The sequence below is a fragment of the Chamaesiphon sp. genome (assembly GCF_041737865.1).
In the GTDB taxonomy this organism is placed as follows: domain Bacteria; phylum Cyanobacteriota; class Cyanobacteriia; order Cyanobacteriales; family Chamaesiphonaceae; genus Chamaesiphon.
In genome coordinates this window covers 1-40626 of record NZ_JBGSQZ010000284.1, presented here as the reverse complement: position 1 = coordinate 40626, position 40626 = coordinate 1, and the positions used below count along the sequence as shown (strand labels likewise).

General features: G+C 44.5%; 34 protein-coding genes. 20 read left to right on the top strand and 14 right to left on the bottom strand.

Translation table 11 applies throughout. The features are described 5' to 3' along the window. The first annotated feature begins 302 nt into the window (after positions 1-302). From ACEW9J_RS21835 to ACEW9J_RS21815, 5 genes are all read left to right on the top strand, one after another. Entirely contained in the window at positions 303-1436 is a 1134-nt protein-coding gene (locus tag ACEW9J_RS21835; protein WP_373547192.1) for an acyltransferase family protein, read from the top strand. Next, on the top strand, positions 1436-2209 hold the full coding sequence (locus tag ACEW9J_RS21830; protein ID WP_373547191.1) for a DUF2079 domain-containing protein: 774 nt from the start codon (positions 1436-1438) through the stop codon (positions 2207-2209). The genes ACEW9J_RS21835 and ACEW9J_RS21830 overlap by 1 nt, the downstream gene beginning before the upstream one ends. 29 nt (positions 2210-2238) lie before the next feature. Further along, the gene (locus tag ACEW9J_RS21825) at positions 2239-2595 is read left to right on the top strand and encodes a DUF2079 domain-containing protein (protein WP_373547190.1); all 357 of its coding nucleotides are present in this window, start codon (positions 2239-2241) and stop codon (positions 2593-2595) included. Positions 2596-2715: 120 nt separating this feature from the next. Continuing rightward, positions 2716-5142 (top strand): glycosyltransferase family 39 protein, encoded by a 2427-nt coding sequence (locus ACEW9J_RS21820; RefSeq protein WP_373547189.1) that lies wholly within the window; start codon positions 2716-2718, stop codon positions 5140-5142. 131 nt (positions 5143-5273) lie between these two features. Beyond that, positions 5274-6272 (top strand): pentapeptide repeat-containing protein, encoded by a 999-nt coding sequence (locus ACEW9J_RS21815; RefSeq protein ID WP_373547188.1) that lies wholly within the window; start codon positions 5274-5276, stop codon positions 6270-6272. 132 nt (positions 6273-6404) lie between these two features. Here the strand turns inward: ACEW9J_RS21815 and ilvD are convergent, their stop codons facing one another. Further along, a complete protein-coding gene (ilvD, locus tag ACEW9J_RS21810; protein WP_373547187.1) occupies positions 6405-8090 on the bottom strand; it encodes a dihydroxy-acid dehydratase in 1686 nt (561 codons plus the stop codon). A gap of 226 nt (positions 8091-8316) precedes the next feature. On the opposite strand from ilvD, the gene ACEW9J_RS21805 reads away from it, so the two are divergent. Together ACEW9J_RS21805 and ACEW9J_RS21800 are read left to right on the top strand one after the other, a co-directional pair. Next, on the top strand, positions 8317-9030 hold the full coding sequence (locus tag ACEW9J_RS21805) for a lysophospholipid acyltransferase family protein (protein ID WP_373547186.1): 714 nt from the start codon (positions 8317-8319) through the stop codon (positions 9028-9030). Positions 9031-9072: 42 nt separating this feature from the next. Continuing rightward, positions 9073-9639, top strand: a complete 567-nt coding sequence (locus tag ACEW9J_RS21800; RefSeq protein ID WP_373547185.1) for a Uma2 family endonuclease — start codon at positions 9073-9075, stop codon at positions 9637-9639. Positions 9640-9659: 20 nt separating this feature from the next. Here ACEW9J_RS21800 and ACEW9J_RS21795 read toward each other — a convergent pair whose 3' ends face one another. After that, entirely contained in the window at positions 9660-10100 is a 441-nt protein-coding gene (locus ACEW9J_RS21795) for an ATP-binding protein (protein ID WP_373547184.1), read from the bottom strand. A gap of 578 nt (positions 10101-10678) precedes the next feature. Between ACEW9J_RS21795 and ACEW9J_RS21790 the strand changes: the two genes are divergently transcribed. After that, the gene (locus tag ACEW9J_RS21790; RefSeq protein ID WP_373547183.1) at positions 10679-12076 is read left to right on the top strand and encodes an aldehyde dehydrogenase; all 1398 of its coding nucleotides are present in this window, start codon (positions 10679-10681) and stop codon (positions 12074-12076) included. A gap of 318 nt (positions 12077-12394) precedes the next feature. Continuing rightward, the gene (locus ACEW9J_RS21785) at positions 12395-12568 is read left to right on the top strand and encodes a hypothetical protein (protein WP_373547182.1); all 174 of its coding nucleotides are present in this window, start codon (positions 12395-12397) and stop codon (positions 12566-12568) included. 120 nt (positions 12569-12688) lie between these two features. Here ACEW9J_RS21785 and rlmD read toward each other — a convergent pair whose 3' ends face one another. Beyond that, entirely contained in the window at positions 12689-14281 is a 1593-nt protein-coding gene (rlmD, locus tag ACEW9J_RS21780) for a 23S rRNA (uracil(1939)-C(5))-methyltransferase RlmD (protein WP_373547181.1), read from the bottom strand. A 321-nt stretch (positions 14282-14602) separates the two neighbouring features. Between rlmD and ACEW9J_RS21775 the strand changes: the two genes are divergently transcribed. Further along, entirely contained in the window at positions 14603-15514 is a 912-nt protein-coding gene (locus ACEW9J_RS21775; protein WP_373547180.1) for a hypothetical protein, read from the top strand. A 29-nt stretch (positions 15515-15543) separates the two neighbouring features. Next, a complete protein-coding gene (locus tag ACEW9J_RS21770) occupies positions 15544-17505 on the top strand; it encodes an NACHT domain-containing NTPase (RefSeq protein ID WP_373547179.1) in 1962 nt (653 codons plus the stop codon). Positions 17506-17593: 88 nt separating this feature from the next. Here the strand turns inward: ACEW9J_RS21770 and ACEW9J_RS21765 are convergent, their stop codons facing one another. Both ACEW9J_RS21765 and ACEW9J_RS21760 read right to left on the bottom strand, forming a co-directional pair. Beyond that, complete coding sequence (locus tag ACEW9J_RS21765; protein ID WP_373547178.1) at positions 17594-17917, bottom strand: hypothetical protein; 324 nt, start codon at positions 17915-17917, stop codon at positions 17594-17596. Between the two features lie 130 nt (positions 17918-18047). Next, positions 18048-19640 carry a CHAT domain-containing protein gene (locus ACEW9J_RS21760; RefSeq protein ID WP_373547177.1) on the bottom strand — a complete coding sequence of 531 codons (1593 nt, stop codon included), beginning with the start codon at positions 19638-19640 and terminating at the stop codon, positions 18048-18050. A 190-nt stretch (positions 19641-19830) separates the two neighbouring features. On the opposite strand from ACEW9J_RS21760, the gene ACEW9J_RS21755 reads away from it, so the two are divergent. Both ACEW9J_RS21755 and ACEW9J_RS21750 read left to right on the top strand, forming a co-directional pair. Further along, a complete protein-coding gene (locus tag ACEW9J_RS21755; protein ID WP_373547176.1) occupies positions 19831-20136 on the top strand; it encodes a hypothetical protein in 306 nt (101 codons plus the stop codon). Positions 20137-20464: 328 nt separating this feature from the next. Further along, positions 20465-21589, top strand: a complete 1125-nt coding sequence (locus ACEW9J_RS21750) for an aldo/keto reductase (RefSeq protein WP_373547175.1) — start codon at positions 20465-20467, stop codon at positions 21587-21589. 423 nt (positions 21590-22012) lie between these two features. On the opposite strand, the gene ACEW9J_RS21745 is transcribed toward ACEW9J_RS21750, so the two are convergent. Continuing rightward, positions 22013-22510 carry a hypothetical protein gene (locus tag ACEW9J_RS21745; RefSeq protein ID WP_373547174.1) on the bottom strand — a complete coding sequence of 166 codons (498 nt, stop codon included), beginning with the start codon at positions 22508-22510 and terminating at the stop codon, positions 22013-22015. Positions 22511-22655: 145 nt separating this feature from the next. Here ACEW9J_RS21745 and ACEW9J_RS21740 point away from each other — a divergent pair, with 145 nt between their 5' ends. Further along, positions 22656-22955, top strand: coding sequence for a hypothetical protein (locus ACEW9J_RS21740; protein WP_373547173.1), 300 nt, complete (start codon positions 22656-22658; stop codon positions 22953-22955). A 126-nt stretch (positions 22956-23081) separates the two neighbouring features. Here the strand turns inward: ACEW9J_RS21740 and ACEW9J_RS21735 are convergent, their stop codons facing one another. Next, positions 23082-24026, bottom strand: a complete 945-nt coding sequence (locus tag ACEW9J_RS21735) for a diacylglycerol kinase family protein (protein ID WP_373547172.1) — start codon at positions 24024-24026, stop codon at positions 23082-23084. 125 nt (positions 24027-24151) lie between these two features. Here ACEW9J_RS21735 and glyS point away from each other — a divergent pair, with 125 nt between their 5' ends. After that, positions 24152-26299: a glycine--tRNA ligase subunit beta gene (gene glyS, locus ACEW9J_RS21730; RefSeq protein WP_373547171.1), complete on the top strand. Its 2148-nt coding sequence runs from the start codon at positions 24152-24154 to the stop codon at positions 26297-26299. Positions 26300-26383: 84 nt separating this feature from the next. Here glyS and ACEW9J_RS21725 read toward each other — a convergent pair whose 3' ends face one another. Beyond that, on the bottom strand, positions 26384-27016 hold the full coding sequence (locus ACEW9J_RS21725; RefSeq protein ID WP_373547170.1) for a hypothetical protein: 633 nt from the start codon (positions 27014-27016) through the stop codon (positions 26384-26386). Positions 27017-27109: 93 nt separating this feature from the next. Continuing rightward, positions 27110-27322, bottom strand: a complete 213-nt coding sequence (locus ACEW9J_RS21720; protein WP_373547169.1) for a hypothetical protein — start codon at positions 27320-27322, stop codon at positions 27110-27112. 96 nt (positions 27323-27418) lie between these two features. Here ACEW9J_RS21720 and ACEW9J_RS21715 point away from each other — a divergent pair, with 96 nt between their 5' ends. Together ACEW9J_RS21715 and murD are read left to right on the top strand one after the other, a co-directional pair. Then, complete coding sequence (locus ACEW9J_RS21715; protein WP_373547168.1) at positions 27419-27673, top strand: SemiSWEET transporter; 255 nt, start codon at positions 27419-27421, stop codon at positions 27671-27673. Positions 27674-27914: 241 nt separating this feature from the next. Next, positions 27915-29273: a UDP-N-acetylmuramoyl-L-alanine--D-glutamate ligase gene (murD, locus tag ACEW9J_RS21710; RefSeq protein WP_373547167.1), complete on the top strand. Its 1359-nt coding sequence runs from the start codon at positions 27915-27917 to the stop codon at positions 29271-29273. Positions 29274-29281: 8 nt separating this feature from the next. Here the strand turns inward: murD and ACEW9J_RS21705 are convergent, their stop codons facing one another. Next, on the bottom strand, positions 29282-31183 hold the full coding sequence (locus tag ACEW9J_RS21705) for a peptidoglycan D,D-transpeptidase FtsI family protein (protein ID WP_373547166.1): 1902 nt from the start codon (positions 31181-31183) through the stop codon (positions 29282-29284). Between the two features lie 361 nt (positions 31184-31544). Between ACEW9J_RS21705 and ACEW9J_RS21700 the strand changes: the two genes are divergently transcribed. Beyond that, complete coding sequence (locus tag ACEW9J_RS21700) at positions 31545-34526, top strand: substrate-binding domain-containing protein (RefSeq protein ID WP_373547165.1); 2982 nt, start codon at positions 31545-31547, stop codon at positions 34524-34526. A 161-nt stretch (positions 34527-34687) separates the two neighbouring features. On the opposite strand, the gene ACEW9J_RS21695 is transcribed toward ACEW9J_RS21700, so the two are convergent. Further along, on the bottom strand, positions 34688-35077 hold the full coding sequence (locus tag ACEW9J_RS21695; protein WP_373547164.1) for a hypothetical protein: 390 nt from the start codon (positions 35075-35077) through the stop codon (positions 34688-34690). Between the two features lie 437 nt (positions 35078-35514). Between ACEW9J_RS21695 and ACEW9J_RS21690 the strand changes: the two genes are divergently transcribed. Then, positions 35515-36000, top strand: coding sequence for a hypothetical protein (locus ACEW9J_RS21690; RefSeq protein ID WP_373547163.1), 486 nt, complete (start codon positions 35515-35517; stop codon positions 35998-36000). Between the two features lie 117 nt (positions 36001-36117). On the opposite strand, the gene ACEW9J_RS21685 is transcribed toward ACEW9J_RS21690, so the two are convergent. After that, on the bottom strand, positions 36118-37566 hold the full coding sequence (locus ACEW9J_RS21685; RefSeq protein WP_373547162.1) for a TldD/PmbA family protein: 1449 nt from the start codon (positions 37564-37566) through the stop codon (positions 36118-36120). Between the two features lie 147 nt (positions 37567-37713). After that, on the bottom strand, positions 37714-38148 hold the full coding sequence (locus ACEW9J_RS21680) for an NUDIX domain-containing protein (RefSeq protein ID WP_373547161.1): 435 nt from the start codon (positions 38146-38148) through the stop codon (positions 37714-37716). A gap of 259 nt (positions 38149-38407) precedes the next feature. Between ACEW9J_RS21680 and ACEW9J_RS21675 the strand changes: the two genes are divergently transcribed. After that, positions 38408-38935: a tetratricopeptide repeat protein gene (locus ACEW9J_RS21675; RefSeq protein ID WP_373547160.1), complete on the top strand. Its 528-nt coding sequence runs from the start codon at positions 38408-38410 to the stop codon at positions 38933-38935. 128 nt (positions 38936-39063) lie between these two features. Here ACEW9J_RS21675 and glgA read toward each other — a convergent pair whose 3' ends face one another. Beyond that, entirely contained in the window at positions 39064-40443 is a 1380-nt protein-coding gene (gene glgA / locus ACEW9J_RS21670; RefSeq protein ID WP_373547159.1) for a glycogen synthase GlgA, read from the bottom strand. Positions 40444-40626 lie beyond the last annotated feature (183 nt).

The following is a 40626-nucleotide window of genomic DNA, read 5'->3' as shown; positions in this document are numbered from 1 at the left end:
TAATGAATATTTCTTGCCTTTTGCTTTCCGATGGTCTGGTATTTGCTTTAATTGTTCTGTGAGGAGCATTTAGACTAATTTCCTTTGTGAGGTAACTTAGTCTATCCTCATTTTTCTTCCGGTGTATGAAACCACCCTGCCTTTTGTAAGGGGGTTGGGGATGCACCGCTCAGAACGAAGTCTAATAGACTTGTGTGTGCCCTCCACCCTCTACTCTCTACCCTTTACTCGATCGGTAGTGATTCAGTCGATTAATTTTTATTGAATTTATCCCTTTGCCGCTAATTATGAGCAAATCAACAATGCGTTTGACTTCATTGGATGTCTTTCGGGGAATAACAATGGCGACGATGATTTTGGTCAATATGGCTAGTCTTCCCGATCGAGGTAAAAAATACCTTTGGCTCGATCATGCTGATTGGCATAGTTACACGATCGCCGATCTAGTTTTTCCATTTTTTCTTTATATCATCGGCGGATCGATGGCTTTTTCGCTGGCTAAATATACGAGTGGATCTGCACCGATAACTAGAAATGTCTACTGGCAAATTATTCGACGTAGCCTGATCTTGTTTGGATTGGGTTTGATTTTAAATAATCTATTCTGGAATTATAATTTTACCGATCCCAAGTTATTTGCTAATCTCGAACACTTGCGAATTATGGGAGTATTGCAACGGATCGGGATCGCCTTTTTGTTAGCTTCGATCGCGATCTTAACCCTTTCCCACAGATGGCTCTGGATTTTAGCTGTCGGGATTTTAGTTGGATATTGGTTAATTCTAACTTTTATCCCGGCATTAGATAATGCTGATGGCGTATTCACAAAACTAGGCAACTTTGGAGCTTATATCGATCGACTAATTATTACTCCAGCACATTTGCACAAAGGTTCTGGTTCGATGAGCGATCCAGAGGGCTTATTTGGCACCTTGCCAGCAATAGTTAATATTTTGTTTGGTTACTTGACTGTTACGTGGTTGAAGCGTCAGCCTGTAACGTCTCGGACTAGTCTCGATCTGTTAATGTTTGGATTAGTAGCGATTGTGATTGGATTAGTTTGGAATAGCTTTTTCCCAATTAATAAGAAACTATGGACGAGTTCCTTTGTGCTATTTACAACTGGATGGGGTTTGATTTCCTTGGCTGCTTGTTATGAAATAGTAGACGTTCGCAAGTATCGCCAGTGGTTAAAACCATTTGAAATCATGGGATTGAATGCGATTTTTATCTATGTAGCTTCGATCGTCTTAATTAAGTTATTAATGGTGAATGAGGTTTCTAAAGATAAATCTATCTATGAGTGGTTAAATAACTTGTTATTTGGATGGGCAGGTACTCTCAATAGTGGTACGATCTTTGCGATCGCGACTGTCTTAGTCTGGATGAGTGTATCGTATTTGATGTATCGCCAACGTTGGTTTTTAAAAATTTAGTGAATAATTTAATTAGAGTACATCCCGTCACTACTAGTGTTAGTATTGCTACACTATTTTTGTTCTTTTGCAGTAGTTTACGTCACTGGCTATATCATTCACATGCTTTCGATTTAGGAATTTTTGACCAAGCAGTTTATTTAATTAGCACTAGCCAAAATCCAATTGTCTCTGTACTTGGATTTCATATCTTAGGCGACCATGCAGCAATAATTTTTTACCCATTATCATTACTTTATCGAATTTATCCTGATGTCCACTGGTTATTCGCGATCCAAGCAGTTGCTTTGACTAGCGGTGGTTTTCCGCTTTATCATCTCGCCTTACAATCGAGACTAAATCGCAGTCAAGCAACTACGATCGTATTTGCTTATTTACTTTATCCACTGATCTTAAACAAGAGTTTATATGATTTTCATCCAGAGGTTATAGCTGTACCAGGATTTTTTATTGCCGTTCTAGCAGCTAGAAATCATAAACTTATTTGGTTTTGTGTTGCAACTGCAATAATTTTAAGTTGTAAAGCAGTATTATCATTAACGGTGATGTCGATGGGATTGTGGTTGATTGGATCTGAGCCTAAAAAAATGTATGGCACGATCGCTTTAGCTGCTGGATTAGGATGGTTTATTATTTCTACCCAGTTTATTATTCCCACATTCAGTGGGTCTGAGGTAGCAGCAGTATCTAGATACAATTATCTAGGTAGTTCTGTACTCGAAATAGCTCAAAATCTCCTAACCAAGCCCAATCTAGCGATCGACATTGGTTAAAGACAAGAAAAAATATCCTAATTTGGTCGATGATTTCGTTTATTCTGCTTGGTAAGATTGGATATTTTTGGTCTACTTATCTATCATCTTTAGATACACACCAAGCTACTACAATCGCAATTAGTAAGATCCGTGACACTGGGGCACTCCTCACCGCGGGAGAAGTAGCTCCTCATTTGACTCATCGCCCGATCGTCAAGCTAGCTTTTAATAGTCCAGAAGTAATTAAGATCGAAGATTATAAGTACATCTTATTAGATCGCAGACATCCAGGTTGGAATAGTAATGTAGATTTGATAAATAAATTAAAAGTACAGGCTGAGAATTCAGGATTATTTAATCTTGAATATCAGCAAAATGAAGTTTATCTATTTACTAAAAAATAGTCTTCATAGCAAGCGATCGATCGCAACATACAAGTAGCTAGGTACAAATATTGATTAGATAGAGATTATCTAAACCCTAGCTAGTGGGCAGTGCCTACCATACATGATACAAGTTGATATATGAGCCACCAGATCCCAAGAATTAAGCCAATCTTACCGCAATTAATCCTAATAGTAATTATATCGATCGCGAGTAGCATCCAGATTATTTGGTTGATGCTCGATCGATCTGTCCCCACTTGGGATGATGCCTCTCACTTGAATAATGCGCTAAATTACCAAAGAGTCATCAGTCAGATTCAACTCTTTTCACCAGACTGGTGGCACGAACTTTGGGCACAATCACCATCTTATACAGCACCATTTATCTATATTCTAACAGTTCCATTTCTAAATGTTTTTGGTAAAGCTGTTAATTCAGGTATCTTAGTTAATATCCTGTTTATAATCACTCTTGTCTTTACAATTTACTACCTCAGCAAGAGTGCGTTTAGTACTCAAGTAAGCCTATGGGCATCGGGTGTATGTTTGATGTTTCCATCTTTACTAAATGTCCAAACTATGTATATGCTAGATTATGGTATTGTTACCATGTCTTGCCTGACATTTTTGACACTAACGCTGTGGAAAGATGCAAATACGCGCTCAAAGAGTTGGCAATGGAGCTTAATTTTTGGAGTTACTTTTGGTTGTCTAATGTTAAGCAAACCAACGGGATTTTTATTTTTACTCTTTCCCATTATTTTTTTGTTATGCTCTTTCCTAAAAAATCGTAACTGGCTGGGACTAATGCAGTTTGGAGTAGCAATAATTATTTCTTGGTCGATCTTTGGTAGTTGGTTTAGTCAGAATTGGGTGACAATTATTACTTCAGCACTTGGAGCCAATGCGATGGGTAAAGCTGAGGGCGATCCTGGTGGTGATACTTTAGCAGGTTGGCTTTATTATATCAAAATTTTAACGCAACTAATTTCTTTACCGATATTAGTTACTACAATTGGAATAATACTGCTGTGGATATTAAGAAAAAATCAGATCGGTAATCCACTTAAAGATAGATCGTCTTTATGGTTACTGATATATTGTCTCGGCGGCTACTTTTTGTGTAGCCTAGCTACTAATAAAGATTCTCGATTTATTTTACCAATCTTTCCAGTATTAGGAATATTTATATCAGTTAGTTTTAATTTATTTCAAACTACTTGGGCAAGCAGATTAAGATGGGCTACAGTGGGAATAACTGGCTCGATCGTCTTAATTAATCTATTTGGTATTCCTGGGGCGGATAATTTACTAAAAGTACCATATATTGGTTATGGACTGATTCATAGAGTGGATGTCAAGTCAACATTTCCACACCAGCAAATTATTCAAGAAATAATTAACGATCGGCCATATCTCAAATCGACGATTGGTATACTAGCGTCCAGTCACGATCTTAATGCCGAAAATCTAAATTTATATGGTGCTTTAGCAAACTTTCAGGTTTATGCTAGATATTTTGTCAATAGTGCCAAAACAGATCCTCAGTTAATTGAGAAAGATCTTAAAGCTGTAAACTGGTACATTACAAAAACGGGAGATATTGGCTATATCGATCGAAAGTTATTAGCTGTCATCGAACAGAATCCTCAATTAAATCTCGATCGAACATGGCAAATGCCCGATACTAGTATTGTCAAGTTGTATAAACGCAAAGAGCCACCGATTTTAGTCGAACCAATCCCCGAAGATCTTCAGATTCGACTAGAAAAAGTTATTATTTCCCCATCTTCAGATCTAGCAGTTAATACTACTTATCAACTCAGTGGCGATCGAGATTCACTCCAGAATGGGTTACTATTACTGACATGGAAAAGTAAAGATCGCACTTGGAATCACGATCGAGCGATCGGATTGGGAAATTTATATTTACAGCACACCAGCAAGCATAGTTTTCGGGTAACTGAAAATTCAGCCATGCTACCCCCAGAAAAGTCACCACTAGGCGACTATCAGCTTACAGCCACCTACCTCGATCGAAAAACTGGAGCAGCATTTCCGCTAATAGTACCTGAAATTGAGGTTCGATCGACAATAAAGGATATATTCGAGCCAGACGCAATTGCTAAACTGCAACAGTTAAGTAAGTTATTTGCTCAAGGTAAAATAGACGCAGTGTTTGGTGAGCTTAATACCTTAAACCAATACGATCCCACTCAAGACTATTTAAATCGAGCACAACAAGCCCTAAAATATCGAATTAAACGGGGTGAATCTCAGTTAGAGCTAAAATATACCCTCGCCCTCACGCAAGTATTACAGCGGCAAATTGAGCCATTACTAGCTAACTTAACCACGATCGTGCGACAAGATTCCCAAAATCCATATGCCTGGATGTACCTGGGGGTAGTGAGATTGTATCACTGGCAGCCCCAAGCAGCCGAAACAGCTTTTCAAATGGCAGATAAATTGCCATCACCACCCCAAGAATTAGCCACCCTCAAAATAGTCTCAGCTTTATTCCGCTTCGATTTATTCCAAGCTTGGCAAAGATGGCAGGTATAGCCGCGATCGCAGTTGACAGTAAATCTAGATTTCAATATTCCCAAAGCTCGATAATCTCCACAATCACAGTAACAGTCGTCACTATCTGGGGAACACTAGACAAGACATCAATCACAGATACTAGCCAACTTATGGATGCGGATGAACTATTGTGGCGATATCGTGGTGGCGAACGGGATTTTACCGCAGTCGATGTGAGTGGATTTAGTTTAGTCTCACAAGACTTAATCGATATTGTCCTCAACCAAGCCGATTTACGTAAGAGCAATCTCACTTTTGCCTACCTCAATCGCGCTCAGTTACTCAAAACTAACCTTTCTAGTTGCAAGCTCAGTGGGGCGACACTCATCAGAGCCGATCTTCAAGGTGCCAATCTTCGAGATGCAGATTTACATGGAGCTAATCTTCAATTTGCCGATTTTCGCGGTGCAGATATGACATGGGTAAATCTCATCGATGCCAATCTGATGGATGCTGACTTGCGAAATGTCAATCTCAGTGGGGCTAACCTCAGTGGTGCTTGTCTGCGGGCTGCCAATTTTCGCGAAGAAAAACGTAGCTATAATTCCAATCTCCGTAGTGCAAAGCTCTGCCGCGCCGATCTCCGCAATGCCAATATGGCGGGGGCAAATTTATCGAAAGTCGATCTCAGTTATGCCAACCTCACTGAAGCAAATCTCAAAGGTGTAAATCTCACTGGTGCAAATTTGACAGGGGCAAAATTGAATAATGCCATCCTGACTGAAGCCAATTTGCACGAAGCACATTTACCTCACGCAGATCTCTCGCTTGCCAAACTCGAACGCGCAATCCTGACAGCCTGCGAAATGACTGGAGCAAATCTCAGCCGTGCAATTATGTCAAAGATTAAGTTAGCAAATAGTAATTTGAGTTATGCAGATCTCACTGATGCTCGAATGCACTATGCAGATCTGACGCGGACGATTTTGTGTTATGCAACGATGGTAGGCGTAGAATTGATTGAGGCACATCTAGCCAAAACCGATCTAGAAGACGCTAATCTAACAAATGCCAATCTGATGCGTTCAGAAATGAGCAGTGCCAGTACCATCGGTACGATTCTAACTGGTGCCAAGATGCCAGATGGTAGAATGTACGCCAACGTGTAGTGTCGCCACATGAACAGATCCCCGACTTCTTCGAGAAGTCGGGGATCTCGCGTAAGTGAAACGATCCGAGACTATATCTAGGCTCGGATTATCCCGTTGGCGTATCCCTCTGGGAACAAAACATTAACATGATTAAAACAGATCTAGATCTGTTAATGCACCTAAACTACTCGAAGAAACCAACTTGGCGTATTTGCCCAGAATCCCTGTTTGATAACGTGGTGCGGGGGCTTGCCAGTTGGCGCGACGAGCGGCTAATTCTGCTTCAGAGACATTTAACTGTAATAACCGTTGAGGGGCATCGATCGTGATACTATCGCCTTCATGAACTAGCGCGATCGTGCCACAGACATAGGCTTCAGGAGCAACGTGTCCGACTACCATGCCGTAGGTACCACCAGAAAAGCGGCCATCGGTGATCAAGGCGACGCTATCGCCCAATCCAGCACCAATAATGGCTGATGTGGGTGCCAGCATCTCCCGCATCCCTGGGCCGCCTTTGGGGCCTTCATAGCGGATGACGATAACATCTCCAGCTTTGATTTTACCTGCGAGGATCGCATCTAGACAGTCTTCCTCGGATTCAAATACTCGCGCGGGGCCAGTAATTACGGGTGTTTTGACTCCAGTAATTTTCGCAACTGCACCTTCACTGGCGAGGTTGCCTTTGAGGATGGCTAGATGACCTTGAGCATACATGGGATTGTCCCACTGGCGGATGACATCCTGGTCAGTGCGAGGGGTGCTGGGGATATCTGCGAGGACTTCGGAGATCGTTTGTCCGCTGATGGTGAGCGCGTCGCCGTGGAGTAAACCATGCTCTAGGAGGATTTTCATCACTTGGGGAATGCCACCCGCTTGATGTAAGTCGGTAGCCACATATTTACCAGAGGGTTTGAGATCGCAAATTACGGGGACTTTGCCGCGAATCACTTCAAAATCATCGATCGATAAGGCAACACCGATCGTTCTGGAGATGGCTAGCAGATGCAGTACGGCATTAGTAGACCCACCGACTGCCATAATTACCGCGATCGCATTTTCAAAGGCTTTCCTGGTCAATATTTGTTTGGGTAGGATCTGCTTTCTCACGGCTTCGACTAGCACGTAGGCAGATTTTTCAGCACTGACGGCTTTTTCCTCGTCTTCAGCCGCCATCGTCGAGGAATAGGGGATGCTCATTCCCATTGCTTCGATCGCGGATGACATGGTGTTGGCGGTAAACATCCCACCGCAAGAACCAGCACCAGGGCAAGCTTTCTGCTCGATCGCCAACAATTCGGCGGCATCGATTTTGCCTGCACTAAATTGTCCGACGGCTTCAAAGGAGCTGACGATAGTTAAATCTTTACCATTGTGATGTCCAGGCTTGATCGTACCGCCATAGACAAAAACAGCCGGAATATTCAGCCGCGCGATCGCAATCATCGCCCCTGGCATATTTTTGTCACATCCACCGATCGCCAGTACCGCATCCATACTCTGTCCGTTACAGACAGTTTCGATCGAGTCAGCGATTACTTCCCGCGATACGAGGGAGTATTTCATCCCCTCAGTACCCATCGAAATCCCATCGCTGATCGTGATCGTCCCAAATATCTGTGGCATCGATCCCGCAGCTCTGAGCGCAGCCTCCGCCCGAACCGCGAGTTTATTCATTCCCATATTGCAGGGAGTGATCGTGCTGTAGCCATTCGCCAATCCGACGATCGGTTTGGTAAAATCATCATCCCCAAAGCCAACGGCGCGAAGCATCGCCCGATTGGGAGAGCGTTGCACGCCCTGAGTAATAGCTTGACTGCGTTTGTTATCTGACATAATTTTTTTTAAACTCGATTTTCCCAGAAACTGCTGCACTTGTTCGCGCTATTCTCTTTTGACGGCTTCTGTTAGTGTCTATCTATTCTACGGGGTATTTGAATCCACAAGGGCAAATTAAGTTGTTAATTTGTGGCACTTAAATAACTGTCATGTAGATTTTCTAGAAAGCTCTCCCATTTGGGTAGAGTAGGGATATCTGAATCGATCGCATCCTTTAACTGCTATGACTGGCTCCGAACTCACCAATCCTAAATCTGACAATTCTCCGCTCCACTCCAGTCAACTCGTTCAATCGCGAGTTTCGCAGTGGTTGACCAAAATTATTCATCCCCTCGGTCGATATATCGTTCTTCCTGGCTTCTTTCGCGAGATTGAAATCCGAGGCAAAGAATATACTCCCTATACAGGTGCTGTAATTCTCGCCCCCACTCATCGAACGAGATGGGATGCACTGCTGATTGCCTATGCCATTGGGCCGTATGTCACGGGTAGAAGTTCAAGAATTATGGTAAGTGTAGATGAAATGAAAGGAATTCAAGGCTGGTTCTTGCGAAGATTGGGGTGTTTTGAGATCGATACCACCAAGCCCAGTCTAGCCGTTATTCGTCATAGTATTGATTTGCTCCATCAAGGCGAAATGCTCACAATTTTCCCTGAAGGTAATCTCATGCGCGATCGTGTGTTGCATCCAGTCAAGGAAGGGTTGACTCGGATTGCAATGCAAGCGGTATCGTTAAAGCCAGATCTAGATCTCAAGATTCTGCCGATTAATCTCGACTATGAGCATCCCTATCCCAAATTTCGAGATCGCGTTACTGTCGAACTTGGCAAACCACTACAGGTAAATGACTATCAACAATTTTCTCGTAAAACTGGGGCGAAAAAACTCCATCAAGATCTGACTCACGCTCTTGAAGATTTGATGCAGCGATCCTGACAAGAATCAACTTAAAATAGCTAAATATATCTTTAGATCTCGATGATTGCATCACCACAGTTTAACTATCTGAGCCACTCTGAATACCTTCACCTCGAAGAACAAAGCGATCTCAAGCGTGAGTATATCGGTGGTGAAGTCTATGCAATGGCTGGGGCTAGCGATCGACACGTAACAATTTCTCTCAATCTAGCCAGCTGTTTGCGCGAACATTTGCGCGGCTCTGGCTGTCGAGTCTATATGTCCGATATGAAAGCTAAAATTGAAACTGCTAATCGCTTTTTTTACCCAGATGTGATGGTAACATACGACGATCGAGATAAATCTACCAGCAATTATAAGCAGTATCCCTGTTTAATTGTCGAAGTTTTATCTAATTCGACCGAAGCCTTTGACAGAGGTGATAAGTTTTCTGACTATCAGCAGTTTCATAGTTTGCAGGAATATATTTTAATTAGCACTAATCGCCAGAAGGTTGACTGTTTTAGACGAAATGATAATGGTTTATGGGTGCTACAACCCTACAGTATCCAAAATCCTCTTGTCCAGATTCAAAGTGTAAATCTGGAGGTCGATTTTGCGACTATCTATGAAGATGTAGAATTCTAAGTCTCAACCAAAATTCGTGACTAAAGTAATAGTGGTTCGCGATCGATCTGAGCAGACAATTGCTTGCAAAGGCTAATTTCAGTACCTTGACGATTCCAGACGACTCGATCGAATATTTGATTCAATAGAAACATCCCACGTCCTGACTCTGATTCTACATGGGGTAGTCCTGATAACTCTTGACGGTTGCGTTCTGGAGGCTGAAATCCACTCCCTTCGTCAGAGATGATCCACCAGCAGGAACCTTCTTCAAACCAAAACCGGACATTAACTTGCTTATGAGGATCGAGATTATTTCCGTGTTTGGCGGCGTTCACTAACGCTTCCTGGAGTCCTAGTCTAATTTCTGCGTGCCATTTGCCAGGAACGATCGACAAGAGGCGATCGACGATCGGACATAAAAACAGTGTTGAGGAAAAGCTAACTTTATCCCACTCAGACTTCACAGGACTTAATACCATAGCAACCTTTCAATCCCCTTGGGGCACTTTTGCTGGATTACAATCACAAACTGTTCGAGAACAGCTCGGCTCTGGATTCTCCGATGGAGAAGCTATGCCAAAGTGAGTCGGTAACTACCAATCAATCTGGAGTAAGTACTCCTTTTGATAGAGAGATAATAACGCTCACATGTACCATTGTAATTAGAAAACGGTTGTTAGTCTAGGCGATCGATGGTAGTGTTTATCCGTAAATCTACTACTATTGGCTGATGCGTAGGGAAATATAGATATTAATATTACTTGCTTACGGCTAAAAATGTGCCATCACATGGAGAGTGAAGACGCGGATGTTGTTTAATTTTGTGCCGAGCTTTGAATAGGTCAGTAACATTTAGTTACTACATCAGCAAGATACCCAAGGGTGGTCGAAACAGCGGAATGTGGGCTTCAACTAGCGGAATGCAGGTTATGTGTTTTACCCCGACTTGTGTTACGGTCGAAAGTATCTGTTGAGAGTAAAGCAAATACTCGACAGATTGCAGGCTAAGTATGATTCGCTAAAATCTAATTGTCTAGAAGATTCTAAATCGCTAATCATGACCCAGCAACTCACCGCCTTGTCCATTCCCAACCTCATCCGGCAACAACGAGCGTTTTTTCGGACAGAACAAACTCAATCGATCGCTTTTCGGCTAGAACAGCTTGCCAAGCTCAAACAAGCCATCATCGATCGCCAAGAGGCAATTATCCAGGCAGCCAAAGCCGATCTCGGTCGTCCAGCTTTTGAAGCCTACTTTGAGATTGCCACTCTGGGCGAAATTAATCTTGCCCTCAAGCAGCTCAAAAACTGGGTCAAGCCACAACGGGTCAAAAGTCCGATCGATCAGTTTCCAGCTTCGGCTTGGATTCAGCCCGATCCCCTCGGTGTGGTGCTGATTATTGGCCCGTGGAACTATCCCTTTCAGTTGATGATGTCACCCTTGGTAGGGGCGATGGCGGCGGGAAACTGTGCCATCCTCAAACCTTCCGAACATGCTCCCCAGACATCGCGGGTGGTGGCGGAACTAATTTCCGACACCTTCGCTCCTGACTATATTGCTGTTGCCGAAGGTGATGCCAATATCAGCCAACAACTCTTGGCTGAAAAATTCGACCATATTTTCTTTACGGGTGGGACGGAGATCGGGCGGATTGTAATGACGGCGGCGGCACAACATCTCACGCCTGTAACCTTAGAGTTGGGTGGCAAAAGTCCCTGTATCGTCGAGTGCGATATTCACCTCGATCGGGCTGCTAAACGCATTGCCTGGGGCAAGTTTATCAATACTGGACAAACCTGCATTGCACCGGATTACCTGCTGGTTCAGCGTCAAATCAAGCCCGATCTGGTCGATCGCATCAAATACTACATCAAAGAATTCTATGGTGAAAATCCAGCCGTAAGTCCCGACTATGGCCGGATTATCCATCGCCGCCATTTCGAGCGGCTGATTACCTTTTTGGATCGCGGGGAGATTGTCATCGGTGGTGACTATAATCCCACCGATCGCTATTTGGCTCCCACTCTGATCGATGGAGTCACTTGGGACGATCCAGTGATGCAGGAGGAGATATTTGGGCCAATTTTGCCAATTCTGACCTATGACGAGTTAGAAGATGCGATCGCTCAAGTCAATGCTCGCCCCAAACCACTAGCCCTGTACTTTTTTAGTCAAGATCGCCAAAAACAAGACCGGATCTTGCAGGCGACTTCATCCGGCGGTGTCTGTATCAACGATACAGTTATGCAGGTTGGTGTTAATACTTTACCCTTTGGCGGTGTAGGGGAAAGTGGCATTGGTTCTTATCACGGCAAAGCAAGTTTCGATACTTTTTCTCACGCTAAAAGTGTTCTCCGGCGTGAATTTTGGCTAGATTTGGGTTGGCGTTATGCTCCTTATACTGCTCAAAAGCTCAAACAAATTAAGGGACTTGTGACGGGTCAAAAGTCATAAGACTTGCTTTAGGCTTTAGGCTACCCCCTGCTAAGGTGACTATTTGTACTAAGCAGGGTGGTCAAAGATCGATACTTGTGGGTTGCGAGTTTTGCTGGTGAGGGCAGAACCCGGATCTGGGGGGTGCGACCCCCAGACCCCCCGTTGAGGAGCGGGACGCCGCTCCTCAAACTCCTCTGCGTAAGGTTCGACTGGTGAGGCGCGTAGCGCGCTTCGCATTAGTGCTTAGGCTTTGGATAGCTAGTTAGGGCTTGCTGAATTAGTCCCTGCTGAATTAGTCCCTGATGCTGTTCTAAAGCCTGAACTCCTTGCTAAAAAATGGTTTTGTTGCAAATATTCTCACTCGATCGCCAGATTCAAGCGATCGAGTGCAAGGGTTCTGAGCCTTTCAACGTCAAAACCTTGTACTTAATTTCTGAAAAAAGGCTCAAAACCCTTGCAGTGATTGGCTTGCTGAGATCTTCAGCAAGCCCTAGTTATGATAGTAAATAAGCTCACCTTAACAGGGGTAGGCTTTAGATTTTAGGCTTTAGGCTTTAGGGTAGGGGCAATTCATGAATTGCCCCTACCCTAAATGTCGCCGATTGCGGCGCGATTGGCATATTTGTTGCCCTAGATCGCGGTGGACTCATCACTGGTAGCTGGAGCTTCACCTCTGGTGAGAAAGGCGACACATTCAACGTGAGCGGTTTGGGGGAAGAAATCAGCAGGTTGAACGTGGGTGAGCTGATAGTTACCTTGCTCGCACAGGATTTGTAAGTCTCTGGCGAGAGTGGCGGGTTTGCAACTGATGTAGATGATTTGAGCGGGCTGCATCTCAGTCAGGGCATCGAGTACAGCTCGATCGCAACCTGTGCGCGGTGGATCTAGCAGTACGACATCTGCTTGAATATCTAGCTCCGGCAATAATTCTTCAACTTCACCAGTCCGAAATTCAACATTATTGATGCCATTGAGCCGAGCATTCGATCGAGCCTGAATCACCGATGCACCATGTACTTCGATCCCGACTACTCGTTTCACCCGTTTGGATAAAGGTAAGCTAAAAGTACCAATCCCACAATAGGCATCGATGAGGGTTTCTGTCCCTTTGAATCCGGCTCGATCGATAATTAGATTGAGTACAGCTTCAGCTTGCTCGGTGTAGATCTGAAAAAATGTATCCGCTTTGAGTTGAAATTGCAGATTGCCAAAAGTCTCACAAATAAACTCTCGCCCGGCGATACAACGAGTTTCCGAACCGAAGATGGTATTGTTGGGTCGATCGTTGAGATTGAGACAGACTCCGACGAGGTTGGGATAACGCTGCATCCAGCGTTGTGCTTGTCCCTCAATGTCTGGGATATTAAGATCTGTAACTACTAATGTGAGCAGGATTTCTCCAGTCCGACGACCGATTCGGAGCAGTAGATGCCGAAATTTAGGGCGAGTGTCGGGGATGTCGGTTACTTGAGTAACCATCGGACGATTGCGGAGCTTGGGTTTAGAACTACCTCGATCTGTCGAACCCGCATCTTCATATTGGCTGACGATGATTTGCACTCCAGTGCGCCGCGAACCTGGCTCTCTGGCTCCTTTACTCTCTGGCTGATAAATCTGCCAACCCCGATCTTGGATATCCTGTTTGATTTCCGCCAGGAGGGGGTTCAACCGCTCATCTTGTACCGGACATTGATTGAGATTGACGATTTGATGGGTACCTTTACGATAGTAGCCAGCTTTGACAGTGCCTGAATCGCTCACACCCAGAGGGTAGGTAACTTTATTCCGATAAGCGAAATTGCCTTGTGCGCCGACAATCGGTGCGACGGGAGGTTCGGCAAAGCCACCGATCCGTTTGAGAGCTTGAATTACTTGATTTTCCTTGGCTATGAGCTGGTAGTCATAGTCAATATGTTGCAATTGACAACCCCCACATTTATCAGCCACGATACAACTAGGGCGCACGCGATGAGCCGAAGCAGTGACGACTTCTAATAATTTGGCGTAGGCGTATTGACGTTTGACATTCGTAAGTCTGACACTGACTCGATCGCCTGTAACTGTATCTGGCACAAATACTACTTGATTACCAACTCGCCCAACGCCTTCGCCACTCTCGCTGACATCGGTAATCTCAACTTCTACTACATCCCCTTGTTTCAATGACTGGTGTTGGACAGGCTGTTCGCTAGAAACATCAGGAGCCGAATTATCAGGAAACATGGTTGGTTTTGGCAGGGGAGCAATCTACTATCATAACAGCTATTTGGGAAGAGGAGCCACCGTTTTATCTGGGTTGGATTAGGGAGCTAGGGTAATAGGTGAATGGTGAATGGTGAATGGCTTGCACTGAGCGAAGCCGAAGTGTGAATAGTGGGAAGGGGGTAGGTTGAATGTTAGGCTGATGATAAGGTGTGCAAGTTTGAAATTTTGGTGTTGAGTCTCTAACCGCCCGCGAACAATTTGACTTTAATCCAAAATCCAAAATCCAAAATCCAAAATCCAAAATCCAAAATCCAAAATTTCCTCTGTCAACTGTTAAATATGCCTCGTTCTAACTATGGTAATGCCGTCAAACAACGAGCCATCCAGTTCTTTACTGTGTTGGTTGACTATGCCAATGATGAATTAGATATAGAAGAACGCCAACTGGAGCAGCTACAGCGAGATATTCAACTTCATTGGCAAACTGACAAGCGGTGCGTAATTCGGACGAAAGTTCGATACCTAGAAAATCTGACTAATTTGGTAGGGATGAACCTGACTGGCGAACAGATCAAGGAATCGATTAAATGCTTGACTGATTTCCTGGAAATTGTGGAAGATAATCGCGCTAGTAAAGGCGGATCGGAGACTTGGCACTTTACGCTAAATTTATGGCACGATAGATTCGATCGAGTTGCCAATCTTCACAGGTTTGCTACTGAATGGGATCTCCGTAAATCACCCCAAGATCTCACAGCCATTCAAACAGACTACTGGCTGGAGCTAATCCGATCGAGTCTAGCTACCCAACAATATCACCGGATCACTACCAATCCCTTGATGGGTGAAGACCGACTCAAATTTAGTCTAGATGAGGTCTATGTGCCGCTGGGCTTGGTGAAAAGACAGCGGATGACTATTTTTGATGGACAAGAGGGGATCGATGATGGTGGGGAAGAAATCGGGACGAATACAGCCGATCGGGTGGACTTAGCCGTGACGGAGGATCGATTATTGGCGCAACTAGTTACCAATTCAGAACCCAATCGCGTTGCTATTATTGGCGAACCAGGTTCGGGAAAAACTACTTATTTGCAAAGGTTAGCGGCGGGATTACTCGATCGAGAATTACTCCCGATTTGGATTTCTCTTGCCGATATTCAGGGTGAAACTCTAGAAAATTATCTGCTGCAAGACTGGCTCAAAATTGTCATACGGCAAATAAACATCGATCCCAAACTGCAGATTTAGTAACCCAATTTAAGCTGGGAAGAGTATGGATGCTCTTGGATGCTGTCGATGAAATGGGTATCGATGCGAGTATTGCGCTGGCAAATCTGGCGCGACAATTGCGAGGATGGGTAGGTGAGGCACATATTATCCTGACTTGTCGATCGAATGTTTGGGATAATGGCAAAAACGCGCTTGAAAATTTCACTACTTATCGCAATCTGAGTTTGAGTAACGGCTACAATGGATCGCCCGATCGAGTCAAGCAATTTATTCAAGGTTGGTTTAGAGATTCGAGTCTAGGTGAGAGCCTGACTACCGAACTCGCGCAACCTCAGTATCAACGACTCAGAGACGCGATAAAAAGTCCACTCCGATTGGCTCTATTATGTCGTCATTGGTTTTTTGCTCAAGGTAAACTACCTACTACTAAAGCTAGTCTATATCAACAATTTACAGATACGATCTATGAATGGAAACAGGATCGATTTCCAACTAGTTTGTCGCAACGTCAACAGTTAAATCATGCTTTAGGAAAATTAGCTCTACAAGCGATCGCGCTCAATTTAGCTCAGTTTCGGCTGCACCATCATACTGTAATCGAACTACTAGAGCCAGACTTGCTGGAATTAGCCTTACAACTCAGCTGGCTAAATCAAGTAGGTGTATCTACTACTGGCACCAAGATTTATGCTTTTTATCACTCGACTTTTCAAGAATATTTTGCAGCTCGATCGATCGCCGATTGGCATTACTTCTTTACTGGCGATATCGCTAATAATCCAGCAATTTTTAATCCCTATTGGCATGAAACAATTATATTCTGGTTTGGGAGGAGAGATGTTGCTACAAGTGAGAAAGAAGCATTTATAGAAACATTAATCGACTTCAATCGCGATCGCGGTAAATTTTATTACTATCGAGCTTATTTTCTTGCCGCAGCCGCGATTGCTGAATTCCCTGAATCTATTCATAGTCAAGAAATTATCGATCGATTGTTACAATGGCGATTTGCTAAATTTATTCCCGCCCAAAATAACTGGAAATTTTATCCACTACCGATTCAGGATGGGGCAAGAGTCGCACTCAGAAAAACCGATCGAGTAGCAGCAATCTCTGGCTTGGAAACATTCGTTCAAGCTGTAGAAAATCCTTTCCTCTGTTGGCAAGCAGCGCATAGTTTGGGGAAAGTATTCGATCCAGGCAATGCGATCGCTATTCAGGCATTAGTCAAATCGATCGAGTTAGTTACTAGTGGCGATCTCCAGATCAAAATATGTGAATCACTGAGTCGAATCGATCCTAACTATAATAATATCGCGATCGATACTCTTGTCAACATCATCCAAACCGGAAAAACAGAAACTCTAACTCGCAAAGCTGCATTTACTCTCGGCAAACTATCAATCCAACTACCAGAAATAGATGATAATAATTCAATATTCGATCTGACAATTAAAACTCTCGCTCAGATAATTGAATCGGGACAAGATCGTGCAAATAAAATCGTTGCATTAGACAATCTCCGGCAAATTTTTCCTACACATCCAGCGACACATCAGCAACTTATTAGCGATCTATCCTTGCCTAGCAGCACCCGTAACCAGCGAAAGAAAGCAGCTCATCACCAAAATATCGGTGTGGCAATTTCCGAACTAGAACAAAAACTATTAGCTATAAATAACTCTGAATCTCAACGCCGATATGCGTATCAATTAGGTAAATTTCAATCTGGACATCCAATGGCGGTTGATGCTTTATTACAATTAATGTCGTCTCCCCAGCTACCAAGTTTCTACAAGCGAACTGGTGAATATCTCAAGGAAGTAATATTAGAAGCACAATTACCATTAGTCATTAAAACTTTAAAGTACAAGCTCGACGATCTCGAATTGGACGCTTCTTCAGAAGAGAAGCTAAACCAACGAGCTACCTCAGTGGAATGTTATAAACTACTCTGGTATTGTGCCGAACAGTTGCCTTATCACAAATTTATCGACATCTGGGGATAATATCTTTAAAAAAGAACAGAAGCTATGCCTTCGGGCTTTAAATCTACACTCTAATAATTCAATTATCAATTATCAATTATCAATTATTTTAGTCTCCCTCTTTCCGCTCTAAACGAGCAACACGCCGTTTTAGTAGCCGAGTTGCTCTAGCATTATCAGCAACTTCGTAATTGAGATCGTCAGAATAATTGCGGAGTGAATTAAAACCTTCACGCATAGCGGTTAGAATTGTACCCTCAAAACTGTCGAATCTTTGACGTAAAGAACTCATATCTTCTCGCAATGAATCCATGTTCTGCTTCATCGCCGTCATATCCTGCTTCATCACAGTCATATCCTGCTGCAATGCAGTCATATCCTGCTGCAATGCAGAGATTTGAGTTTCTAGATGGTTGAATCGTTCCTCAGACATAAATACCTCGATTTAATATTGCGTGTTGAATTAATCTTAACAGAAACTAGTAACTTTTTTATCGGTATCGATAGCTCTCTAACATAAAATCTTGAAAAAATCATCGATCGCGACGATTGTAGACAACAAATTATTTAATCCTAAACTCTAAAATCTGCCCTTCCTCACTACCAAATTTTATCTGCATTCCTGACTGAAGCGGAAATTCTTGAGAGTGAACCTTTCGCCATTTATCCTCGCTAGCTAGAACATAACTGCCGAAGCGGGATGAATCTCGGAGATAGTAAATCCCATTACTAGGATCGGTCATTGATGAAGAACGATAGATAATTTCGGCATGGCGTTGAGATACCCAAGGCTCGACAATTACGAGATCGTTATCGCTCGATCTACCGACTCGCATCAAACCACGATCGATCGGAAAATCAGGATGAGTATGGAAACTTAGCGATCGCATATATGCGGCTGGAATCGATTGTACGACAAACGGAATCTCGGTCACTGCTTCGGCAAGTGGTCGAATTAATTCGCCATTAAATTCTGGGTGCATATACAGAATTGGCAAAGTCCAAGCAGGCTGATTAAACTTGTATGAAATTAGCAATTGTTGTCTGGCAATTGCGGCAGCTTCATCGATGCTCAGTCGCTGTGCTAAAGCCTGAGTAAACGTCTCAATAAAGCTCAAAGCCTCTCGATCTGCGATCGTATCTCGCATCGCAAGTACCGCCGGAACGCCATAATGGAGCAAGACTTCCGCGAGGCTACTGCGAGGGACTGCTTGTTGCTGGTGCTGATAAGGTTGCGCGCCCCAACAGGAATTAAACACGGCTAGTTTGACTCGACACCGCACGAGTAATTGCGCCAATTCTGTACCATTAATCCCACCGAGATCGTTGAGGATCAGCAATCCCCCATCTGGGGCGGGCATTCCATGTCCAGCATAGAAAAATACATTGTACTGCTGACTCTCCAGCGCGGTAATTAGTTCGGCGGGAGTGGGTTGAACTAGAGTATGGACTTTACAACCTGCCAGATTAAGCCGATTGGGGGGATTGAACCCGCTGGGCATGGTATTTCGCAGAGCTTGAGAAATCATTGCTGATTCCTGTTGAAGATCGAGAGCGGGACTTCCAGGGATATTCTGCCCCAAGACTAAGAGGATTTCGATCGATCGATCCAGTCGTTGCGGCGGTAGCGGATCGACATCACTATTGGTACGACTAAATAACACCTGTCGATCGAGCGAGAGTGCGGGCTTCCCTGGCTGTGACTGAAGGATCTCCCAGGGTAATGGGATTGAGTCGGGATCGCGGATTTCTAGGCGGAAGCGGAGCGATTTACCCTGCCCGATGGCGATGCCCTGACTTTGAGCAAAGGCATTTCCCACCTGTCTACAAAATAACCATTGCCACAACTTCAATCCCAGATGCTGCATCAGGTTAGCACTATAGATTTGGGGCGCAGGAGCGTCAGGCGGACTAATCGCTGCTAAATCTAAGTCGGGAATGTTTAGATCTTGATGACATGGCAGACAATAGGGTCTACTCCCAGGACTAAACAGCCCTTGCCAAGATAGCCAAATTTGGGACAGATCGATCGTCCAATTACAATTTTCAATGACATAGCCGCCAGGATATGGTGCTTTGAGCACCCATACAGCATAACTATCTGGCGTATTACCCAAGCGGGCGATCGCAATATTTAGAGAAGGATGTTCATCCACAGATAGAGAGCAGAAAAATAGAGGATAAGAATGTGTGAGGAATGAAATTATAGATCGTATCCAGTGCCATTATCGGCGATCGACCAACTGTTGTCACGAGTATAAATAGTAGATATATCCTCAAGCTGCTGTGATGTGCCCCAAAGTCGCTATACTGGCACTGTATGGTCAATCTTCAGCTATTCACCTTATGGGCTTAATTGAATTACTAATCCTATTTGGCTTAGGGGCAGGAACGGTAGGATTTATTAATAAGTCTAATCGACGCAAACGCCTAGAATCTGCTTTTTACCAATTATTACGGCAACAGGATAGTCAGATCTCCCTGATTCAGTTGATGGCAATTTCTCAAGTCAATAGTCAGACTGCCAAAATCTTTCTCGACGAACAGATGCGCCTACTCAACGGCATTCCAGAAGTTGATGATGACGGCGACACCTTTTATCGGTTTCCCAAATTGCGACTCCCAGATTCGATCGTTAACGATGACTGGTAAGGGATTTAGGTATTAGGCTTTAGGCTTTAGGCTACCCCTGTTAAGGTGAGCTGTTGTACTAGTGCAGCCTCAAAGGGCATAAAAGCGGAGTATAATTCGACTTGAAAGCCAAAAACCGAACCAGAGAGGGAATTGAAGATGATTAGTAACATCTTTGAGAGATTTGTAGAGCAGACACCCTTGACAGTGATGGTTAGGTGTTAGGGAAAATGTCTGGTTAGATGGTATCTCTCTAATAACCAACACTTTACAAACTTAATTCTGAAACATAAAGCCTCATACCTAAAGCCTCATACCTAAAGCCTAACACCTAATATCTAAAGCCTAATTGCACTACCGTCGTTTTGGTCGAACTAATCTGCTGCTATCCGCATTTTCTTTAGGAACAATGCGATGTTTAGCCGATCCCGATCTAAATTATCAGACCGTACATAAAGCTGTCTCGATGGGAATTAATCATCTAGAGACGGCGCGAGGATATGGGCAAAGTGAGACTTACTTGGGATTGGCTCTCCAGCGTGAGTTACCAGTTGAGCGATCGCAATTGTGTATTACAACTAAGCTGCCGCCAACACCAGATCGAGCATTAATGGCGCAGTGGATTGATGAATCTTTGGATCGCTTACAACTGGACTATATCGATTGTTTGGGAATTCATGGGATCAATACTCAAGAACATTTAGATTGGGTGAATGATGGCTGCTATCCAGCGATTGCAGATGCGATCGAGTGCGGAAAGATCAGACACGTCGGGTTTTCTACTCACGGTAGCTTGGATCTAATTCTGGCGGCGATTGAGACGCAATTGTTTAAATTTATCAACCTGCATTATTATTACTTTTACCAACGACTGGCTCCGGCGATCGCATTAGCTAGTAAATACGACATGGGGATATTTATCATTTCCCCTGCTGATAAAGGCGGTAAACTATACACCCCGCCAACGAATTTAGTGGAATTATGCCAACCATTGACACCCTTGGCATTTAATTATCGGTGGTTGTTGGCGGACGATCGCATTAGTACGCTTAGTCTCGGTGCTGCCAATCCTGATGAGCTTTACCCCTCGTTAGATGTAGCCGATGCCGACTATCCGCTGACGGCTACTGAGAGGGGAATTATCGATCGATTGGAGCGACAATTACAAACTAGTCTTAATACCGATCTTTGCAGTCAATGTTATGCTTGCTTGCCTTGTCCTGCCCAGATTAATATACCTGAAGTATTGAGACTGCGAAATCTGTCGGTTGCTTACGATCTGACTGATTACGGACAATATCGTTATCAGATGTTTGAAAATGCTGGACATTGGTTTCCTGGGATGAAAGCCAATCGTTGTAATGAGTGTGGGGATTGCTTGCCACGTTGTCCGCAAGGGTTGAATATTCCGCAGTTGTTAGCTGATGCACATGATAAGTTGCATACTCGTCAGGGGCGAAGATTGTGGGAATAGAAAGAGATTTTTTAGACAGGATGAATTCTGCTTAAATTATGATTTTATAAATGCGAATATCTTTCGATTTGGATAATACCTTAATTTACCGTCTATCTAAGTGATGAAAATGGGTGAATCGATTTATTCAGACTATTAAAAGCATAAATCAAGAGCTTTAATCCTATATTGGCATGTACTAGTTTAAAAATCAAAATGTTCATCAAAGAACATTTTCTTGTTGCCTAGCGTGAAAAATAGATACAGCGAGCGGGGTATATTGACAAGTAAGCGACGATCGTGAGATAAAACCTAACTCATCTAAATTCTCGATCGGGCACCTTCCAGACAACCGCAAAAAACACTAGAATATTAGATATAGTCAGACTAAATGAACATCAATCGCTCGATATTAAATCTTGCCAATAGTAACTGTAGATTAATTTATTTCTTCAATTCACCCATTAAATTTACATCAAACTCACGTTCGACGCGCTCGGATATTGCGATCGATAAATCTTGACTAGGTTGAGCAAAAGGTAATACCCAATTTTTAGCTAGGGCACGATCGAGAATATACCGAGCGATCGCAAATATAACCACACTTTTAGCTACGATTAAGCTATCCATCCAAACTTGGGACAGATCGAATTCGTCCACATTTACCTGGGCTAAACCGCGCACCAAACCAAAAGCTAATACCGCACCAGAATTGAGATGATCGTTGCGATCGGTACGAATGATATAACGGTAGGTAACACCGAACAGAAAGCCACTGACGATCGAGATCGAGACTACTAAACCCAGACTGACAAACGATCTCGAATATTCATGCGGCAGAAATCTATCGATCGTCAGCATCAAGCCATAGCTAATACCTGTGGCAATCCCACCGAGACTACCAGCCTTTACCGATTCAATTCGTTCTATTGTGTGTTGCATGGATTGTCAGTATACACAAAAGGCACCCTAGAGATCGAGATCGCGTAAAATAATGTAAGATAGATGACAGTTTGGGTATTGTAGAAAAGTCTGGGAGATTGCCCCCTCACAAGCTAAGATACCAATAGTAATTCAAAACCGAACAATGGTAGACCGTCCAATCAAGAAAGCCGATCGTCAAAATCCACCAGTTGAGAGCGACGGTACCCCCAAATCTTCTGAAGCACCCAGTAAGAAGAGTAGTTCCAACCGTGGTGGAGACAAAGGTGGCAAAAGAGACTCAAACAAAAGAGACGAACCTAGAGCACCAGAAAATCTCGCACTGATGAGAGGTCCAAAACCTAGCAAAGCTAAACCTCCAGTCATTAAGGAAGCAGAGCCAGAAGTTAGTGAAGATACTGGAACAGAAGATACATCGGTAGAAGCTACAGCAGATGAGGCTTAGAGCGTTTTAAACGATTGTATTTTCTAGCTAACAATTAGTTAAAATCCCATCTCTAAGCAGGGATCGATCTCGCGATCGATCCCTGCTTATTTTTGAAAGATGTTAATAATTCCTAAGACTTAAAGCTTAAATCCCCACTGATTGCCACAAAGATCGATCGGCGTTAGGTGGTACTAGAATCCACAAACTGCGGGGAACCACCCGAAAACTCATCGGTGTTTTGCCCAGATAATCGCCATCTACTTGTACGGGGAGAGCCTTACCCCGTTGTCCGCGAATGTCGATGTGTCGTCCCTGAAAATATTGCACCAACGGATCGCGGTTGTAGTGACGGGCAAAAATTGAAATTAACCGTCGTGGCGCAGATAACATTCCCCGTCCTTTGATCACGCAGATATCTAATAATCCATCATCGATCGTGGCATGAGCTGTCAATTTTAACACACCACCGTAGAGCTGACTATTCCCGATAATAATCATCAAAATTTTGCCGCGCACCCGCTTGCCGTCGATCCGTAATTTAGGGCGGACGCCGCGAAAATTCCAGGCAACTTGGATTGCTTGTTTAATATAGGCGATCGCCCCGAGTCTTTTCTTTTCTTTGGCACATATAGTCGCCGTCACGGCGGCATCAAAGCCGATTCCTGCCATGAGGAGGAAATAACGTTTACCAGCCATTCCAACGTCAATTTGGGTCAATTCTGAATCAGCTAGGCTGGCTGCTGCTTTGAGCAGATCCATCGATAGACCCATCTCCCGCGCCCAAATGTTGACTGTGCCCAAGGGCAGTACGCCAAGGGCTGTAGTAGTGCCGACTAAGCCATTCATTACTTCGTTTACCGTACCATCACCACCTGCGGCGACTACGGCATGATATCCAGCTTTTGAGGCTAGCTGGGCCTTGGTAGTGGCATCGCCTGGGGCCTTTGTAGCCGCGATTTGGACTTGCCAGCCGCGATCGCGCCATAAGTTTGCGACTCGATCGAGTGTATTCTTGAGGTTGGATGATTGTCCCGCTGTCGGATTGTAGATAATCAGAACTTGAAGGTTGGGTGTTAAGCTAGCACGCATTTGGGAAGTTTTTTTTGAACCGTAAGCTATCCGCAGAGGACGCAGAGGCTAGATAATAGAGAATGGATCGGCTGAGTAGGTTTCTATAAATCTATATTTTTCTCTGTAATTATTAATTTTTCGATATGTCTGATTTTTTGTTGGAAGTCGGTACTGAAGATCTACCCGCAGGGTTTATCAGCGATGCGATTCGGCAGTGGGAAAAGATGATTCCGGCGAGTTTAGCGGCTGAAGCCTTGACGAACGATCGGGTACAAATTTATGGTACACCACGTCGTCTGTCGGTTATTGTAACCAATTTACCCGATCGACAGATCGATCGAGTGGAAGAAATCAAAGGCCCACCCGCCGCAGCCGCTTATAAGGATGGACAACCGACTCCAGCAGCAATGGGTTTTGCCAAGAAGCAGGGAGTGGAAATATCTAGTTTAGAATTGCGTCCGACGGATAAGGGTGAGTTTATCTTTATAACTAAAACGATCGCGGGACGAGATACCAGGGAGATCTTAACTGAATTAATACCGCAGTGGATTTTTAAATTAGAAGGTAAACGGTTAATGCGTTGGGCTAATGGGGATCTGAAGTTTCCGCGTCCGATTCGCTGGTTGGTGACATTGTGGAACAATGATATCTTACCGATCGAAATTGTTAATGGCGAGGACGTGGTAAAAAGCGATCGAGTCTCATGTACTCATCGGGTACTGCATCCCGCACCAGTTTCCGTCGTTTCAGCCGCTCAGTATTTAAAAACCTTGGCAGATGGCTACGTAAATGTAGACCAAAATCAACGTACAGTCGATATCCAACAACAGATTCAAGCTGTGGCGACTAAAATGGGTGGAGTAGCGGAAGTTTATCCCGATCTGTTGGCGGAAGTAGTCAATCTCGTGGAATATCCGACTGCAATCGTCGGTAAGTTTGATGAGGAGTTTCTCCAGTTACCACCGGAAGTAATTACGACAGTGATGGTAACGCATCAGCGGTATTTCCCGATCTTTAAAGATGAGACTAAACAGGAGTTATTACCAAATTTTATTACGATCTCCAATGGCGATCCGGCAAAGTCCGATATTATCGCCGCAGGTAATGGGCGAGTCGTACGGGCACGACTCGCCGATGGTCAATATTTTTACAATGCTGACTTGTCCCAACTGCTGGTTGATTATTTGCCAAAACTAGACACCGTAACTTTCCAAGCGGATTTAGGCTCAGTCAGATTAAAAGTCGATCGGATTGTTAAAAATGCTAACTCGATCGGATCTCAATTAAGTTTAAGTCCCGAACAGTGTCAAGATATCGATCGAGCAGCATTGCTATGTAAAGCCGATCTCGTCACTCAAATGGTGGGTGAATTTCCCGAACTGCAAGGGATAATGGGTTCTAAATATGCGATCGCCAATGGTGAATCAGCCTCAGTAGCTACCGCACTCTTCGAGCATTACTTACCGCGTAATGCCGAAGATGTTTTACCTCAAACATTAACCGGACAAATCGTCGGGATTGCTGACAGGTTGGATACATTAGTCTGCATCTTTGGATTAGGGATGTTACCCACGGGTTCATCCGATCCTTTCGCCCTCAGACGGGCGGCAAATGCGGTCGTTAATATCGTCTGGAATGCTAACTTAAGTATAAATCTAGAACGGTTAATCGATCGGATCGTCACTGAATTTCAGCAAATCCGCACTCAAGTCAATCCCGCCGAACTCACCCAACAATTACAAGACTTCTTTATTCAAAGGTTGCGAAATTTACTCCAAGAAGATCGTCACATCGACTACGATCTCGTCAATGCCGTCTTAGGTGAAAACGACCCTGAATATACTGTTCGCGCATTAACAGACTTACTCGACACACGCGATCGAGCCATATTCCTTCAACAGATTCGCGATAACGGTACCTTAGAACAAATCTATCCGACCGTCAATCGATCGAGTAAATTAGCAGCTCAAGGGAACCTAGACACCCAGCAATTAGCACCCACCCAAGTAGTCCAAACTACCCTCTTCCAAAAATCCTCAGAGCAAGCCGTCTACGATGGTTTAATCGCCCTAGAACCCCAGACAAAAGCCGCCCAAGTCTCGCGTAACTATCAACAACTTATCGATGCTCTATCGCAGCTTACACCCGCGATTAGCAGCTTCTTTGATGGGGAAGATAGCGTACTGGTGATGGACTCAAATCCAGAGATTAAAACCAACCGATTGAATCTATTAGGATTGGTTCGCAATCATGCCAGAGTGTTGGCTGATTTCGGATCGATCGTTAAATAGTAGATAAATCGTAGGTTGCGTAGGGCGATCGCTCAACCTGCCCCTACGATTTTCTAGAAATATTGGGTTGTTGAATTGCATTTTTCAATCCAAATTACCATCTGAGCATCTATCAGAAATCATCTCAGTAAGGTTATTCCAAACTATTTTCATCTGAAAATTTTCAGAGGATATATCGTCTGCGTGGAAGTGGAAAACAGCAGAAGTAGGTTGCTGAATATTACTTCCACCGATTGCCCAGATCCCGACTTCAGTTGATATCAGCGGAAATATATTTGGCTCCACTTTAGACCAGCCTTCGTTAAGATACTTAAAAAGGTACCCGTAAATTTTCATTGCTTCACCAAGTGATAACAAAGACATCTCTGGGTCGGGAAAGTAAAAGTAGTTGTAATAGCAATTCCAATCCTTATCTCCTAACCCAATAGGTAAGACTCCATTCCCTCGTTGATATAAGTTATAAAATTCAACTGGAAGCTTATAGGGATAATCTGAGAGGATGGCATCTATCTCCTCAATAGTCAGCCTGGGCGCAGGTAAGTGTTGTCTCAAAATGATTTCCTGATTGAGTTCACCAATACGCTCTGGAGAGAGTCGATTTTTAATTTCTTCTGGCTTCAACAAATTGTATCCATTTGGGCAACAGTAATGTTCGACAACGTTGTCGCGAGGGTTTTGCTTTGCTACGAGCGCAATTATATCGATTACATCATTCATTAACATAGTCAAAACATAGGGTGGGCAATGCCTATGAGCAAACTTATACAAGGCTATAACGCTACCTTAATAGTATGTTGCTAACGGCAGGTATTATATTATTGTTGACTTTGCAATTTTCGTAAGTAACCTCAACGCCTCATTCACAGCCGCCGAATCTCGAAAGACTTCGGCTACATCTGGTTCAAGCACAATAATATTGGTAGCTTGTTTGTATGCTTCATAATACTTACCACGAACACCGCCTGTAAAATCATATTCTAGTCTCATCTCATCATCGATCGCTGTCTTAGGTTCCTGACTCATAAATTTTTCGCTCCTGTCGAGTAGCTAAACGGGCACTAATTAAACGTATTTCATTCGATCTCTCTGTTACGATCTACCTGTAAGCAAGAATTTAACATGAAATCGATCGATCTCGTAGGATACATAGCAGCAACGTTGACAACAGCAGCGTTTTTGCCGCAAGTTTTTAAGGTTTGGCAGTCCAAGTCAACTAAAGATCTAGCGTTGCCAACCCTACTATCGTTTATTGCTGGGGTTTCAATGTGGCTTGTTTATGGTTTATTAGTTGAAAGCACACCAATAATTATCGCCAATACAGCGACATTGGTGCTAAATTTAATAATTTTACGTTTTAAACTTAAATATGGATAGAGCGATTACTAAGCAGAGTTTCGTAGGTTTTCCAGCTAATCCCCGACAGGCGAATCATTTCATGCGGTGGGGCAAGTAGCGTTGCCGTCATAGCTTCAACTGAAATTGAATACTTCTATTTTAAGCTATACACTCGCGATCGAGTAAGATACGATCGGGAAATTAATTTAAGATCGAACTCCTGCGCCCTCCCTGCACTGAGCGAAGTCGAAGTGTGTCGCTGCGGTTAAAGAAACTATATATGAAAAAAGCTACTGTAATTGGTCTAGGTCGATCGGGTATCGCTGCTGCTAAACTATTAATCAAACATGGTTATACAGTTACGCTCAGTGACAGTAATAATAGCCCCAGTCTCGAAATCCAGAAACAACAACTAGAAACACTCGGAATCAACGTCAAACTCGGTGACAAATTCACACCTACCACCGAGGATATTATCGTTGTCAGCCCTGGGGTACCTTGGGACATCGAGCCTCTAGTCAGAGCTAGAGCAATGGGTATTGACACGATCGGCGAAATGGAATTAGCATGGCGATATCTCCAGGGTATTCCCTGGGTAGCGATTACTGGAACCAATGGTAAGACTACCACTACTGCCTTAACCGATGCGATTTTTAAAGCTGCTGGATTGGAAACTATCGCTTGTGGTAATATCGGTTTTGCTGCTTGTGAATTAGCTTTACTCGAAATGAAATCAGCCTGGATTATTGCCGAACTGAGTAGCTACCAAATCGAATCTACTTTTACCCTCAAGCCACAAATTGGTGTATGGACAACGTTAACGCCCGATCATTTAGCGCGTCATAAAACTGTTGATAAGTATGCGGAGATTAAGGCTAAATTACTTCGCAATTCACAGTATCAAATTTTTAATGGTGACGATCGATACTTACACGATCTAGGTGATTCGGATTGGCGAGATGCAACTTGGACGAGCGTACAAGGTCAAGAATATTTACAAGGAAATCCCGAATCTGGAGTTTGGATTGAAGATGATTGGGTCATGTTCAGAGGCGAAAAAGTACTCCAAGCTGACTCGCTCAAAATGCCTGGAGAGCACAATCTCCAAAATCTATTAATGGCTGTAGGTATTGCTAAATTAGCTGGAATTGAGAACAGCTCGATCGCCTCTGCTGTCGCTAATTTTCCTGGAGTTGCCCATCGATTAGAATATATCTGCACCTATCAAGGCGTGGATTATATTAATGATAGTAAAGCGACTAATTATGATGCCGCAGATGTCGGTTTGAGTGCTGTTAAAGCACCCGCGATCTTAATTGCAGGTGGCGCAGCTAAAGAAGGTGACGATCTGGCTTGGTTGGATACAATTAACCAAAAAGCAGCAGCAGTATTATTAATCGGTGATGCTGGGACTCAATTTGCCGATCGATTGCGATCGGTAGGATATACTAACCTTGAAATCGTCGAAACGATGGCAAATGCTGTAACTCGATCGAGTCAGCTAGCCCAAAAATATCAAGCCAAAGTCGTATTATTATCTCCTGCTTGTGCGAGTTTCGACCAGTACGATAGTTTCGAGCAGCGCGGTGATGATTTTCGTCAGTTGTGCCAAAACCTGCTGCAAGAAGTCAGGGAATAAAGGCATCCTCATTCTTTAACTTTTGGTTGTGGCTTAACTTGGCTAGAATCGCTAGGGGGAATACCATCGAGCAAGATCAGTGATTCCATCACGGATTTGACAATCGGTGCGGCAACATTACTACCAAAGGCTTTCTCCTTACCTTTGGGTTCATCGACCGCCGCAAAAACTACATATCGGTGTTGCCCATTTACAGGTAAAATCCCTACAAAGCTGGTGATTTTCTTATCATCTTGTCCGTAGCCACCTCTGACAGCTTTTTGAGATGTTCCGGTTTTGCCCGCAATCCGATAACCAGGAATTTGGGCCTTGACTCCAGAACCAGTAGTGACGACGGTTTCCATCATCTCTAGCACTGCTTGGGCATTAGTGGCAGAAAATATCTGACGGGGTTCGGGGAGAGCGGGTTTATCCTTTCGCACGCCAGTACTATCAAATAACCCTTCAACCACATGAGGCGTTACCAATCTACCCCCATTAGCAATACTCCCAATTAAAGTTACCAGTTGAATCGGTGTCAGCGAAAATCCCTGTCCGAAGGCAGCATTAGCAGGATAAATCGGCGATGCGATAAACTCTTTGCGACTTCTAATTTCCCCTCGTCCTTCCAGTGGCAGATCGATTCCCGATTTTTGACCTAAACCGATGTGTTGGAGCCAATTATAGTAAACATCTGGCTTGAGACGTTGCATCATTTTCACCATCCCCACATTACTAGAATGCTGGAGAATCTGAGCGATACTAATCTCACCATTACCTTTCTTATCAGAATTGCGAATGTTATATTTGCCCACAGTGACGATCCCGTCGTCGTAGAAGGTGGTATTAGGCGCAATTACCTTGTTTTCTAAGGCGATCGCCACAGCAATCGGTTTGAAGGTCGATCCTGGCTCATAGAGATCCGAGACAGCCGAATTTTGGAGCAAGGTTGGAGCGCGTTCCTTGCCCACTATTTTGCTGTAATTTTGGACGGCTTTGTCATAATGATTGGGATCGTATGTGGGTTCTACTACCAGAGATCGCAAGGCTCCGGTATCGGCATCCATGACTATTACCGTCCCCCGTCGCGTATTCCATTCCTTCATTTTATCGACCAAAGCCTTTCTAGCGGCACGTTGGAGTCGGAGATCTACTGTCAGGCCCAGTTGTAAGTCATCAGTATGTAAATAATCTGGTGTGACTCGATCGGGTAAAATTTTTCCTTTACCTGTCTTTGTCAGTTGGTATCGAGTGAGTTTTCGCTCCAGTAGTAACGATTGACTCGATTCTACTCCGGATTGAGCTTTGTGTTCCCAATCGAGGTAGCCTAAAACCTCAGCCATCATGTCACCTTGAGGATAGGATCGGGTGTAGTCGAGTTCCCCTTGGACGATATCTATTCCCTCTAGTTTCAAGGCTTTAATACGACTTTTTACATCTTCCCCCAAATCGGAGCCAATCCGCACTCCCGTTTTGCGCTGCTGAAATTTTTTCAGCAGATCCTGCGGACTACACTCTAAAATTGGTGCTAATCTTTGAGCCATATCCAATGGCGTAATACCCACTCTATTCCCATTTCTTGGCAACCCTTTCCCAAATAACACTTCACCAAATTTGATCGGGTGAGCGTAAATAGTATAGCTGGGTCGATCGATCGCAACTTGATTATTCGCTCGATCGACGATCGTTCGACGCGGTACAAATGGGGTAACCGTAATACTTTGCCGTTCGCGCGCGATCCGCTGCAACCTGGGGGCATCAATTATCTGGAGCCAAAATAATCTCAGCACCAACCCGAATGTTCCCAATCCCAGCACGAGCCAGATCCCAGCCAATCGATGCTTGGTATTTCGGACGAGAGTCGAACTTGGCGTCGGCAAGCGACTATTGCTGCCAAATTGGGCTGACTTTTTGCGGCGGATATTACTCATTCAATTAATACATTGGTGATAAAAGGCACAGTAAAATTTATTATTCGATTGTATCTTAACGAAAATGTCACATTTAGGTCGATCTAAACCATAAAATCGGTTAAGATTTGAACACACTGCTGTTTGGCAATTTCAAACAAATGCTCAAAAAGTCAGATAAATCGACAATCAAACGCGATTCGTCAGTCAGTTTAGAGTAGGTCGAATTAACTCGTTGGCGCAGTTTCTTCGAGCGATTCGCTCACTGATTTTGAGTTGCTGATTATACATATGCTTTACCGAGCATTCGATCGAGTATCTACTCAGACAACAGATCTAAGCTATTGTTGATTACAATATCCATAAAACTGGTTGTTACAAAATGAAACAGCAAAGTAGTTTAATCGTAATAGCACTACTGCTAGCGGCTGGTAGCACTACACTCAAAACTAGTGCCCAAACTGCTGCCGATAAATTCCCATTACCCACCTCGATGGCGGCAGGAACGAAAGTACAGATTGATGGTTCTAGTAGCCTCCAAACTGTCAATCAAGGTCTCAAAGAGCGATTTCAAAAGCAGTTCCCTGGCACGGATGTCGCTGTACCGACACAATACCAAGGTAGCGATCTCGGCGTCGAAGCAATAGCCCAAGACAAAGCTGATGTCGCTGGGATCGGTCGTGCGCTAACAAAAGAAGAAAAAGCTCAAAGCTTAATCGCCAAAGCGATCGGTAGATCCAAAATCGCCATCATTGTCAAAGATAGTAACCCATACACTGGCAATCTCACCCTCAAAGATTTTGCTAAAATTTATCGAGGTGAGGTCACAGACTGGTCGCAATTACCTAGTGCCAAAGGGGCAAAAGGGAAAATAAAAGTGATCGACAGACCAGATAGTAGCGATACCCGACGGGCATTTGCCAACTATCCAGTTTTTCAAAATGGCAAACTCAAGACAGGTAGGAATTCTGAGAAGCTCACTGAAGATTCGACTCAAGCAGTCGTCGATAAACTAGGTGAAGATGGAATTGGTTACGCACCCGCCGATCAAATTAAAAATATTCCAGGGATTAGATCGATTACGCTCCATAGTACCCAACCGGACAATCCAAAATATCCTTTCTCTCAACCTTTAGCCTACGTCTACAAAGATAAAGGCGGACAAGTTCGCGACGGTGCCAAGGCTTTTCTCGGCTATGTGGACGATCCGGCTGGTCAACTAGCAATTAAAGAATCGGTGGCGGTTAGTGCCGCCACAGTAGCCGCAGGGACAGCCTCTGATCCAACTGCAAGTACCACGGCAACGACAACTACTACCACGACTGAGACTACTACTCAAACCACTGGAGCCACTGGAACCACTGGAGCAGCAGGTACGACAACAGGTACCGAAACTACCAGCACGACGGCCAAAAATCCCGAAAAAGGTGGATTCAATCCATTGTGGCTATTGCTACTACCCTTGACTGGCGGATTACTCTGGCTGCTGCGGAAGAAACCTACAGCAGATCCGACCCCAATCGCTACTGCACCTGAAACTACCCCGACAATCAAACCACTATATCCACCACCACCATCTCGAACTGCTAGAGGCGATGGTTTATCTGGCGATCTATCTGGCGATTTGTCTTCTAATTTGGGGGGATACCGTCCTTCTGGCGATCTGCGATCGGGTGACTTGCGATCGGGCGATTTATCAGGTACTGTACCTTTACGCCCAACCGTCGAACCAAGTATTAATTTCAATGGTGTCATCGATCCAGTTAAAAATAAAGCCACCGAGATCGACCTAGCTGGTGGCGCAGCATTGGCAGGTGGAGCCGCAGCCGCACTTGGCAAAGGCATCTTCGATCTGACCCAAGATTCAATTCGCGATCGAGGTGCAGACCGAGTCAGCGAACTACATCCCCCCGAAATCAAAGCCCCCGACATCGACCTGTCAAACCCTCTAGAAGGGCTGAAAGACAAGTCTTCCAATTTCATCCCCAATTTAGACACCAACAACCCTCTAGAAGGCATCAAGAGCAATAGTGACTTTAGTAAATCTAGTGGCTCGGCCAACTTATTTGACGATCTCCACTCAGCAGATCTGAGCCTCGAAATCCCCAATCTCACTACCAACAATCCATTAGATGGGATCCAATCCAAAGTTACTGAAGCAACGCCAGATATCAATCTCGATCGTCCTGGTACCGGAACGGTAGACTTGGCAGATTTCCTCAAAGGTGGTGGAGCCGTCGCAGCAGGTGGCACAGCATTGGCAGGTGGAGCCGCCTTAGCTGGCGGTGCTGGTGAGTCGATCGGCGACTTCTTGAATGGTCGAACAGATGCAGCTCAACCTGAGATACCAGTAGCAGAAGAATCGATCGATCGCGATCCTTTTGACATTGGCGATCCTCTGACTCTAGTTCAGGAGTCAAATACCCTCCCAGATAATTCACTTGAATTACTCTCTCTGGACATTGACAACAACCTGTTTGACTTTGGGGATTTGGATCTAGGTCAAAATCGAGATGCCAATCCAATATCTGAGGATATCGATCTCTTCAATCTGGACGATCCCTTCAGTGGTTTAACAGATGATGCTAGTAACTTCTTCACAACTACTAATGCCGCAGTCGGCGCAGCCGGAGCAGGGGCAATCGCGGGTGGTGCAGCCTTATTCGGCGGTGACAAAAAACCCTCATCCGAATTAGAAGTCCCAAATCCAGAAATGGATGCTTTCGATCGCGATTTGGATGCAATTGACCTTAGCGATTTGGATGAAGATCCATTCGCTGGTTTATCCGATCTACTCGGTGAGGATACTGGTAATATGGCCGAACAGTCAAAATCCGAACCGAGTGATTTCTTTGCTAGCATCAAAGATAAGGCTAGTGATTTAGTTGAAGATGGCAAAGGTTTGGGTGGTGCTGCTTTCGCGGGTGGTGTCGCCGCTACCTTCGGAGCTGGAAAAGCAGTTCAATCTTTCTTCAATAGCAAAGAAACTCCAACTGATAGCGCAGCAAATTCGATCGGACGCAGCGATCTTTCTGGCAATCTCTACAGCGAAGGTCAAATTACCCTCGTTTCCCCTAGTCCCACTCAAGCCTATGCTCACTGGGAAATCCCCGTGCGGTTGAAGCAGCAGTTGCGGGCGCAAGGTGGTCAAAGATTGGCAATTCGACTCTACGATGTCACTAATGCCGATCTTAATGTTGAGTTACCAACTATTTTCAAAGAATTTGAATGTAGTGATTCAGCTTGGGATTTGGAACTACCCATCAGTCAGAGCGAACATCGTTATTTAACTGAAATTGGTTATATAACTGAAGATGGACGCTGGTTGATGTTGGCTCGTTCCGCTCCATTATGGATTCGCTAATAATCTATCTCTAGTCACAACGAGACAAAAGAGCAGCAATTTCTCGGAAATTGCTGCTCTTTTGTCTCGTTGTGACTAGAGATAGATTGGTAGACTTGACATCCGCCATTCACCATTCACTAAACACTAGTAACTATGTTTTGATGCAAGATGTGAAATTACTAATCCCTAATCCCCGATCTGAACGATTGCTGTAACCGCAACAGTGTTGCTGTTTGATAAAGATTGAGCGGGAGTAATGAAATACCTTCGAGCCGTGATTGTACCCAGCCTTCACCCCAATACCACTCATGATACCCATCGACACCTTGACTGAGCAGAAGTCGTAAACATTGGGAATCGACTCGATCGACTTGAGATCCTACCACCAACGAGCCGAAACTAGTTTCAAATTTTGTACCCAACGTCAGTAGATCTGGGCTAGAAAAACTCACCTGCTGGGGAAAGAGCCACTTTTTTAGTGCTGAGGGTGATAATAATCGATCGCGAATCGTACTAGGCGTAGCTGGAACTTCAATCCGCAATTCACTTCGTTGGAAATTACCGAGCATGATGAGATAACAGTTAAGGATGGATTTACAAAAGTCTTAGCAATCCTCGAAAAATCAAACCGATCTTTTGCGGAATCACTAACGCAGGCATTGTAGTTATATCCTAACGCTAAATTAATTGCTAACTACCAGTTCGACCGAACCTCTTGGTGATGACTACTCAGCAGGAGTAGCCAGCGTAGCGATACATTAAGTCCACGAGCGTCAAAATGTGGCTACGATCGATAATAATAACACGAGCGATTCCGCAAAGCGGAGGCTACGCCAACGACCCAACTACACCGCGATTCCCGTTTGAGAGGTTTTGCCAACGAGAGCCAACGTCAGCGACGAGAAAATAAGATCGGCATGGAGACGATCTTAGCTCACTGCTAGATCCCTATTCCCAAAATCAATCAACCTCACATCTACCAACCTTTATCCCTGAGGTATCTCTTATGTTCAATCGTCAGTTTAGTCTATTGGTAATAGCAACTTTATTGCTATCACCCAACTTAGTTAATGCTAATGAAATCGATGAAAATCCGAATTTATCGATCGGAAATGTTCAGATCCAAACTACTGAGAGCGGTACAACAATTCAAACCCCGAAGATTAAAATAACCACTCCCAAAGCAACTGAAAATCGCGTAATTATCAGTCGGACTCGTCGGCGCAATCTCACTCAAGTCAGACGTGGGCGCACATCTACGCCAGCGATGATTCGCCAGCGGGTAGAGTCGAATCGACAAAACACCAATCCCACCGCACAGATTCGCAATTCAACCATTCGTAGTTCGAGGAATGAAGATAGTTCAGAATCTATCATCGAGCAACAGCAGTCGGTTCAGTGCAGTGGTAGCGGTAGTTCAGTCAGTCAATCTTCTTCCACTACTGTCAATGGACGCACCATCAGCTCGGAAGTTAGTAAAAATTGCCAATAAGTAGCTACTCCCGTACTAGTGTCAAATTAGATTAGTGGTGAGCGAATGGCGAATCGCGATCGTCTGGACACCCAACGATCGCGATTTGCTATCAACTATCAACTATCAACTATCTAATCAATCTCCACCAAAGATTTCAATCTCTGTAAATGCAGCAACGGGTGCACCGTGTCCTACCCAGACAATCTGATTGGGTTCGCCTTTACCACAGAAGGGAGAGCCGTACATTTCCCAGGTATTGGCATTCCCAACTTGGGCGAGATTGCCCCAAAATTGGGGTGTGACACCGCGATAATTGGGGTTGCGGATGGTTTTAGTCAATTTGCCATTTTCGATCGCTTTGGCGTACTCACAGCTAAACTGAAATTTGTGGCGTTGGTCGTCGATCGACCAGGAACGATTGGACTCCATATAGATACCGTGCTCGATCCCACCGATAATTTCGTCAAAGCTTTGAGAGCCAGGTTCGAGATTGATATTTGCCATCCGATCGATCGGTGGACGATTCCAGCTACAGGCGCGGCTACAAGATACTCCTGGCAAATCCAACCGCGCTTGACTTTCTAGGCTTCCCAGTCCCCGCTCCAAGATCCCATCGCGAATGATATATTCCCGCGTCGCCGTAGCTCCAGTATCATCAAAACCATAACTGGCAAATTCGCCTGAGACTGTCGGATCGAAAGTAATATTCATCAAGGGCGAACCGTAGACGAGATTACCAAAATCAGTAGGTTTAACAAAACTACCCCCCGCATAATTGCGTTCGTCACCCAAAATTCGATCTAATTCGAGCGGATGTCCGACACTTTCATGGATTTGCAACAGTAGTTGATCCGGTGCGAGTACCAGATTGGTTGTCTCAGTGGGACATTCGATCGCCGTCAGCAATTCTACCGCCTGTTCCCCCACCTGTTGCACTCGCGCCCACAGATCGGCGGTGAGAAAATATTCCATCCCGCCTTGATAGCATCGAGCCAGTCCCCCGCGATCGCTCCGATGTTGGATAATAGCTCCATCCTGAGCTGTCGCTGCATAATCTGTCGTCATCAGCAAGAATTTCTGATAGACATCAGAACCATTGCTACTAACGAACCAAGTTTCCAATTCGCGGGTAATAATCGTGGCACTGGTTTGAACGATTTGCGCCCCGACTTTGAGGGTATGACAAATCTTGCTCAATTGCTCGCTAATTTCGCCAGGAGTCAGGCTATTAAATGGTTGGAGGGTGGGCGAGACGTATTGCCCGACTACCTTAGGTCGCTGGGCTGTGCCGATCGGGTAAATTCGATATTCACGCGCGGCGATCGCTTGATGATATGCTGCGGTAGCGGCGGCGTGAACTCCCTTGGGGTTGAGCAGATTCGTCGCACCGTAACCGATTTGTCCATCGATAAGGACTTCGATCATCACCCCTTCACTAATCGTCGTACTATTATTTTGTGGCATTCCGTCCCGTGCCGAGCGAGCAACAGCGACTTCCCGCACTTTCCGCAATCCCACCCAATCCACAGGTAGATCGATGCAGTCGAGCAAATCGCTAAGTTGAAGAGTTGGTGTGGTGAGCATGGATGTGGGGCTACGGTGTGTATAAGTCTATTGGAGTTGCTGCGGGGAAACTCTACCCTACCCCAGCCCTCCCCTTGGAAAGGGGAGGGGCAAAAGTCCAGGAATGGGGGACAAAGAAGTAAAAAGTGAGGATGTTTCTATTAAAGTCTAAAGCCTAATTTCCGGGCGAAGATGGTAATGTCGATACCGCAAGTAATCCGCGATTATTTGCCCATGATCGAAGCATAACTGTGAGGGAATTTCCCACGGTGCAAAGATGCCCACACTTTTAGCATCATCTTGAGCGATCGGGGTTCCTACTGCTGTAGCGATAAATACCATACTAATAGTATGCTGCCTCAAATCGCGATCGGGTGCTGAATAAAGATGAAATTGTTCTACCAGTTGCACATCCAGTCCGATTTCTTCTTTTGCTTCTCGGATTGCGGCTGTCTCTAATGATTCTCCATAGTCTACAAAGCCGCCAGGTAATGCCCAGCCATGCGGTGGATTCAGCCGTTCGATCGTAATGATGGGGCGATGGGGTCGATCGATTAGTTCGATGATGATATCTACAGTGGGTGTGGGATTGCGGTAAGTCACGGTTGAATTGTGCAGCTAGGATCGATCGTCTTAGATTATCATTATTTTCTGTCCCTTTGGCAGAGTAAAACACCAGAATAATACATGAATTACCCCTACATTTTAGTACATATATTTCTCAATATTCCCGATCCGATCCAGTTGTAAATTAACGCTCGATGTGTGATTTAATCCCTATTTGCTAAGATTTGAGCAGGTTATAGTTGCAGATGTAAATGCTATTAATCAGCTTACAAATAGTCACTACACTCGTCCAGCCATGTCACCATCTACTTATACTACTAGAGAGCCAATAGCCAACGATATCCTATCTTCAGCCAATGCCAAGTACAAAGATCGCGATTATTTAGGCGCGTTAACAGCATATACAGAAGCAATCCAGATCGATCCCAATAATGCACTAGCTATTTGTTGTCGTGGAGTTGCTCACTATCGCCTGGGTAACGATCGAGATGCAATGATAGACTATAGTCGGGCGATCGCGATCGATCCAAAATTGGCAATTGCATATTACCGACGGGGTTTTTTGCGTTATCTAGCTAAAGATTATTTGGGTGCGATTGCTGACTACAATAAGTCGATCGAACTCAAACCCGATTTTGCACTTGCTTATTCCAATCGTGGTTATGCCTACCGCGATTTATACGGTGAACAAGAAGCACTGCTTGATTGGCGATTTGCCGCTAAATTATTTAAAGAACAAGGTAACATCACCAAATACCAAAGTACGATGCGATTGATCGAGCATATTTATGATGATGCAAGTTGCGCTTCGGGAATGCTTTAGCAAAAAGCTCGCTAAAAACAGCGAGCTTTTTCATCGCAGTTATCTTGAATCCATGGTGCGTTACGGCTTGCGCCTAACACACCCTACGTCAAATGTTTAAGGTTTGCGCCCAACACACCAGACATCAACTACGCTTCAGCACTAACAACCGATTTATACAGCGATTCGTAGGCTTGAGCCGAGCGAACCCAACTAAAATCACTCTCCATCCCCCGTTGTTGGAGTGCTTGCCATTGCGGCTTATAATTGAAACCTTCGGAAGCGCGTACCATACAAGTGTAGAGATCCAACGCTTCATAGCGATCGAAACAATAGCCTGTACCCCGCTGATTTTGCGGATCGTGGTGAGTAACTGTATCGACTAATCCACCCGTACGTCGCACAATCGGTACACAACCATAGCGCATCGATAGCATCTGAGAGATCCCACAAGGTTCAAACCGACTCGGCATCAAGAAGGCATCCGTACCCGCATAAATCCGCCGTGAGAGCGACTCATTGTACATCAGATAAGTAGCCATCCGCCCTGGAAAACGCGAGGCTAATTGCCATAATTGCGTTTCATAATTGCGATCGCCCGTACCCAATACCACAAACTGAGCATCAGTGTAGGCGAGAAAGCGATCGAGTGTCTGGAGCATCAGATCCAGCCCTTTTTGCTCCACCAATCGGGATACCATCCCCACGAGAAAAGTCTTAGGATTTATCGCTAAACCAAGTTCCTGTTGGAGTGCAGCTTTATTCTGACGGCGATCTTCGATCGTTTTTGCCGTATAAGTTTGAGCTAGAGCTTTATCATTTGCCGGATCGTAAACTTCGGTATCGATCCCATTGACAATTCCCGACAATCTCCCACTCACAAACGATAGCAGCCCCTCCAGTGTCTCCCCATATTCGATCGTCTGAATCTGGGCGGCATAAGTAGGCGAAACTGTATTGACTCGATCGGCAAATTGTACCGCTGCTGCCATCGTATTATGTCCCTGCATGTACCAAGGACACCAGGTAATCCGCTCCAGATACCACCGCCACGGCCCTTGGTAGGCTAAATTATGAATGGTGAAGATCGTACTAATATCGGGATCTTGGTGCATCCAGACAGGTAACATCCCCGTATGCCAATCGTGACAGTGGAGGACATTTGGCTTCCAATAATTCCAACAGAATTCCGCCGCGCCATTGGCAAAAAACGTAAAACGCCAATCCTCATCCTCTCCGCCATAAATCCGCAGCGGATCGAACGCTGGATGCCCAAATAAATACAAGGGAACGTCGGTACCTGGCAACACTGTCTCATACACCGCGAAGTGATTGAACATCGCGTCGCCCTCCCACACAGGCTCGTAGGGAATATCTAATTTACCCACGAGGGAGCCGTAATAAGGCATAAATATCCGTACATCATGCCCCATTTTGCGTAAAAATTTGGGCAACGCACCCACCACATCACCCATACCACCAACTTTGGCAATGGGAGCAGCTTCCGCCGCAACAAATAAAATCTTCATAAATAGATGAGATATTGACTTTTATATTTAGGCGGTCGGTACTGGGAGCATAACACTTTTGCGATGAGTATTTATACTTACGATAATTTAAGCTACGGTTTTTAGATTAACCCCAATCATTCCATTCAAATAAGCTACTCGATGCGCCAAAACCTGTGGCACATTTCGCTCATTCCATTGTGC

Excerpts from the sequence above, each read along its gene's own strand:
- ACEW9J_RS21835 (WP_373547192.1), top strand. The coding sequence starts at position 303 with ATGCGTTTGACTTCATTGGATGTCTTTCGGGGAATAACAATGGCGACG.
- ACEW9J_RS21825 (WP_373547190.1), top strand. The coding sequence starts at position 2,239 with ATGATTTCGTTTATTCTGCTTGGTAAGATTGGATATTTTTGGTCTACT.
- ACEW9J_RS21820 (WP_373547189.1), top strand. The coding sequence starts at position 2,716 with ATGAGCCACCAGATCCCAAGAATTAAGCCAATCTTACCGCAATTAATC.
- ACEW9J_RS21815 (WP_373547188.1), top strand. The coding sequence starts at position 5,274 with ATGGATGCGGATGAACTATTGTGGCGATATCGTGGTGGCGAACGGGAT.
- ilvD (WP_373547187.1), bottom strand. The coding sequence starts at position 8,090 with ATGTCAGATAACAAACGCAGTCAAGCTATTACTCAGGGCGTGCAACGC.
- ACEW9J_RS21805 (WP_373547186.1), top strand. The coding sequence starts at position 8,317 with ATGACTGGCTCCGAACTCACCAATCCTAAATCTGACAATTCTCCGCTC.
- ACEW9J_RS21800 (WP_373547185.1), top strand. The coding sequence starts at position 9,073 with ATGATTGCATCACCACAGTTTAACTATCTGAGCCACTCTGAATACCTT.
- ACEW9J_RS21795 (WP_373547184.1), bottom strand. The coding sequence starts at position 10,100 with ATGGTATTAAGTCCTGTGAAGTCTGAGTGGGATAAAGTTAGCTTTTCC.
- ACEW9J_RS21790 (WP_373547183.1), top strand. The coding sequence starts at position 10,679 with ATGACCCAGCAACTCACCGCCTTGTCCATTCCCAACCTCATCCGGCAA.
- ACEW9J_RS21785 (WP_373547182.1), top strand. The coding sequence starts at position 12,395 with ATGGTTTTGTTGCAAATATTCTCACTCGATCGCCAGATTCAAGCGATC.
- rlmD (WP_373547181.1), bottom strand. The coding sequence starts at position 14,281 with ATGTTTCCTGATAATTCGGCTCCTGATGTTTCTAGCGAACAGCCTGTC.
- ACEW9J_RS21775 (WP_373547180.1), top strand. The coding sequence starts at position 14,603 with ATGCCTCGTTCTAACTATGGTAATGCCGTCAAACAACGAGCCATCCAG.
- ACEW9J_RS21770 (WP_373547179.1), top strand. The coding sequence starts at position 15,544 with ATGCTCTTGGATGCTGTCGATGAAATGGGTATCGATGCGAGTATTGCG.
- ACEW9J_RS21765 (WP_373547178.1), bottom strand. The coding sequence starts at position 17,917 with ATGTCTGAGGAACGATTCAACCATCTAGAAACTCAAATCTCTGCATTG.
- ACEW9J_RS21755 (WP_373547176.1), top strand. The coding sequence starts at position 19,831 with ATGGGCTTAATTGAATTACTAATCCTATTTGGCTTAGGGGCAGGAACG.
- ACEW9J_RS21745 (WP_373547174.1), bottom strand. The coding sequence starts at position 22,510 with ATGCAACACACAATAGAACGAATTGAATCGGTAAAGGCTGGTAGTCTC.
- ACEW9J_RS21740 (WP_373547173.1), top strand. The coding sequence starts at position 22,656 with ATGGTAGACCGTCCAATCAAGAAAGCCGATCGTCAAAATCCACCAGTT.
- ACEW9J_RS21735 (WP_373547172.1), bottom strand. The coding sequence starts at position 24,026 with ATGCGTGCTAGCTTAACACCCAACCTTCAAGTTCTGATTATCTACAAT.
- glyS (WP_373547171.1), top strand. The coding sequence starts at position 24,152 with ATGTCTGATTTTTTGTTGGAAGTCGGTACTGAAGATCTACCCGCAGGG.
- ACEW9J_RS21725 (WP_373547170.1), bottom strand. The coding sequence starts at position 27,016 with ATGAATGATGTAATCGATATAATTGCGCTCGTAGCAAAGCAAAACCCT.
- ACEW9J_RS21720 (WP_373547169.1), bottom strand. The coding sequence starts at position 27,322 with ATGAGTCAGGAACCTAAGACAGCGATCGATGATGAGATGAGACTAGAA.
- ACEW9J_RS21715 (WP_373547168.1), top strand. The coding sequence starts at position 27,419 with ATGAAATCGATCGATCTCGTAGGATACATAGCAGCAACGTTGACAACA.
- murD (WP_373547167.1), top strand. The coding sequence starts at position 27,915 with ATGAAAAAAGCTACTGTAATTGGTCTAGGTCGATCGGGTATCGCTGCT.
- ACEW9J_RS21705 (WP_373547166.1), bottom strand. The coding sequence starts at position 31,183 with ATGAGTAATATCCGCCGCAAAAAGTCAGCCCAATTTGGCAGCAATAGT.
- ACEW9J_RS21700 (WP_373547165.1), top strand. The coding sequence starts at position 31,545 with ATGAAACAGCAAAGTAGTTTAATCGTAATAGCACTACTGCTAGCGGCT.
- ACEW9J_RS21695 (WP_373547164.1), bottom strand. The coding sequence starts at position 35,077 with ATGCTCGGTAATTTCCAACGAAGTGAATTGCGGATTGAAGTTCCAGCT.
- ACEW9J_RS21690 (WP_373547163.1), top strand. The coding sequence starts at position 35,515 with ATGTTCAATCGTCAGTTTAGTCTATTGGTAATAGCAACTTTATTGCTA.
- ACEW9J_RS21685 (WP_373547162.1), bottom strand. The coding sequence starts at position 37,566 with ATGCTCACCACACCAACTCTTCAACTTAGCGATTTGCTCGACTGCATC.
- ACEW9J_RS21675 (WP_373547160.1), top strand. The coding sequence starts at position 38,408 with ATGTCACCATCTACTTATACTACTAGAGAGCCAATAGCCAACGATATC.
- glgA (WP_373547159.1), bottom strand. The coding sequence starts at position 40,443 with ATGAAGATTTTATTTGTTGCGGCGGAAGCTGCTCCCATTGCCAAAGTT.